The organism is Actinomadura sp. 6K520, assembly GCF_004349245.1.
Classification (GTDB): Bacteria; Actinomycetota; Actinomycetes; order Streptosporangiales; family Streptosporangiaceae; genus Spirillospora.
Genome location: NZ_SMLC01000031.1, coordinates 1 through 57,671, shown reverse-complemented (window position 1 = coordinate 57,671; position 57,671 = coordinate 1). Strand labels below are relative to the sequence as shown.

The window sequence follows — 57,671 nt, the reverse complement described above, 5'->3', positions numbered from 1 at the left end:
CCGGCACGGGCCGTTCCGCCTGCACCCGCCGGCAGACCTCCAGCCCGTCGAACCCCGGCAGCATCACGTCCAGCACGATGAGGTGCGGCTCGTACGCGCGGGCGCGGTCGACCGCCGACGGCCCGTCCCCGGCGGTCTGGACGCCGAACCCCTCCGCCGCCAGCCGGTCGGCCACGGCCCGCGCGATCGTGGGCTCGTCCTCGACCACCAGGATCCGCGTCTCGTTCTCGCTCACGGACCAGACTCTAGAAGCCCGTTTTGGAGGCAACGAGCATGAACTGTGGAGAACCCGTGAAGATCGCGACCGGGCACCCCCACCCGCATCCTCACCCCACGGGTCGTGCGGCCGGAGGTCGCTCTGCGACCGGAGGCCGCACGACCCGCCGCTCGGCGGGCCGTTTCCCGAGACGCGAAGCGGACCGGGAAACGGTCCGCCGAGCGTAACGGGGGTTCCAGGGGGTCGCCCCCCTGGGCTAACAGGGCCCGATCGGCCAGGTGTGTACCGGGTCGTTGTGGGCCATGTTGTCCACGTAGGAGCGGGTCATCATGCGCAGGGCCTCGTGCCGGGGGGTGCCGTGCTCCTCGATGGCGTCCACGGTGGCGATCTGCCAGGCGGCGCCGGTCTGGCCGGTGACGCAGCGGCGTTCGATGATGCCGAGGAGGCGGTCGCGGCGGGACGGGTCGACGCCCCAGCGCTGGAGGCCCTCGTGGGCCAGGGGGAGGAGCTTGCGGAGGATGAGTTCGGGCGCGGGGACCTCGCCGAGACCGGGCCAGTAGAGGGTGGAGTCGAGGCCGTCGCGGGCGGCGCGGTGCAGGTTCTCCTCGGCGGTGGCGAAGGACATGCGGGTCCAGACGGGGCGTTCCTCTTCGGCGAGCATGCGGACGATGCCGTAGTAGAAGGCGCCGTTGGCGACGACGTCGGCGACGGACGGCCCGGCGGGGAGGACGCGGTTCTCCACGCGGAGGTGGGGACGGCCTTTCACGACGGCGTAGATGGGGCGGTTCCAGCGGTAGATCGTCCCGTTGTGGAGGGTGAGTTCGCCCAGTTCGGGGATTCCGCCTTCGTCGAGGACGACGCGGGGATCCTCGTCCTCGCAGAGGGGGAGCAGGGCGGGGAAGTAGCGGGTGTTCTCCTCGAACAGGTCGAACACGGAGGTGATCCAGCGTTCGCCGAACCAGACGCGGGGCCGGACGCCCTGGGCCTTGAGTTCGTCCGGGCGGGTGTCGGTGGCCTGCTCGAACAGGCTGATGCGGGTCTCGTGGTAGAGGCGGTGGCCGAAGAGGAACGGGGAGTTGGCGCCCATGGCGACCTGCGGGCCGGCGATGGCCTGGGCGGCGTTCCAGTAGGCGCCGAACTGCTCGGGGCTGACCTGGAGGTGGAACTGGACGCTGGTGCACGCGGCCTCGGGGATGATCGTGTCGGCGTGCATGCGCAGGGGTTCGTGGCCGTCGATGGCGATGCGCATCTCCTCGCCGCGGGCGGCGAAGATCTGGTCGTTGAGCATCTTGTAGCGGCTGTTGGCGGAGAGGGTCTCCTCGCCGATGTCGGTGCGGCGCAGGGTGGGCAGGATGCCGATCATGGCGAGCCGGCCGCCGACCTCCTGGGCCCGCTCGTCGGCGTGCCGGAGGTGGTCGCGGACCTCGGCCTCCAGTTCACCGGTGCTCTCGCCGCCGAGTTCCCGGGGCGGAATGTTGATCTCCAGGTTGAACTGGCCGAGTTCGGTGGCCCAGGCCGGGTCGGCGATCGCCTTGAGCACGTCCGCGTTGCGCATCAGCGGATCGCCGAGCGCGTCGATCAGGTTCAGTTCGATCTCCAGGCCGATGTGGGGGTGCTCGAAGTCGAACTGGGATTCGCCCAGCATGCGGGCCAGCACGTCGAGGCACCTGCGCACCTTGTCGCGGTACCGCCGCCGGTCCTCGCCGCTTATGGTGACCGAAGCCACGTCCCTGCCCATGGTGTCCGTCCCTGTGCTCCGGAAGAACCGTCATAAAACGGGATGTCCCAGTGGGGGGAGGTGAAAACCCGGCACCGGAATTGGGGCTTCCCGCGGGATGACCGACCGGTAACGTGGGTGCTCGTCCGGAAACCGGTGACCCCCAGCCGGGAGGGGCCATGCGCCTGCGCCCACGGTCCATCCGGGCCAGGGACACGCTCGTCGCCGGCGTGATCGCCGCGATCGTCTTCGGGATCACCGCGGTGGGCGTCGATTTCGCCGTGCGCAGCGCGGTCGAGGCGGAGATCCTCCAGCAGACGCAGGTCGAGGGGCGGCGCGCCAGCGCCGCCGTGCGGGACGGCACGCTGCACGACCCGATTCCGGACGACACGAAGGGCCGTGTCCGAATCCAGGTCGTCGCACCGGGCGGCCGTGTGACGAACGCGACACCGGCCGCGCGGGGTGCGCCGCCGGTGAGCAGACTCTGGCCGTCGAGCAACCTGCGGGTGCGCGACTACACCGAGTGCCGGGGCGGCTGGCCGAACCGCGAGTGCTTCGTCATCGAGGCGATCCGCGCGACGACCGCGCCCGACTCCGTCGTCGTGTACGCGGCGTCGCCGCTGCCGGCCCCCCTGGTGAACGGGCTGCTCGAGGCGCTGCTCGCGGTGGCCGTCCTGCTCCTGGTCGGCGTGGTCGCGTGGATCACCTGGCGGGTCGTCGGCCGCACCCTCGGCCCGGTCGAGGCGATCCGCGCGCAGCTCGCCGAGATCAGCGCCACCGACCTGAGCCGCCGCGTGCCGCAGCCGGCCGGCGAGGACGAGATCGCCCAGCTCGCCCGCACCGCGAACGCGACGCTCGACCGGCTGGAGCGCGCGGTGGGCCGGCAGCGGCAGTTCGCGTCCGACGCGTCCCACGAGCTGCGCACGCCGATCGCGGGCCTGCGCGCCAACCTGGAGGACGCGTCGATGCATCCGGAGGACAACGACCTTCGGGCCGTCGTCGAGTCGGCGCTGCGCGACACCGACCGGCTGGAGTCGATCGTCACCGACCTCCTGCTGCTCGCCCGCATCGGTACCGGCGGGACCAGCGTGCAGGAGCGGCTCGACCTGTCCGCGCTGGCGGAGGCGGAGACCGGCCGGCACCCGTGCACCCGGCAGGTCACCCTGGCGCTCGAACGGGACGTGCCGGTGCGCGGCGTCCGCATGCAGCTCGTCCGGCTGCTGGGCAACCTCCTGGACAACGCCGAAGGGCACGCCGACTCGGCCGTCGCGGTCGCGGTGTCGCGGGCGGACGGCGAGGCGCTGCTCACCGTCACCGACGACGGCCCCGGCATCGCGCCGGCCGACCGCGAGCGCGTCTTCGAGCGTTTCACCCGGCTCGACACCGCCCGCAGCCGCGGCGCGGGCGGCACCGGGCTCGGCCTGGCGATCGCCCGCGAGATCGCCCACGCGCACGGCGGCACGCTGCGCATCGAGGACCACGGCCCCGGCGCCCGCTTCGCCCTGCGGCTGCCCCTCGCCGTGGACCGGCCGGACGGGGCCTGAGCCCCGGCACGCGAAAGGGCCGCCCGCGGTGTCGCGGGCGGCCCTCGGGCGAGCGGGGTCGGGAGCGGATCAGGCGCGGACCGCCTGGACCTCAAGCTGGATGTCCACCTTGTCGCTGAGCAGGGCCTTCTCGCCCTTCAGCGGGATGTTGAACTCGATGCCCCAGTCCTTGCGGTTGATCGTGGTCTCGGCGGAGAACCCGGCGCGCGTCCCGCCCCAGGGGTCCTCGCCGACGCCGTTGTACTCGACCCGGAGGCTCACCGGGCGGGTGACGTCCTTGATGGTCAGGTCGCCGTCCAGGTAGTACTCGTCACCGTCGGCGCGCACGCCCGTGGTGTTGAAGGTCATGGTGGGGTGCTTCTCGACGTCGAGGACGTCGGCCGTCCGCACGTGCGCGTCACGGTCGGGGTTGCGGGTGTCGAGCGAGGCCATCTTGATCTCCGCCGTGGCCGTCGACTCGCTCAGCTCCTCGGCGATCTGCACGGAGCCGGTGAACTCGGTGAACGTCCCCCGCACCTTGGTCATCAGGTGGCGGATGACGAAGGTGACCTCGGAGTGCCCGGGGTCGATGTTCCAGGTTCCGGCGGTCAGCTCGGGGGCGACGGCGGCGATGCTCATGGTGTCTCCTGCGCTAGATGTGCTTGAAACTTCAACGACTGGTCGAAGAGTAGTTGAGGGTTCAAACACTTGTCAATCCGCGAATGTTCCCCGCCGCCCGGCGGGGCGGGTCAGGCGGCGGCCCGGGACCTCAGGGGGTGGGCGCTGCCCGCGAGGAGGACGCCGGCGACCTGCGGCGGGTCGTCCGCCATGGGGACGTGGCCGCAGCCCTCCAGCCAGACGAAGCGGGCGTCGGGGAGGCGGCGCTGGGCGCGGATCGCCTGGCTGCGCAGGAGCAGGCGGTCCTTGGTGCCCCAGGCGATCGTGACGGGAACGTCGGCGCAGGAGCCGAGGAAGCGGGTGGAGCGCCCGGCGCGGAGGGTGGCGTCGAAGCCGCGGGCCTCGCGCATCGCGCGGGCGTCGCCCGCGAGGGTCTCCATGTCGATGAGGTCGGGGCGGCCGTAGACCATGCCGAACATCGCGTTGCGGCGGCGCGGGGAGCTCGCCAGGCGGGTGAGGAACGTCTCCGGGACGCGGGCGCCGAGCCGGGACGCGCGCAGCACCGCCGCCGCGTAGCGGAGTTCGAGGGCGTTGAAGAAGCCGGCGGGGGACAGGGCCGTGGCGGAGCTGACCAGGCCGCGGTCCGCGGCTTCGAGGGCGAACAGGCCGCCCAGGGAGTTGCCCGCGATGTGCGGTCTTTCCACGCCGAGGTCGCTGAGCGTCCCGATCAGGACGTCCAGGACGGCGTCGACGGTGTACGGGGTGCCGTGCGGGAGCGGCGGGGAGTCGCCGAAGCCGGGCAGGTCGACCGCGATGACGTCGCGTTCGGCGGCGAGGAGGTCCAGCACCGGGGACCAGCCCTGGCGGCGGTGGCCGATGCCGTGCAGGAGGACGAGGGGCGGCCCGTCGCCACGGCGCTCGAAGACGATGTCCACGGGCCGAGGCTAACCGGATGTTACTCGCCGGTCACTAGTGACGCTGATCACGCCGCCGCCGTCCGGCGCCGGGGGTCAGCTCCGCGTCACCTCGGCGGGACGGCGGTGTTCCAGCGCGGCGCGGAGCTGGGCGCGGCCCCGGTGGATGCGGGAGCGCACGGTGCCGAGCTTGACGTTCAGGGTCGCGGCGATCTCCTCGTAGGACAGTTCCTCGATGTCGCACAGGACGACGGCCGCGCGGTACTCGGGGGCGAGGTCGTCCAGGGCCTGCTGGATGTCGGAGTCGAGGTGCCGGTCGTCGTAGGCCTGCTGCGGTGTCGGTTCGCGGCCCCGCAGGCGTTCGGCGGCGTCGTCGCCGAGGGCGTCGAAGCGGATGCGCTGCCTGCGCCGGGCGCGGTCGAGGAACAGGTTCGTCGTGATCCGGTGCAGCCAGCCCTCGAACGTGCCGGGGCTGTAGGAGGACAGCGAGCGGAAGACCCGGATGAAGACGTCCTGGGTCAGGTCCTCGGCATCGTGCCGGTTGCCGGTCAGGCGGTACGCCAGCCGGAACACCCTGCCCGAGTGCTCGGTGACGATCTCCTCCCACGTCGGCGGGGTCCACGCCATCGCGCCTGCGCTCACCACTACCCCCGTCTGATGCTTAATCGTTACGGCCAAGCATGCCGGTACCCAGATAAGAGCCGTGTAAGGACCGCCGGCGTGGCCGGATCGGGCGGCCGGACGGGGACGCCGGTGCGACCCGCTTCATTGGACGTCATTACAATAAACGTCCCCCGGCCCGGACCCATCCCGACGTGTGAGGACGTGCATGGTGCGAAGCTACAACCCGGCAGACCTGCTGGAGATCCTGGCCGCGGCCGGGCCGGCGCGTCCCGCGCTGGTGGCGGGCGCCGAAAGGCGTACCTACGCGCAGCTCAACGAGCGCGCGAGCAGGGTCGGGCACCATCTCGCGGCGGCGGGCGTGCGGCCGGGCGAGCACGTCGCGATCCTCGCCCACAACCGGGCCGAGTGGATCGAGGCGATGCTCGGGGCGTACAAGATCCGTGCCGTGCCGATCCCGGTCAACTTCCGGTACGTCGCCGCCGAGCTGCGGCACATCCTCGCCGACTCCGACTCGGTCGCGCTGATCGGCGAGCGTTCGCTGCTGGCGAGGGCGGCGGAGATCCGCGGCGAGCTGCCGAAGCTGCGGCACCTCGTGGTGATCGAGGACGGGGCCGTGCCGGAGGACGGGGCGGCCGGCGACATCCCGGACGCGGTCGAGTACGAGAAGGCGCTCGCCGACGCCGCCCCGGGCGACGACTTCCCGGCGCGCTCCAACGACGACCGCTACATCATGTACACCGGTGGGACGACCGGTTACCCGAAGGGCGTCGAATGGCGCTGCGAGGACATCTTCTTCGGCGCGCTCGGCGGCGGAAACGTCCTCGGCGACCCGATCGGCAGCCCCGAGGAGATCGCCGCGAACGCCGAGCAGCCGCCGATGTCCGTGCTCGACTGCGCGCCCGTCATGCACGGCGCCGGGCAATGGGTCGCGTTCATGGGTTTGTTCAGCGGCGCCAAAGTCGTCCTTTACACGGACCGCGCATTCGACGCCGACAAGGCGCTGCGGCTGCTCGCCGAAGAGCAGGCGAATGTGCTGATGCTCGTCGGTGACGTAATGGCGCGGCCGGTCGCGAAGGCACTGGCCACCGGCGAATACGACACGTCGTCGCTGTTCGCGATCGCGTCCGGTGGCGCCCCGCTGACCGAGGGCGCGAAAAAGCAGCTGCTCGACCGGCTGCCGAACGTCATGTTCCTCGACAACTACGGCGCCTCGGAGACCGGCGCGTGCGGCCCGTCCGTCGGCGGCAAGGAGGGCACGGCCCGGTTCGCGATGAAGCCGGGGATCACCGTCCTGGACGACGACCTCCGCCCCGTCGCGCCCGGCGAGATCGGCAGGCTCGCCCGCAGCGGCCACATCCCGCTCGGCTACTACAACGACCCGGAGAAGACGGCGGCGACGTTCTTCACCGGCCCGGACGGCACCCGCTGGTCGATCCCCGGCGACTTCGCGTCCCTGGAGGAGGACGGGACGATCGTGCTGCTCGGCCGCGGCTCCCTGGTGATCAACACGGGCGGGGAGAAGGTGTACCCGGAGGAGGTCGAGGTCGCCCTGAAGGACCATCCGGACGTGTACGACGCGGTCGTGGTGGGCCTGCCGGACGAGCGGTTCGGGGAGCGCGTCGCCGCCGTGATCGCGCCCCGCCCGGGTGCGGAGGTCACGCTGGAGGAGCTGACCGGATACTGCCGCGGCCGCCTCGCCGGATACAAGCTCCCGCGCCAGATCACGGTGGTGGCCGAGGTCCAGCGCACGGCCGTCGGCAAATCCGACTACAAATGGGCAAGGAGCGTTCTGGCCTAGTCGGGAGCCTTATACCACGCGCGCAGCCTTTTTCTCCGGCGGCCACCGGTCAAGAAATGATTGATGGCGACGGGGCGTCCCTTGAGCGCGGACCGGCGAGTAACTTATCCATGAGAGGAGATCGGCTGATACCGCTCGCGCGCCGGTATCGCCTGCTCTCCGTGGTCGGCAGGGGCGGCATGGGCACCGTCTGGCGGGCGTACGACGAAATGCTCGACCGGGACGTCGCCGTCAAGGAGGTGCGCCTGCCCGCGCGCATCACCCGGGGCGAGCGCCGGGTGATGTGCCGCCGCCTGCTCGCGGAGGCACGCGCCACCGCCGCGCTGCGGCACCCCGGGGTGGTCGCCGTACACGACTTCATCATCGAGGACGGCCGCCCCTGGATCGTCATGGAGTTCGTCGAGGCGTGCTCGCTCAACCGGCTCGTCGCCGAGGACGGCCCGCTCGGCGTGCGCCGGACGGCGGAGATCGGCGCGGCGGTCCTGTCGGTGCTCCGCGCGTCGCACGCCGCGGGGATCCTGCACCGCGACGTCAAGCCGAGCAACGTCCTGGTCTGCGACGACGGGCGGATCCTGCTCACCGACTTCGGCCTGGCCGTGCACATGGCCGGCGGCCGCCAGTCCGCGGACACGATGCCCGCCGGGATCGAGGGCTCCCCCGCCTACCTTTCGCCGGAACGCGTGAACGGCATGCCGGGAGGGGAGGCGTCCGACCTGTGGTCGCTCGGCGCGACGCTCTACATGGCCGTCGAGGGGTTCGCGCCGTTCCTGCGCTGCCACGCGCTGGCGTCGATGATGGCGGTCGTGCTGGGCGACTACGCGCCGCCGGAGCGGGCGGGGCCGCTGACCCCCCTCATCGAGGGGCTCCTGCGCCAGCGTCCCGAGGAGCGCCTGACGGCCGGTGCCACGGCGGAACTGCTGGGGGACGTGCTCGGGACCGTCCCGGAACCGGGCGCGACGGTGGCGAAGCCGGCCACCGCCCCCCACCGGCCACGCGGCATATCGGCGCGGCTTCCGCTGTCCCGCCCCGGTACGCCGGGGGTGCGGGACGGCCCGCGGTCACGTGTCCTCCGGGGTCCGCGCGTCCCGTGGGCGCTGCGCGGCGGGAGGCCGCCCGGCGACGTCCACGCCAAACCGCCGTGCGGTTCGCGGCGGTTCCGCGGCCGGTGGCGCAGTCGCGACGCGTGGGGTCCCCGGCACCCGGCACTCCGTCACCCGGAGGCGGCGGCGCGCGTCCCGGCGGGACGGCGGGTGCGGCCGGGTGCGGTCGCGGGCGTGGCCGCGCTGGCGGTCCTCGCGGCGGTCACCGGCACCTGGACGGCGCGCTGGACGTCGGTCGGCAAGAGCGACTCGGTCGCGCTGCGCCCGGCGGCGGGCGTGACCGTCAAGATGGCGAGGTACCGGGAGGCGGGCGCCTACTCGGTGCGCGTGCCGGTGGGCTGGCACGCCGAGCGGAGCGGCGCCGTCATGCAGTGGAAGGACGTCGAGGCCGGCCACGGGCTGCGGATCGCCCCGGCGCCGGGGGACCCCCTCGCCGGCCTCCGCGCCGCGGAGCGCGCGGCCGTGGCGGAGCACCGCTATCCCGGGTACCACCGGCTGCGGCTCGAATCCGTGCCCGAGGTCATCGCCGGCGCCGCGGAATGGGAGTTCACCTGGAAGGGAGAGCCCGGCCAGGCGTTCGCGGACGGCGTCAGGCACGTGCTGTGCAGCCGGGCCGCGGGATACGAGTTCTGCTTCTACGCCCCCGACCGGCGGTGGACACCGGGCCAGCGCCTCTACGGCCGGGTCCTGGAGTCGTTCCGCCCGGAGAGCGGCTGAGCGTCAGGTCGTCTGCTGGAGCCGCAGGAGGAACTCGGCGTTGGACGAGGTGCCCTTCATCTTCTCCAGGAGCTGCTCGACGGCCTGCTGCCTGTCCAGCCCCTGGAGGGCGCGGCGCAGGCGCCAGGAGAGCGCGAGCTCCTCGGGCGACATGAGCAGCTCGTCGCGGCGGGTGCCGGACGCCTCGATGTCCACGGCGGGGAAGACGCGGCGGTCGGCGAGGCTGCGGTCGAGCTTCAGCTCCATGTTGCCGGTGCCCTTGTACTCCTCGAAGAACACGTCGTCCATGCGGGAGCCGGTCTCCACCAGCGCGGTGGCGAGGATCGTCAGCGAACCGCCGTTCTCGATGTTGCGGGCGGCGCCGAAGAACTTCTTCGGCGGGTAGATCGCGGTCGTCGCGACGCCGCCCGCCAGGATGCGGCTGCTGGACGGGGCCGCCAGGTTGTAGGCGCGGCCGAGCCGGGTGATCGAGTCCAGCAGCATGACCACGTCGTGGCCCTGCTCGACGAGGCGCTTGGCACGCTCGACGGCCAGCTCGGCGAGGGCGGTGTGCTCCTGCGCCGGGCGGTCGAACGTCGAGTGGATGACCTCGCCGTGGATCGACCGCTCCATGTCGGTGACCTCTTCGGGGCGCTCGTCGACGAGCACGACCATGAGGTGCACCTCGGGGTTGTTCTGCGCGATGGCGTTGGCGAGGGCCTGCATGACCATCGTCTTGCCGACCTTGGGCGGCGACACGATGAGCCCGCGCTGGCCCTTGCCGATCGGCGCGACCAGGTCGATGACGCGGGTGGCTAGCGGGCCGGTGTCGAGGCGCAGCCGCTCGTCGGGGAACAGGGGGGTCAGCTTGCCGAACTCGGGGCGGTGCGCCGCCTCGGCGGGCGGCACCCCGTTCACGGTCTCGACGTGGGCGAGGGAGGAGAACTTGTCGCGGCTGGTCTTCGGCGGCCGCGCGGTTCCGGCGACGGCGTCGCCGGGACGCAGGTTGTTGGCCTTGACCTGCGTGAGCGAGACGTGCACGTCGTCCGGGCCGGTGTGGTAGCCGGAGGTGCGGACGAACGCGTGCTTGTCCTGGACGGCGAGGATGCCGTGGAAGGGAACGGCGGGCGCGTCGTCGGCGGGGCGCCGTCCCTGGCGCCCGCCTTTGCGGGCGCCCTGCGCGGTGACGCCGTGCGCCTGCGGCTTGCGTTCACCGCGGCGCTCGGCGGCGGGCCGCTCGGTGGTGAGGGTGGAAGTGGACATGCGGGTCCCTTCTCAGGCCGGTGCGGAACGCTCCGCGCGGCCCGGGGTCGAATTCCGCGTACGGCGGCGGAATCCGCGTCGTGTACGCGAGTGAGATGTGAGAAATGCAGCTCCGTTCACCGGGCTGACGTCGACTCCCTCGTGCGGCGGTTCAGGACGCCGTTCCGTGCGCACCGAACCGGGAGATCACCGGGCGCTCAGATGACCCGGGCGGGGAAGAAACGCCGTCTCCGCAAAGCGCGGCAACTCGAAGGCGCTGCCTCGACAGTACAGCACTCCGGGGCGGTTTCGCATTCCCGGAGGTCAGTGGAAAGTTCATGCGGCGGTCTCCCCGTGGCGGGCGGGCGCGCCTCCCCCGGCGCGGCCCGCCCTCGGTGATCATGGTCGGCTCGTGGACGTCACCCGGTGTGACTCCCCGTCCGGCCGCCGGGTTCGGGGCGCCGGGTCCCGATCGCGTGCCGGCACCCCGCGACCCGTCCGGCGGGCGCGGCTCCGTACGATGAGCCGCGTCGAAGCATAGGGGGGACGATGGTCGCCGGGCTGCACGCCGAGGTCGCCGACGGTGTCGGCACGGTCACGATCGACCGGCCGGCCAAGCGCAACGCCATGTCGGCGGACATGTGGCGGTCGCTGCCCGGCCTCCTGGACGATCTCGCCGCGAACCGGGCCGTGCGGGTCGTGGTGCTGACGGGCGCGGGCGGGAACTTCTGCGCGGGCGCCGACATCTCCGAGCTGGCCGACATCCACCGCGACGACGACTCGCACCTGTCGACGGTCGCCGAGCGGGCACTCGCCGCGTTCCCGAAGCCGACCCTCGCGGCGATCGAGGGGTACTGCGTCGGCGGCGGCTGCCAGCTCGCGGCGGCCTGCGACCTGCGGTTCGCGGCGGAGGACGCCCGGTTCGGCATCACCCCGGCGAAGCTCGGCCTGGTCTACCCGGCCGGGGCGACGACCCGCCTCGTCCGCCTGGTCGGCCCGTCCGCCGCGAAGTACCTGCTGTACTCGGCCGACCTCGTCGGCGCCGGGCACGCGCTGCGCATCGGGCTGCTGGACGAGGTCGTCCCGGGGGACGGCCTGCGCGAGCGGGTCGCCGAGTTCACCGGGACGCTCGCGTCCCGGTCGCTGCTCACCCAGCAGGCGACCAAGGGCGTCGTGGACACCATCACCGCCGGCGGTCCGGTCGAGGAGGAGACCCTGCGGTGGCTGAACGAGATGTCGGCCTGCGGTGAGCACGCGGAGGGCATCGCCGCGTTCCTCGAACGCCGCGCCCCCCAGTTCCCCTGGACCGGCACCCCCCGCCCCTGAGGGGCGCTCACCCGGGCGGGGTCCGGCCGGCGAGGGCGGTCAGGTCGCAGAAGCGGCCCTCGGGGAGTTGCCGCAGGCGGCGTGCCCCGCTCTCCGGGTCGTCGAGGAGGCGGGCGCTCTCGGGGCGGAGCAGGTCGGCCAGCGGCAGCACCCCGCACACCAGCGACTCCGGCGTCCGGACGATCACGAGCGGCCCGAGCCGGGCCCCGCCGCGGCCGGTGTCGCGGAGGGCGGCCAGCAGCGGCCGGGCCTTCTCGACCGAGACGGCGCAGTCCGTTCGCAGCCCCCGCACCAGTTCGAGGAAGTCGTGTTCGAGGGCGCGCGGGCTGCGGCCCGACAGGTAGTAGCGGTCCCCGTCGGTCAGCTCCACGCGCAGCCCGTGCCGCTCGGCGAACCGCTCGTAGGGGCCGGTCAGGCCGTGCCGCCCGGCCGGCGGCCGGACGGTGAGGGAGCCGGCGACGACGTCGGCGGGAGCGGCGCCGAGGGACGCGGCGACGGCCTGGTCGAGCCGCCCCACCAGGTGCGCGCGGATCCCGGCGACCTCGGCGGCCAGCCGCTCCACGGCGGTGCGCTGCAGGTCGGCGGCCTCCCGCTGGCGGTTCAGCCGGTCGTTGACGTCCGGCACCATCCGGTCGTTGATCTGCGAGATCAGCGACCGGATCCGGGCGTCGGCCTCGCCCAGCGCCGCGCGGTCGCGGTCCTGGTCACGGGCGAGCTCGTCCAGCCGTTCCCGCTGGGACGCGCGGAAGCCCTCCAGTTCGTCCCGCGTGCCCTTCAGCGCGCGGAGCTGGGTGCGGATGTCGGCGATCTCGGGCGCGCCCGGCGAGCGCCTGCGCTCGAACGCCAGATACAGCTCCCGCCCGGCGATCGCCAAGCAGAGCAGGACCAGAACCACCGTCATCGTGCCCTCCCGGCGCCATCGCCGAGCAAACATAATCCACCCGGCGCGTACCGGATAGACCGATATGTCGGGATGGCAGGTGTTCCGGGGCGGGGTCAGCGGTTGAGGTAGGCGAGAACGGCCAGCACGCGGCGGTTGTCGTCCCCGGTGACCGGCAGGTCGAGCTTGGCGAAGATGTTCGCGGTGTGCTTGGTCACCGCCCGTTCGGTGACGACGAGCCGTTCCGCGATCGCGGCGTTGGAGCGGCCCTGCGCCATCAGCTCCAGCACCTCCGTCTCGCGCGGGGTGAGGCGGCTCAGCGGGGTGCCGCGGGTGCCGCTGGCGACCAGCCGGGAGATCACCTCGGGGTCCATCGCGGTACCGCCCGCCGCCACCCGGCGGACCGCGTCCACGAACTGCGCCGCGTCGAACACCCGGTCCTTCAGCAGGTAGCCGATGGCGCCGCTGCCGTCGGCGAGCAGCTCCCGCGCGTAGAGCTGCTCGACGTACTGCGACAGCACCAGGACCGGCAGGCCCGGGACCTGCCGGCGCGCCTCCAGCGCGGCCTGCAGCCCCTCGTCGGTGAAGGACGGCGGCAGGCGCACGTCGACCACCGCCACGTCCGGGCGGTGGTCGAGCAGTGCCTTCAGGAGCGAGGGGCCGTTGTCGACGGCGGCCGCGATCTCGAAGTCGTGCGACTCCAGGAGGCTGACCAGGCCCTCCCTCAGGAGGGCGAGGTCTTCGGCGAGGACAACGCGCACGGCAGCTCCATGGTCACGATCGTCGGGCCGCCCGGCGGCGAACTCACGGCGAGCACTCCGTCGAATGTACCGATCCGGCGCTCGATTCCGCGCAGGCCCGTGCCGCCCTCCAGTGTCGCGCCGCCGCGGCCGTCGTCGGTGACGGAGATCCGCAGCGTGCCGTGCTCGTACCGCATGTCGATCCAGACGCGGGACGCGCCGGAGTGCTTGGCGGCGTTGGTGAGGATCTCCGAGACCGCGAAGTAGGCGGCGGACTCGACCGGCGCGTCCGGCCGCGCGGGCAGGTCGGCGGCCACCTCGACGCGCAGCGGGTGGTCGAGCGCCAGGGCCTTGACGGCGTCGCCGATGCCGCGGTCGGCGAGGACCGGCGGGTGGATGCCGCGGACGAGGTCGCGCAGCTCGTGCAGTGCCTTCGCCGACGACGCGCGGGTCTCGGCCAGCAGGATCCGGGCCTTCTCGGGGTCCTTGTCCAGCAGGTGCTCGATCGCGCCGAGGCTCATGCCCATCGCGACGAGCCGGGCCTGCGCGCCGTCGTGCAGGTCGCGCTCGATGCGGCGCAGCTCGGCGGCGGACGCGTCCACGGCCTCCGACCTGGTCTCGGTGAGGTGCCGGACGCGCAGCGCCAGCTCCGACTTCTCGGTCGGGCCGAGCAGCAGCCTGCCCCAGCGGCCGTAGACGTCCATCATCTTCGGCGCGATGGCGAACCCGGCGGCGGTGAAGGCGGTCGCGAGGACGACCGTGGACGTCAGCAGGCCGCCGTCGCTCTCGTAGCCGGGCTGGACGTGGATCCACCCGTACCACTCCGCGCCGCCGTAGCCGGTGATCACCCCGCCGGCGAACGCCGCGAGGAGCACCCCCCACACCCCGTAGACGATGAGCAGGGCGGGCAGCGCGGCCGTGAACAGCACGACGATCGGGTCGGCGAGCATCCACAGGTAGTCCCGCCAGGTGGCGGGGTCGGTGAACCGCGTGACGAACCGCTTGAGCACACCCTGGGCGCCGGGCTCGTACTCGGGTTCGGGCAGGTAGGGGCGCGTGATCCGGACGCCGGTCCAGCGGCCGATCAGGTCGCGGTACACGTCGGCCTGGTTGCGCAGCAGCGTCACCGCGGACGGGAAGAGCAGCACCCCGATCAGGCTTGTGATCATGGAGATGACCGTGATGAACCACAGGCCGACGAACATCGCCGGGACACCGAGCAGCCCCAGCTTGGCGCCGCGCCACGGCGACCTGAGGTGCTGTTGCAGCCGGGTCTCTTTAAGAAGTTCAGCGTCCACCGGGTCCTCCGCGGGTCTCTTGCCGTCTGGAGTCCCAGTCTTCTGGCGAGAACCCACGAGCACAGTGTGCCCCCAACCCGGAGCGGGGGTGTAGTTAGGTGCACCCGGGCCCGCCGTGACGCGGCTCGCCCGTCCGCGGCCGCGAGGCCGGGACGGGCGAGGCCGGTGGGCCCGCGGGCGGGGTCACCGCGCCGCCGGCTCCGTTTCGCGGCCGCGGGTGCGGAAGGCCGTGACCAGGGCCGCGGTGCCCGCGACGACGGCCACGGCGGCGCCGCCCGTCCGGACCGCGGCCCCGGCGATCTCGCCGAACGTGTCGGCGTCGAGCGCGCCGCCCACGGCGCCGGGCATCTCGGCCAGCCCGCCGAGGACGGCGAGCACGAGCACCCAGCGCCACCGCGTCACGACGATCAGGGCGGCCACCACCAGCAGGATGACCAGGCCGGGCGGCACGGGCGGCATGTCCACCCCGGCGACCTTCTGGACCAGCAGGCCGACGGCCCCGGTGACCAGCCCGGTGACCGTGATCAGTGTGGCCGTGTTGAGGGGGTTCCTGCGCATGACTGCACTCCTTGCTCCGGAGATCGACCGATACCGGGATCGTCCGGTGCGGGTGCGGCCCCCGTCGTCGTCCGCCGGAGGGCTTCGCCGCTACGCCGCCGGGAGTAGCGGGCTCAGAGCGCCACGAAGGTCAGGCCGCGCTTCTTCAGCTTCGGGATGACGTCCTCCAGCGCCTTCAGCGTCTGGGCGCGGTCGCCGCCGCCGTCGTGGCACAGGAGTATCTCGCCGTCCTTGCCCTTGAGCAGCGCCTTGCGGATGCGCCGGACGCCCGGCCGCGCCCAGTCGCGCGGGTCGACGGCCCAGTCGATCGGCAGCATGCCGTGCTCGGCGGTGACCTCCAGGACGGTCTTGGACCAGGCGCCGCCCGGCGACCGGAAGAACTGCGGGACGACGCCGGTGGCGTCGGCGATCCGGTCGTGCGCGTCGCCGATCTCCGTGCGCACCCGCTTCCGGGACAGGCCCGCGATCGACATCGGATGCGTCTCGGTGTGGTTGCAGATCTGGTGCCCGGCGTCGGCGATGCGGCGGGTGAGCCTCGGATGCTCCTTCACCTGCTCGCCGATGATGAAGAACGTCGCGTGGACCTGCTGCTCGGCCAGCAGGTCGAGGATCCGCGGCGTCCACTTCGGGTGCGGCCCGTCGTCGAGGGTCAGCGCGATCGACTTCGGCGGCGGCGGCGGGGACAGCTGCGACAGCTCCTGGACGGGCGTCTTCAGCGCGGTCAGCTTCCCCGGCGTCCACGCGGCGGGACGGGGGGTCGGTTTCGGCGTCGGGGTCGGCGTGACGGCCGGCCGTGCGCGGGCGGTGGTCTGTGCCGCGGCCGCCGTCCCGGATCCGGCTCGCGGGCGGGCGGCGTCCGCCCCGAGGGCGGTGAGGCCGGCGCACGCGCCGAGCAGCCAGAGAGCTTTGCGGCGGGATGTCCCACCTGCCACATCAACCTCCACATCGCCCACGCTATCGGGGTTTTGAGTGGGTAGGAGGTTGCTATGGGATCTCGATCCGGTGGACCTTTGCGGGAGGTCGTAAGTGGGGATTGACGGCACGGCGGTGGACGCGCTCGGCGAAGAACGGCTCGACTGGCGGTTCAAGGCGATCCCGGTGTGGGCGCACGGCATGACGGTCGCCGAGGCCCGCCGGGCGCGGCTGCCCCTGGACGACTTCGGGACGCCGCTGCTCACCCTGGACGCGGGCGCCCTCGACCACAACGTCCGGACCATGGCGGAGTGGGCGGCGGCGGCCGGGCTCGACCTCGCCCCGCACGGCAAGACCACGATGGCCCCGGCGCTGTGGCGGACGCAGCTGGACGCCGGCGCCTGGGGCATCACGCTCGCGAACCTGCCGCAGCTCCGCGTCGCCCGCGCGTTCGGCGTCCGCCGCGTCGTGCTCGCCAACACCCTCCTCGACCCGGCCGGGCTCGCCTGGCTGGCGGCCGAGCTGGAGCTGAACCCCGGGTTCGAGTTCCTGTGCTGGGTCGACTCCGTGCGCGCGGTCGAGCTGATGGACGAGGCGCTGCGCCTGGCCCGCGGGCAGCGCCCGGTCGACGTGTGCGTCGAACTCGGCGGCCCCAACGGGCGCACGGGCGTCCGCGACGACGGCGACGCGCGCGAGGTCGCCGCCGCCGTCCGCGGCGCCCGCACCCTCCGGCTCGCCGGGATCGCCGGATACGAGGGCGCCCTCGCGCGGGACGCGTCCGAGGAGGGGCGCGGCACCGTGGACGCCTACCTGCGCAGGCTCGCGAACCTGCACGGCGGGCTGGACTACGAGGTGGGCGAGCCGGTCGTGTCGGCGGGCGGCAGCTCGTTCTTCGACCAGGTCGCGGAGGTCCTCGGCGGGCTCGCGGGCCGGGTCGTGCTGCGGTCGGGCGCGTACATCGTCCACGACGACGGCTTCTACCGGGGCATCTCGCCGTTCGCGCGGGGCACGGGCGGCGCCGGGTCGCGGCTGCGCTCGGCCATGCACGGGTGGGCGCGCGTCGTGTCCCGCCCGGAGCCGGCCCTCGCGATCCTGGACGCGGGCCGCCGCGACCTGCCCTTCGACGCGGGCCTGCCCGGGCCGCAGTTCGTGCGGGGGAGGGGCGCCGGGCCCGTGGAAGGCGCCCGGATCACCGCGCTCAACGACCAGCACGCCTACCTGGTGGACGGCTCCGCCGAGGTCGGCGACGTGGTGCGGCTCGGGCTGTCGCACCCGTGCACGGCCCTCGACAAGTGGACGCTGATCCCCGTCGTGGACGACGCCGCCGCCGAAAGCCCCGCCGTCGTGGACTACGTCCGGACGTGGTTCTGACCGAGCAGCGACCTGACGTGCGCGAGGACCGGGGCGCTGAGCTTGGGGTCGCAGAGGTGTTACGGTTTCCAGTGCGAAATCGAGGGCCGGACGTCCCATGCCGGAACTAGGCGGGACGCCCGTGCGACCACGGCCCGGCGCAGCCGGCGCTTGGTGACCGATCCGTCCAGGCAGTGCGCCACGGGGGCCGATCTGTGCTGGACATCACCGAACGCCAGGCTGACCCCGTCGCCGGCCAGGGTCACCACCAGAAAGGTCCGCGCGGCCCCGCGGTGCCTTAAGGCCCTCCCTGTTCTCAAGGCAGGAGGCCCGCTCGGCGGGCGGTGGTGACCGCCTCCAGGCGGGTGTGGCTGTCGAGCTTGCGCATCGCCGAGCGCAGGTAGCTCTTCACCGTCTCCGGGAGCAGGCCGAGGCGCCCGGCGGCCTCCGCGTTGGTGCAGCCGACCGCGACGTACGACAGGACGTCCAGCTCGCGGGGCGACAGCGCGGGGCGCGGGGAGGCGTCCGGCTCGTCCAGCCCCGCGGCGGCCAGCCGCAGCGACGCCTCGCGCAGCCGGTCGCGCGTCGGCGGGTCCGCGACCTCCTCCGCCAGCGCCCGCAGTTCCGCGTGGACGGCCCTGACCTCCTCCCACCGGGCCGTGGACGTGCCCGGCCGGGCGCGGGCCAGCGCCTCGTCCGCCCTGTCCCGGACGGCGAGGTCCTGTTCGAGGTCGCGGGCGGCGTCGACGGCGGCGCCCACGACGCGGTCGGCGAGCGACAGGGGTTCGCGCAGCGCCCCGTAGAGCACGCCGCGGACCCGCCGCCGCACGACGACCGGCACCGCGACGATCGACAGCAGCCCCTCCCGGCCGACGGGCTTGTCGTAGTCGTGGCTGATCGACGCCGAGCACGGGTAGTTGCTCACCCAGAGGGGGCGCCCCATCGCCATCGCCTTGCCGCCGAGGCCGCTGCCGCTGTGCACGACCAGGCCGTTCAGCGAGTCGGTGGTGTTGCCGACCAGCTCGGTGATGCGCAGGCGGTCCGGCCCGCCGCCGGACACCGCGCCCCCGCGCACGGCGCCGCCGAACACCATGGGAAGGCCGGTCGCGCGCTGGAGCGCCAGTACCGCCGACCGGACGGAACCCGCGTCGTCGCGCGACATGCTGGGGGGACGGCCCCTCGGTGTAGGCGCACCCATGACCCGAGGATGCCTCGCCCGGGACCCGTCTCGAAAGGGTCCTGGGCCCTAGAACCCGGCCCTTGTCAGCGGCGGCCGGTCTCGGGCCGGTCGGGCAGTCCGAGGATGGCGGCGGCCTCGTCGCGCATCTGCACCTTGCGGACCTTGCCGGTGACCGTCATGGGGAACTCGTCCACCACGTGCACGTAGCGGGGGATCTTGAAGTGGGCGAGCCTGCCCTCGCAGAACGCGCGCAGCTCCCCGGCGGTGAGGCCCGGCGCGCCCTCGCGCAGCCGCACCCACGCCATGAGCTCCTCGCCGTACTTCTCGTCGGGGACGCCGATGACCTGCGCGTCCACGATGTCGGGGTGGGTGTAGAGGAACTCCTCGATCTCGCGCGGATAGATGTTCTCGCCGCCCCGGATGACCATGTCCTTGATGCGGCCGGTGATGGTGACGTAGCCGTCGTCGTCCATCACCGCGAGGTCGCCGGTGTGCATCCAGCGGGCCGCGTCGATGGCCTCCGCCGTCCGGTCCGGCTCCTCCCAGTAGCCGAGCATCACCGAGTAGCCGCGGGTGCAGAACTCGCCCGGCGCGCCGCGCGGGACCGTGACCCCGGTCGCCGGGTCGACGATCTTGATCTCCAGATGCGGATGGACGGTCCCGACCGTCGACACGCGGCGGTCGAGGGAGTCGCCCGCGCGGGTCTGCGTCGACACCGGCGACGTCTCCGTCATGCCGTAGCAGATCCCGACCTCGGCCATCCCGAGCCGCTCGATGACCTGCTTCATCACCTCGACCGGGCACGGCGACCCGGCCATGATGCCGGTGCGCAGGGCGGACAGGTCCAGGTCGGCCAGCGACGGCTCGGCCAGGACGGCGATGAACATCGTCGGCACCCCGTACAGCGACGTGCACCGTTCGGCCGCCACCGCCTCCAGCGTCGCCTTCGGGTGGAACGCCGGCGCGGGGATCACGACGCAGGCGCCGTGGCTGGTGGCCGCCAGGTTCCCCATGACCATGCCGAAGCAGTGGTAGAAGGGCACCGGGACGCACACGCGGTCCTCTTCGTCGTAGCCGCAGAGCTCACCGACGAAGTAGCCGTTGTTGAGGATGTTGTGGTGCGACAGCGTCGCGCCCTTGGGAAAGCCCGTCGTCCCGGACGTGTACTGGATGTTGATCGGGTCGTCGGGGCTGAGCGTCAGGCCGATCCCGTTGAGGGCGGACGGGTCGCCCGCCCGGCCCGACTCCACGAGCGCGTCCCACTCCGGGCCGCCGATCAGCACGACGTCCTGGAGCGCGGGGCATTTCGGCCCGACCTCCTCGATCATCGCCGCGTAGTCCGACGTCTTGAACGACTTCGCCGCCACCAGCGTCCGGATGCCCGCCTGGTTGAGGACGAACTCCAGCTCGTGGACGCGGTACGCGGGGTTGATGTTGACGAGGATCGCGCCGAGCTTGGCGGTGGCGTACTGCACGAGCATCCACTCGGCGCAGTTCGGCGCCCAGATCCCGACGCGGTCTCCCTTGGCGATGCCGAGGCCGCGCAGGCCGAGCGCGACGGCCGCCACGTCGTCGGAGAACCGCTCGTAGGTCCAGCGGCGGCCGGTGGCCATCTCGACGAGCGCGTCGCGTTCGGGGAACGCGGCGACCGTCTTGTCGAGGTTCGCGCCGATCGTGTCGCCGAGCAGCGGGGCGGCCGAGACGCCGGACGCGTAGGACGGCGTCATCGCAGGTCCTCCTCTCGGAACTCGTTGTCGGGACGGTCACCGATGTCGTTCCGGGGGGTGTGGGGGGTCGTCCCCCCACCGGGAATCGAACCGGGGTCCTTGGCGAACTCGCCGGCCCGCAGCTCCACGCGGCGGATCTTGCCGGAGATCGTCTTCGGCAGCTCGCCGAACTCCAGCCGCCGGATCCGCTTGTACGGCGACAGCTGCGCCCGGCTGTGCTCGAAGATCGCCTTCGCGGTCGCGGCGTCCGGCTCCCAGCCGTTCGCGAGCGTCACGTACGCCTTCGGCACGGCCGCCCTGACCGGGTCGGGCGACGGCACCACCGCGGCCTCCGCCACCGCCTCGTGCTCGATCAGCACGCTCTCCAGCTCGAACGGCGAGATCTTGTAGTCGGACGCCTTGAACACGTCGTCGGCCCGCCCGACATAGGTGATGTACCCATCTTCGTCGCGGGAACCGATGTCGCCCGTGTGGTAGTAGCCGCCCGCCATGGCCTCCTCGGTGCGCGCCTCGTCGCCGTGGTAGCCGACCATCAGCCCGAGCGGGCGGTCCTCCAGCTCAAGGCAGATCTCGCCCTCGTCCCCCGGCAGCCCGGTCAGCGGGTCGATCAGCACCACCCGGTAGCCGGGCGCGGCGCGTCCCATCGAGCCCGGCTTGACGGGCTGGCCGGGCGTGTTGGCGATCTGCACGGTCGTCTCGGTCTGCCCGAACCCGTCCCGGATCGTCCGGCCCCACGCGTCCCGGACCCGCTCGATCACCTCAGGGTTGAGCGGCTCGCCGGCCGCCACGACCTCCCGGGGCGGGGTGGCGAGCCGCCCCAGGTCGGCCTGGATCAGCATCCGCCACACCGTCGGCGGCGCGCAGAAGCTCGTGACGCCGCAGCGTTCGAGGGTGTCGAGCAGCCGGTCCGCGTCGAACCGGGTGTAGTTGAAGATGAACACGCACGCCTCGGCGTTCCACGGCGCGAAGATGTTGCTCCACGCGTGCTTGGCCCACCCCGGCGACGAGATGTTCAGGTGGACGTCCCCGGGCCGCAGCCCGAGCCAGTACATCGTGGACAGGTGCCCCGCCGGGTAGGTCGCGTGCGTGTGCTCGACGAGCTTCGGCTTCGCCGTCGTCCCGGACGTGAAGTACAGCAGCAGCGTGTCCCGCGACATGGTGAGGCCGTAGGGCGTGAACGACTCCGCCTCCTCGTACGCGCCGGCGTAGTCCACCCACCCGTCCACCGGGCCGCCCACGGCGATCTTCGTGTACTCGCCCTGGACGCCGTCGAACTTGCCGGTGTCGGCGGACGAGACGACCACGTGCCGGGCGTCGCCGCGCGTCAGCCGGTCCTGGAGGTCCGCGGTGCCGAGCAGCGGCGTGCACGGGATCAGGATCGCGCCGATCTTCATCGCGGCCAGCACGGTCTCCCACAGCTCGACCTGGTTGCCGAGCATCAGGATGATCCGGTCGCCGCGCCGCACCCCGGCCCGCCGCAGCAGGTTCGCCGCCTGGTTCGACCGCCGCGACAGGTCCGAGAAGGAGTACCTGGCCTCCGAGCCGTCCTCCTCGACGATCCACAGCGCGGGCGAGTCGTTGCTGTCGGCGACCTTGTCGAACCAGTCCAGCGCCCAGTTGAAGCCGGTCAGCACCGGCCAGCGGAACTTCTCGTACGCGGTCGCGTAGTCATCACGATGCGCGAGCAGGAAGTCGCGCGCCGCACGGAACTCGACTGCGGGCATGGTCTCTCCTCGAAGCCGCACGGACACCCGGTACGAGGATCGTCGCCATACCGCGTGACGTACGCCACCCCCGAACGGGGGTATCGGCGCGTTTCTTTAAGGTCGGCCGAAGCTTCGTTTGGCGACGCGAGGTGAACGGCGGCTACGGGGCGGGGACCTCGATGTCCGGGAGGTCGGCCGGTTCGGGTTCGCGCCAGGCGCCCGACAGCAGGACGCTCAGCGAGAGCAGGTGCCAGCTCTGGCCGGGGCGGCGCGGCGGCACCTCGGCCAGCCGCCGCTCCACGGCGCCGCGGTCGAGGATGGAGAACAGCTCGGGCGGCCCGTCCAGGATGTGCTCGCGGAACACGTCCGCGAGCTCCGGACCGTACGACTTGCGCCAGTTGAACCCGCCGGCCGGCGTGCTCGGCGGGGTGGCGCGGCGCCGCCAGCCCGGCCACTCGCGAAGCGAGCGGGGCCGCCGCTGCTCGAACCGCCACCGCTTGCCGTCGAACGGGATGTCGCGCAGTTGCGGCGCGAGCATGTGCATGACCAGCGCGAGCGGCTCCTCGCTCAGCCGCCACTCCACGGGCAGCGCCAGCGCGGCCCGCGCCACGCGGTTGTCGAGGAAGGGGTGGTAGTAGGCCCAGTTCATCAGCGTCGCCGTGTGGGAGCCCGCGAGCCAGCGGCCGGTCTTGTAGAACATGTGCAGCTTGTCGAGGATGTCGACGCCGTCGCGCTCGTAGCGGTCGGCCCACCGGTCGTAGTAGCGCTGGGCGTAGGCGTTGGCGTCCGCGGTGAGGAACTCGCGCTGGGCCAGGAAGACGGTCCTGAGGCGGCGGTGGACGCCGTCGCGGGTCAGGTCGGGCTGGTCGGACAGGAAACCGCCCCGCAGCCGCTCCCCGCCGGAGCCCGAACTGCGCGGCTCGGGGTCGAAGGGCGCCCACCGGTTGACGCCCTCGTAGGCCGAGTTCATGCCCTCGCACATGCGGACCAGGGCGTGGGCGCGACGCAGCGGGTGCCGGACGACGACCGCACCGGACCGCTGCTTGTCGATCGTCACCTCGCACTCCACCCCCAGGACCTCGGCGACCCGCTGCGCCAGCAGCACGTCGGGGCTGTCGGCCAGGCCGTGGGTCGCCCCGAAGAACGGCACCCCGGCGGCGTGGCAGGCGGCGGCGATCAGCCGGCTGTCGCGGCCCCCGGACAGCGCCAGCCGCATCGGCCGGTCGTGCCACTTGAACGGCTCCACGGCCGCCAGCAGCGCCTCGGCCAGCGGCTCCACCCGTTCCCGGGCCTCCCCGCGGCCGCGCGGCGCCCGTCCCTGCTCGGGCAGCGGGCGCTGGACGACGCCGACCGCGCGGCCGCGCCGCGCGACGAGCGTGGCGGCGTTCGGCACCGCCCGCACGCCTTCGAACGGCGTCTCGTCGGAGACGAAGAACCCGTGCCGGACCATCGACTGCAGTGCCATCACGTCGTAGGCGGGCGCCGGGCGGCTCAGCCCGGTCGCCGCGGCGCGCGCCGCCAGGTGCGCCAGCAGGGCGCGGGACGCGGCGAACCGCAGACCGCCCGCCTCGGCGTGGTAGACGGGGCAGGCGCGGGTGACGGACGTGGCGGCCTCGAAGCCGTCCGGCCCGGCGCGGAACACCGAGAAGCAGCCGCCGATGTCGTCGAGGTCGTCCCCGAGGGCCGCGGCGTCCAGCAGCAGGTCGGCGTCGCCCTTGCCGCCCAGGTAGCCGCAGTAGCTCAGGACGCGGTCACCGGAGGTGAGGAGCGGGTCCGGGAACGGGTCCTCGGGAGGCTCGTTCGACCAGGCGAGCAGTGCGGTACCGCCATCGGGGGAGATCCACTCGGCGGTCCGCCAGCGGTCGGCGGGCGCGGGCACCGCCTCGGCGATGGCCCACCGGGCCGCCTCCAGCACCTCGTGCGGGATCGGCTCATCGGGTTCCCGTGCGGAGACGGCCAGGCAAGCGCGCATACGCGGCACCCAACCACCACCGGGCGAACGGACCATGAACGCAGGCCGAAGCGCTCGCCATGAAAGGTCTCCCTCACCGAGGCGAGTACATCAACGTGCCGCCCTCCCGGTGCGGGAGGACGGCACGTCTCGCGTGGAGCTCGGTCAGGGGCTGGTGGGGATGTAGGGCGGGGCGACGCCCCAGTCCCAGTGGGGCATCGGAGCTTCAAGGGGCGGCTCGGCGTCCGGCTGGGAGTTGGTGAGGGCGATGCGGGTCCCCCACTCGATGTAGGACGTGAACGCGGCGCGGAACTCCGGGTCGGCGGGGAGGCCGGTCTCGTCCGCGGCGTCCATCAGCAGGGAGACCCAGCGGCGCCGCTGCGGTTCGGTGATGGCCCTGCCGAGGTGCTGCCGGACCATGTGGTGGTATCCGCCGCGCTCGCGGCCGTACCGCTCGGGGCCGCGGAACACCTCGCCCAGCCAGATCGCGACCCACTTCGGGTGGCCGGGTGCCATGTGCTCGAACAGGGGCCTGAGCAGGTCGTCCTTGAGGACGTTCGTGTAGAAGACCTCGGTGAGGCGTTCGAGTGCCTCGCCGCCGCCCGCCCACTCGTACATCGTCGGGACGGACGAGCCTGTGCCGCGCACGGACGTCCGCTCGTAGTGCCGCATCTCCTCGATGGCCTGGACGTACGGCTTGATCTCGGCGAAGAACGCGGGGAAGTGCTCGCCGCCCCGGAAGCCCTTCATGTGGTCGTCGGCGGACGTCCAGCCGATGCGCAGGACGTAGCCGCCGGGCTCCTCGACGCACCGGGACAGTTCGTAGTCCACGCACTGTGGTGCGGCGGCGAGCGCGGCGGACGCCCGCGCGTAGGCGGCCTCGAACTCCTCGGCCGCCCGCGGGTCGATGCGGTAGCGGATGTACTCGACGATCATTCGGCCCCCAAGGGTGCAACCGGTCGGGTAATCACCGTAATCATGTAATCACCCGACCGGTAGCCGAATCGATCAGTTCTCGGACGCCGTGGAGCGGCGGAGCCAGGCGATCGCGCCGGCCGCCGCGCCGATGACGAGGGCGATCAGGCCGATCCACAGCCAGCCCGACGAGCCGCCCGAATCCTCCGAGGACGCGGCGTTGGTCGCGGTCGGTGCCGGGGCCGGGGGCTCGGCCGCGGCACTGGACGGGGCGCTGGACGGGGCGGCGGACCCGGCGGGCGCGCCCTCCACGGTGAACTTGTAGGTGCCCTGGATCGGGTGGCCGTCCGACGACACGACGCGCCACGCGACCGTGTACTCGCCGTTGGGCATGGTCCCGTTGAGCGCCACCGTGACCTTGTTGTCGACCGCCTCAGGAGCTCCCGTCAAGAACCGCTTCTCGGCCGTGTCCGTGACGACCACGCGCGGTAGCCGCACCGGGGCCGAGAAGGTCAGTTCGATCTCCGGCGGCGCCTCGACGGTCGCGTCCTTCTTCGGGCTCGAACCGGTCAGGGTGTCGTGCGCCGATGCCGGGGCCGCGAACAGCGCCGACAGCGCGACGGTCAGCGTCATCGCCGCGGCCAGCCTCGCCATGCGGATCATGCCTTGCTCCTCGCTCGTGCCATGCCGGCTCCGCCGACTCCGATGCCGACCACTCCGACGGCGATGCCGACGCCGCCGAGCAGGCGGGCCGTCCCGTCGTCGGCGGACGCCGCCGCGGGCTCGGCGGGCTTCTGCTGTGCGGTCAGCCCGGCGGTCTCCGTGCCACCCTCGGGAAGCAGCCTAAGAACCGGGGCGGGGTGCTCGGGCTCCTCCGCGCCCTCCGCCGGCGGCTCCTCCGCCCACTTGACGACCTCGCCGTTCGAGTACGTCTGGTCCGCCTTGAAGACCATCCGGTCGGTGTCGGTGGGCAGCCGGCCCATGGAGACGTCGAACTCCTCGAACTCGCCGGGCTCGATCTCACCGCCCGACCAGGTGATCTTGCTGACGGCCTCGGTCAGCTTGCCGCCGTGCGCCTCGATCGGCTCGGCCAGCTTGGACTTCTCCACCTGCACCTTCCAGCCGGGCACGGGACGGACCGACACCGACGACAGCGGGTGCTCGGCCGGGAGGTGCACCACGACCTTCGTGGTGGACGCGTTGTCCCGCTCGTTCGGCACCCGGAACGCGACCTTGGCGTACGAGCCCTGCTCGGCGCTCTTCGGGTTGGCGGTGACGTGCGCGGACGCGGCCGTGGCCAGGCCCGTGACCGAGATCGCGGCGAGGGACGCGACCGCGCCCGCCCGGCGGGCATGCGGAATGAAGGACATGACGGAACTCCGTTCGAGTCGTACGGGAAGACGCGGGAGCGCCGTGGTCCGGCGTCCCGGTGACGTACGGCGCTCGGCTCAGGCGAGCGCCCTCGAACGCGGCGGGGGACCCCGCCGGACGACCTGGTGCCGCAGGACCCGGCCGGTGGCCGGGCCGGCGACGGCCGCCGGTGTCACGGGAATACGCCGCGGCGGCGCCGCGGGTTCAACGGTGAGGAGGGCGAGCAGCAGCCGGATCGGGCGGTCCGCCGCGGCGGCGAGGCGCCGGGCCAGCGTCCACGCGGCCCGCTCACCGCGCCGCAGCCACCACGCCGCGACGAGCGCGGCCAGGGTGTGCGCGAGCGTCATCGCGGGGCCGTCCGTGCCGTGCGCGACCGGGACCAGGACGTCCGGGCCGTGCGCCATCGCGCCGTGCGCAGCCGGATGGTGGACCGGCCCGGCGGTGGCCGTGAACAGGGTGTGCAGCGCGAACTGCCCGCCGAGGAGCCCGCCCAGGATCGTCGCCAGCGAGCGCTCGTGGCCCGCCAGCAGCAGCGTCACGCCGAGGACGAGGACGAACCCCACCGCCGCCGACCAGGCCGGGACCGTCCCCGCGGCCAGCACGTGCCCGGCGATGGCAAGGGTGACGCACACGGTGGCGAACACCACCGCGCGAGCGGTCCGGAACACCGGGTTCGGGGCATGCGGGGACATGGCGCGCACCATCCTCCCACCCGGGTCGCCGCGCGCGCAGCCGACCCCGCCAAGGCTTTCAGACACGCCCAACATCTTGGGGTTGCGCAAAGATCGTCAACTAGATGTAGGGTTCAATCCCGTGCTGGTTCGCCCCCGCCGTCCGCGGCGGGGGCGACGTGAGAGGGAACCCGGTGCGAATCCGGGACTGCCCCGCAGCGGTGAGCGGGAACGACCGCCGTCATCGAGCACTGGGCCACCCGGCCCGGGAAGCGACGGCCAGTAGGACGCCTCGGAACGAGGCGGCGCCCGCGAGTCCGAAGACCTGCCCGCACGAGGACGTCGGGTGACCGCAGTGGAGCTCCAGCGGAGCGAGGATCGCCTGACGGACTTCTGAAGTCTGGGGTTCATCCCCCAGACCGACATGTCCTTGCCTCGCGGGTGGGCCGGGACGGAGCGCGGCGCGCCCCGGCGGGGCCGCTCGCGTCCCGTTCGCATGCCTCCGCGAGGCGGCCTGCGAGGGGAGAGAGCACGTGACACAGGATCTGGCCGCGCCACCGGCGCCGCCCACGCCGTTCGCGGAGATCGCCGCCGAGGTCGAGGCCGCCTGCGCCGCGATACCCGGCGTCGACGCGGGCCGGGTGCTGGCCGCCGTCCGGGCCGGGGACGGGGCGGACGCGGCGGCGCTGCGGGACCTCGCGATCGGCGAGGCGGGCGCCCTGGTCCCCGCCGAACCCGGATACTCCCGGGTCGCCGCGCGGCTCCTCGGCACCCGCATCCGGGAGGAGGCGGCCGCCGCGGGCGTCCGGACGTTCGCCGAGTCGGTCGCCGCCGCGCACCGCGCGGGTCTGCTGGCGGACGCGCCCGCCGCGTTCGTCGCGGCCGACGCGCCCGCGCTCGACGCGCTCGTCGACGAGTCGGCCGACGACCGCTTCGAGTACTTCGGGCTGCGCACCCTCTACGACCGGTACCTGCTGAGGCATCCGCGGACGCGCCTCGTCCTGGAACGCCCGCAGCACTTCCTGCTGCGTGTCGCGTGCGGCCTCGCGGACACCGTGGACGACGCGGCCGAACTGTACGGGCTGCTCAGCACGCTGTCGTACCTGCCCAGCTCACCGACGCTGTTCAACTCCGCGGCGCGCCGTCCCCAGCTGTCGTCCTGCTTCCTGCTCGACTCGCCGTGCGACGAGCTGGAGTCGATCTACGAGCGGTACGCGCAGGTGGCGCGGCTCAGCAAGTACGCGGGCGGCATCGGGATCTCGTGGACGAAGGTGCGGTCGCGGGGCTCGCTGATCCGCGGCACCAACGGGCACTCCAACGGCATCGTCCCGTGGCTGCGCACGCTCGACGCGTCCGTGGCCGCCGTCAACCAGGGCGGGCGCCGCAAGGGGGCCGCGTGCGTCTACCTGGAGCCGTGGCACGCCGACGTCGAGGAGTTCCTCGAACTGCGCGACAACACCGGCGAGGACGCGCGCCGCACCCACAACCTCAACCTGGCGAACTGGATCCCGGACGAGTTCATGCGCCGCGTCGAGCAGGACGCGACCTGGTCGCTGTTCGACCCGAAGGAGGTCCCCGAGCTGGCGGACCTGTGGGGCGACGCGTTCGACCGGGCGTACCGCGACGCCGAGAAGGAAGGCCGGTACGTCCGGCAGCTTCCGGCGCGCAAGCTGTACGGGCGGATGATGCGGACCCTGGCCGAGACGGGCAACGGGTGGATGACGTTCAAGGACGCCGCCAACCGCGCCTGCAACCAGACCGCCGAACCCGGTCAGACGGTTCATCTGTCGAACCTCTGTACGGAGATCCTGGAGGTGACCGGTGACGGAGAGGCGGCCGTCTGCAACCTCGGGTCGGTGAACCTCGCCGCGCATGTCACGCCGTCCGGCGTGGACTGGGACCGGCTCCGCGCCACCGTCCGTACCGCCGTCCGGTTCCTGGACCGCACCATCGACCGCGGCTTCTACCCGACGCCCGAGGCGGAGACGGCGAACCACAGGTGGCGGCCCGTCGGCCTCGGCGTGATGGGTCTCGCGGACGTCTTCTTCACGCTCCGCCTCCCCTTCGACTCGCCGGAGGCCCGCGACCTGTCCACACGCATCTCGGAGGAGATCGCGCTGGCGGCCTACGGCGCGTCCGCCGACCTGGCCGCCGCCCACGGTCCGCTCCCGGCGTACGACCTGACCCGCACGGCCCGCGGGGTCCTGCATCCGGACCACTTCCCGGACGCGTCCCCCACCCGGCCCGAGGAATGGGAAAGGCTCCGCGAGCGCGTCGCCGAGGTCGGCCTGCGCAACTCGCTCCTCATCGCCATCGCGCCGACCGCCACGATCGCGTCCATCGCGGGCTGCTACGAGTGCATCGAGCCGCAGGTGTCCAACCTGTTCAAGCGCGAGACGCTCTCCGGCGAGTTCCTGCAGATCAACAACTACCTGGTGCACGATCTGAAGTCGCTCGGCCTGTGGACGCCGGCCGTCCGCGAGGCGATCAAGAAGGCGAACGGGTCCGTCCAGGGCCTCGTGGACCTCCCGGACGAGATGCGGACCCTCTACCGGACCGCCTGGGAACTGCCGCAGAAGGCACTGATCGACCTCGCCGCCGCCCGCACCCCGTACATCGACCAGTCGCACTCGCTGAACCTGTTCATGGAGACGCCGACCATCGGGAAGCTCTCCTCGATGTACGCCTACGCCTGGCGGCGCGGTCTCAAGACGACCTACTACCTGCGCTCCCGCCCGGCCACCCGCATCGCGCAGACGACGGTCGCCGCCCAGTCGGCCACCGCCCAGTCGGCCGCGGCCGCCTGCTCCCTGGAGAACCCCGAGACCTGCGAGGCCTGCCAATGATGCTGCTCGATCCCGGTATGGACCTGACGCTGCGGCCCATGCGCTACCCCGACTTCTACGAGCGGTACCGCGCCGCGATCCGCAACACGTGGACCGTGGAGGAGGTGGACCTGGCGTCCGACCTCGTCGACCTGGCCCGCCTCACACCCGCCGAGGTGCACCTCGTCAACCGGCTGGTCGCGTTCTTCGCGACCGGCGACTCGATCGTGGCGAACAACCTGGTGCTCAACCTCTACAAGCACGTGAACGCCCCGGAGGCCCGGCTCTACCTGTCGCGGCAGCTGTTCGAGGAGGCCGTCCACGTGCAGTTCTACCTGACGCTCCTGGACACCTACCTGCCCGACCAGGACGAGCGCGCGAAGGCGTTCGCGGCGATCGAGCACATCCCGTCCATCCGCGCGAAGGCGGCGTTCTGCTTCCGCTGGATCGACTCGCTCGGCGCCCTGGACGAGCTCCGCACCGCCGCCGACCGCCGCGCCTTCCTGCTGAACCTCATCTGCTTCGCCGCGTGCATCGAGGGCCTGTTCTTCTACGGCGCCTTCGCCTACGTCTACTGGCTGCGGTCGCGCGGCCTCCTGAACGGCCTCGCGTCCGGAACGAACTGGGTCTTCCGCGACGAGTCCATGCACATGGAGTTCGCGTTCTCCGTGGTGGACACCGTCCGGGCCGAGGAGCCCGGCCTGTTCGACCCGGAGCTGACCGGCCAGGTCACCCGCATGATGGAGGAGGCCGTCGAGGCGGAGCTCGGCTTCGCCCGCGACCTGTGCGGCGCCGGCCTGCCCGGCATGAGCGCCGACGACATGCGCACCTACCTCGAATACGTGGCCGACCAGCGCCTGGTCCGGCTCGGCCTCCCGCCCCGCTACGGCGCGCAGAACCCGTTCTCGTTCATGGAGCTGCAGGACGTCCAGGAGCTGTCCAACTTCTTCGAACGCCGCGTCTCGGCCTACCAGAGGGGGGTGGAGGGCAAGGTCGCCCTCGACGAGGCGTTCTGACACCGGCGGCCGCCCGGGTGTGCCCGCGGGAATAAAGCTCAACGTTGATCTACTTGACGTTAGAGCTCATGGCGGCGATTATCTTAGTACTAAGATAATCAACACGAAGGTAACAAGATGTCGGGCACCCCCGGGACGGTCGCGTTCACCGCCCTCACCCCAGTCGTCTGGGGATCGACCTATGCCGTGACCACCGAGTTCCTCCCGCCCGACCGCCCGCTCCTGGCCGCGCTGCTGCGCGCGCTGCCGGCGGGGCTGGCGCTGCTGCTCATCAGCCGCGTCCTGCCCCGCGGCGTGTGGGTCTGGCGGGCCGCGGTGCTCGGCGCGCTGAACATCGGCGTGTTCTTCCCGCTGCTGTTCCTGGCCGCCTACCGGCTGCCCGGCGGCGTCGCCGCCATCCTCGGCGCGGTCGGCCCGCTGTTCACGCTCGCCCTCGCCGCGCTCCTGCTGTCCGAGCGGCCCACGGGCCACAAGATCCTGGCGGGCTTCATCGGCGTGTTCGGGGTGAGCCTCGTGGTGCTGCGCTCCGACGCGGTCCTCGACACCGCCGGGATCGTCGCCGGGCTCGCCGGGGCCGCGTCCATGGCCGCCGGGACCGTCCTCACCAAGCGCTGGGGCCACCCGGACGGGGTGGGGGCGCTGCCGTTCACCGGCTGGCAGCTCACCGCCGGCGGCCTGCTGCTCGTGCCCGTGGCGCTGCTGGTGGAGGGCGCGCCGCCCGCGCTCGACGGCGCCGCGATCTCCGGCTACCTCTACCTCGCCGTCATCGGCACCGCCATCGCGTACTGGATCTGGTTCCGCGGCATCTCCCGCCTGCCCGCCGGCTCGGTCGCGTTCCTCGTCCTGCTGAGCCCGCTCTCCGCGGCCGTCATCGGCTGGGCGGCCCTCGGCCAGGCGCTCAGCCCGGTCCAGCTGCTGGGCATGGTCATCGCCTTCGCCGGGATGCTCCTCGGCCAGATCCCGCCCAAGGCGCCGACGCCGCCGACTCCCGTCCCGCGGGTTCCGCGGCCCTCAGCCGACCTGGCCGCCTGACGTCACGGAGCCCTGCACCATGACCCACATCGACGCCCCCGCGACCGCCGGGCCCGTCCCCGAGCACGTCTCCCTCAAGCGCTGGCTGGCCGTGGTGGCGGTCGCGGTCGGGACCTTCCTCGTCGTGACGGCCGAGCAGCTCCCCGTCGGCCTGCTCACCTCCGTCGGCGGCGACTTCGGGATCTCCAAGGGCACCGCGGGCCTGATGGTCACGGTCCCCGGTCTCGTCGCCGCCGTGAGCGCGCTGCTGGTCCCGGTGGCGATCGGGCGCCTGGACCGCCGCGCCGTCCTGATCGGCCTGATCACGCTGATGGTGGTGGCCAACGCGCTGTCGTTCCTGGCCCCGGACTTCCCGACACTGCTGGCCGCGCGGTTCCTGATCGGCATCAGCATCGGCGGGTTCTGGGCGCTCGCCGCCGGGATCGCCGTCCGGCTCGTCCCGGAGGGGCACGTCGGCCGCGCCACCTCGATCGCCTTCGGCGGCGCCACCGCGGCCAACGTCCTCGGCATCCCGGCCGGCACGCTGATCGGCGGGCTCACCGACTGGCGCATCGCGTTCCTCACCTTCGCCGGGCTCGGCCTCGTGTCGCTCTCCGCGCTGTTCGCGCTGCTGCCGCGGATCCCCGCCGGCGACTCCATCGGGCTCGGCGGCATGTTCGGGCTGTTCCGGCTCCCCGCCGTCCGCGCGCCCATCATCACCACCTTCCTGCTGATCACCGGGCACATGGCGGCGTACACCTTCGTCAGCCCCGTCCTCCAGGACATCTCCGGCATCGACGAGAAGCTCATCGGGCCGCTGTTGCTCGTGTTCGGCGCGGCCGGCATCGTCGGCACCTTCGCCGGCGGCAGCGCGGCCGGACGCGACGTCCGCGCCACCCTCGTCGCCGTCGCCGTGCTGCTCACCCTCGTCCTGGCCCTGTTCCCGCTCGTCGGCGGCACCGCGGGAACCGGCATCGCGCTCCTGGTCCTGTGGGGCCTCGCGTTCGGCGCCTATCCCGTCGGCGTCCAGATGTGGATCTTCAAGGCGGCGCCCGGCCACGCCGAGGCCGTCACGGCCCTGAACACCGTCATGTTCAACCTCGCCATCGCCCTCGGTGCCCTGTTCGGCGGCCTCATCGTGGACGGCGCGTCCACCACCGCCGCCCTGTGGTTCGGCGCGGTCCTCACCGTCCTCACCCTGCTGACCGTCCGAACCGCCCGGAAGGCGTGATCCGCGACGGGGCGACGACGGAAGCGGCCCCTCCCCGAAAGGTTCCGAACTCTTTTGATTGGGCAGACGTTGAACAGTCAACCCAGGCTGAGGAGCGGAACATGCCCGTCGTCAACCGGATCAAGAGATACCTCCAGAGCCCGCAGGGCCAGCGAACGAAGGCGAAGGCGCAGCGGATGGCCAGGGACCCGCGCACCCAGGCCAAGGCCCGCCGCCTCCTGGCCAGGTTCCGCGGCGGCCGCGGCGGCCGCCGCTACTGACGACCGACCGGTACCGCGCCCGTCCGCGCCTATCGCCGGCGTTGCGCCAGGTGCAGGATGAGGGCGCCGCCGAGGTAGACCAGCAGTGCCGGTGCCGGGAGGCCGGCCGGGGCGTGGAAGTCCTGGCCGGCCAGGGTGACGCCGATGAGCCCGCTCAGCGCGCCCCCCAGGCCGGCGACGGTCAGCGCGGTGGACGTCCTGCCACGCGCGCCATCGCGAGAGAACGCCTTCGTGCGGGCGGGGCGGAACCGCCCGCGCCATTCGACCCAGCCGAACAGCGCCATCAGGACGGCGAGGACGGCGGCAAGGAAGGCCAGCCAGGGAAGCCGCAGCAGGACCCACTCGGCGGTCGTGATCGGCGGCTGAGGGAACACGCCCGTCGGGTAGAGGACGGCGGCGGCGACCACCACCGCCGTCATGTGCCACAGGAACGCGGTGAGGATCACCGCGTTGACCCCGACCACGGTCATCCAGACGCGGGTTCGCCGCAGCCACCGGTCGGCCCGGTCGCGCAGCAGCAGCACGACCCCGGTCTGGGCGATCGCCAGGGACAGCAGGGCCACGGTGGGCGGGGAGGTGTTCTGCACCTCGGCGCCGGGGACGGCGACCATGCTGATCGGGTAGGGCCCGAGCAGGGTGAGCAGGATCAGGCCGCACAGGCCGCCCGCGAGCAGCGGCGCGGCGGTCGTCCACCGCGCCGGCAGCCGGCCGTCCTGCCAGGCGAACCCGAGCTGATGGACCGCCAGCCACACCAGGACGAAGTTGGCCGAGCCGCCGTGGGGCAGGTCGAAGCCGAGCCGGGCGACGTCGCCGGCTCCCGCCAGGACGGCCAGGACGAGGGGGACCGCGAGCCCCCATCTCCGGTGCAGGGCGTACATCACGGGGGCGAGGACCACGACGCCGACGTAGACGGCGAGGAACCACAGCGGGATGCGTGCGAGCCAGAGCCCCAGTCCGATCAGCTCGGGGTCGGCGCCGAGGGCGTGGGCGGCCATCGCCGTCGCCGCCATCACGACGAGGAACACCGTGGTGGGACGCAGCAGCCGGTCGGTCCGGCTCAGCAGCCAGTCCCGCCGGCCCGCACCGCGTTCGCGGGCCGACCTCAGCGACGCGGCGTTCGCGAACCCCCCGACGAGGAAGAACACCGGCATGACCTGGAAGATCCACGACAGCCAACGCGCCCAGGGCAGGACCTCCAGGACGTGGACGCCGTGCAGGCCCCCGCGGTCATAGGTCACCACCGCGGCCAGCCAGTGACCGGTGATCACCAGGAGGATCGCGACCGCGCGGAGCAGGTCGGCCCAGCGCTCCCGGTACGGAGGTGTGTTCTCGGCCAGGCCGCGCAATCCGCGGGCGGGTGTCCGGGCGGCACCTCCGGCGGCCTCGGTCATCGTGCTGGGGTCACCCCCTCACGTACAAGCATTGCCACTGGGCAGGCCCTCAACCCCGCCGTACTGCGTTCTGGACGCAACTGCCATTCATTTGCGATAGTGGCGCCATGGGGCTGCGCGCCCGCAGAACCGCACTACGGCAACACCGCGCTGGAGTCCGTCGGCACGGGCGCCGGCCGAGGCTCAGCGCCGTCGACGCCCATGACCCACGGCGTCCGCCAGGCCGGGATCGTGCTCAGAACCCTTTCCTCGCGGCCTGGCGGGCGCCGTGCCGCGCGTTACCGCCGGCGCCGCCGGTACCGCCGCGCACACCGCAGGTCGCCCGTCGGATGACGGATTCGGCGTTCCTCCACCGCGCCTAGCGTCGCACCCGGAGGACTACGCCGAAGGAGATGCCCATGGCCGACAGGCCCGTTCCGCGGCCGCCGGACACCCCCAAGGTCTCGGCCCTGCGCCGGTCGCTGGCCGCGCTGCCGGGCGCCGTGGTCGCCTACTCGGGCGGTGTGGACAGCTCGCTGCTGGCCTATCTGGCCCACCGGGAACTCGGGGACCGGGCCCTCGCGGTCACGGCCGACTCGCCGTCGCTGGCCCGGTCGGAGCTGGCCGACGCCCGCGCCCAGGCCGCGCGGCTCGGGATGCGGCACCGCGTGGTGCGGACCGGTGAGCTGGACGACGCGCGGTACGCGGCCAACGGCGCCGACCGGTGCCGGTTCTGCAAGGAGGCCCTCGTCTCGGTGCTGGCCGCGGTCGCGGCGGAGGCGGGGGACTGGCCGGTCCTGCTCGGCGTGAACACCGACGACCTCGGGGACCACCGTCCCGGGCAGAGCGCCGCCCGCCGGATGGGGGCCCGGTTCCCGATGGTGGACGCGGGGCTCAGCAAGGCGGACGTGCGCGACGCCGCCCGCGGGCTGGGGCTGCCCACGTCCGACAAGCCCGCCTCGGCGTGCCTGTCGTCGCGCCTCGCGTACGGGGTGCCGGTCACCCGGGAGGCGCTGCGGCGGGTCGAGGACGCCGAGGACGCGCTGCGCCGCGCCGGGTTCGGCGGGCGGTTCCGCGTCCGCGACCAGGGCGGTGACCTGGCGCGCATCGAGGTGGAGGCGTCCGACATCGGGCGTGTCGCCGGGCGGGCGCCGGAGATAGCCGCGCTGCTCAAGGACGCCGGTTTCCGCTACGTGACCCTGGATCTGGAGCCGTACCGGCAGGGCAGCCACAACGCCGTGCTCGGCCTGCCCCGCCTGCGGGCGGCCGCCTCGTGACCACCCCCGATGCCGTCGCCGAGCTGGGCTTCGCCCGCGTCGACCTCGGCCGGAGCCGGCGCCGCGGCCACCCGGAGGCGGTGTTCTGCGAGGGCAAGACGACGGTGGAGGTCGTCGCCATCGCGGAAAGCCTGACCGGAGCCGGAGCCACCAACGTCCTCGCGACCCGCGCCTGCGGGGAGACCCTCCGCGCGCTGCGCGCGGCGTTCCCCGACGCCGTGGTCAACGAGCGGGCGCGGCTGGCCGTGCTGGCGCCGGTCGCGCGGCGGGGCGCCGGGCGGGTCGAGATCGTGTGCGGCCGGCCCGCCGACGAGCCCGCCGCCGAGGAGGCGGCACTGGTCGCCGAGGCGATGGGCAGCCGCGTCGTGCGCCGGTACGACGCGCCCGTGCACGACCCCGCCGCGCTGCCCGGCTGGCTCCGCGAGCAGGACGGCCCCGCGGTGTTCGTCGTCGCGGACGGGACCGGCGGCGCGCTGCCGACGCTGGTGTCCGGGCTGGTGGACCGGATGGTCATCGCCCTGCCGACCTCCGCGGGCGGGCACCTGCCCGGGAAGGCCGCGCTGCTGTCGGCGCTGAACGCGTGCTCGCCGGGCGTCGTCGTGGTCAACATCGACAACGGGTACGGCGCCGGATACTCGGCGCACCTCATCAACACGCACCTCATCGACACGCGCTGCATCGACACGCGCGTCACCGACACAGATCTCATCGACGAGCGGGGGGACGTGTGAGCCGTCCGATCGCGGCCGCCGACGCCGGAGACCTCGACCTGGACCGGGTGCGCGAGTGCGTCAAGGACCTGCTCGCCCGCGACGCGGAGGCGGCCTTCCTCCGGCGCGCCTCCCGGCGGCAGTACGAGGCGGCCCGCGAGGCGGCGCCCGACGCCGTCCACCACCCGCGGTCCGGGCTCGTGGTGCTGACCCGCCCGCGTCCCCGGCCCTGCTCGTGGGTGCCGCGGCCGGTCGCGGTCGTCTCGGCGGGGACGGCCGACCTGCCGGTGGCGGAAGAGGCACGGGCGGCGGCGTCCGCGCTGGGCCTGCCCGCCACGCTGACCGCCGACGTCGGCGTCGCCGGGCTGCACCGGCTCCTCGCCGTCCGGGAGGAACTCGACCGGGCGCGGCTCCTCATCGTCGTGGCGGGCATGGACGGCGCGCTGCCGTCGGCCGTGGCCAGGCTGTCGTCCCGCCCCGTGGTGGCCGTGCCGACGAGCGTCGGCTACGGCAGCTCGGACGGCGGGCTCGCGGCGCTGGCGGCGCTGCTCACCTCCGGTGCGCCGGGCCTCGCCGCCACCGGAATCGACGACGGCCTCGGGGCCGCGGTACTCGCCTGGAGGCTGCTCGCGTGAGGAACATCGCCTACGTCAACTGCTTCGCCGGGGTCGCCGGCGACATGGCCCTCGGTGCCCTGCTGGACGCGGGCGCCGACCTCGGCGAGGTCCGCGCCATGCTCAAGGGCCTCGGCGTCCCCGGCTGGTCCCTGGACACCGAGCGGGTGTCGCGGCGCGGCATCGCGGCGACCCGGGCCGTCGTCGGCGTCGAGGACGACGCCGTGTCCCGGACCCACGCCGTCATCGAAGATCTCGTCGGCTCCGCCCCCCTCCCCGGCCGCGTGCGGGACCGTGCCCTCGCCGTGTTCCGGACCCTCGCCGAAGCCGAAGGGGCCGTGCACGGGACGCCCCCGGAGGACGTCCACTTCCACGAGGTCGGCGGGCACGACGCGATCGTCGACATCGTCGGGTCGTGCGCCGCGCTGGAGACCCTCGGCGTGGACGAGGTCCGGGCCGCGCCCATCCCGGTCGGGCGGGGCTTCATCCGGTGCCGGCACGGCCTGATCCCCAACCCGGGCCCGGCGGTCGTGGAGCTGCTGGCCCGCGCCCGTGCACCCATGCAGGGTCACGACATCGACGCCGAGATGGCCACCCCGACGGGCACCGCGCTGCTGGTGACCCTCGCGGACGCGTTCGGCCCGATGCCCGCGATGACCGTCACCGGCAACGGGTTCGGCGCCGGGACGAAGGTCTTCGGCGACTTCCCCAACGTGACCCAGGTCGTGCTGGGCGAGGTGCCCTGACCCAGCCACCTGACCCGAAGACGGCGAAACGGGAACGGGCGCCGCCGGACTCCGTCGGCCGGCGGCGCCCTCCCGGGTTCGGCGTCCCCTCAGCGGCGGCGCCAGATGCGGTGGTGGCGCGCCGACGGCGGACTCGGCCGCGTCGACTCCCACTTGCGGCGCCACTCCGCCGCCTCCGGCCCGCGCGGGGCGCGGCGGCGGTCCGGGGAGTGCAGCGACGCCCACCAGCCCTCGTCGTGCTCCACCCACAGGCGGCCGACCTCGTCCTCCAGCCGCCCGTTGAACGAGCCCGTCGACTCGTCCGGTTCGCAGACGAGCGGGCGGCCGTAGCGCACGGACACGACGGGACGGCCGGGCTTCGGCCAGAACCCGCCGCGCGGCATCGCCTGGTACGTGCCGCGCAGCACCAGCGGGACGGCCGGGATGCCGTGCTCGCGGCACAGCAGCGCGGCGCCCATCCGGAACCGGCGGGCCCAGCCGTCCGGCGAGCGGGTCCCCTCCGGGTAGAGGAGCAGGCTCCACCCGTCCTCGACGAGCTCCGACGCGAGGTCCAGGGAGCGTTCGACGCCGCGCCGCTCGATCGGGAACGCGTTGAAGGTGAGCGCGGTCGCGACCGCGCGCCAGCGGGCGTCGAAGAAGTAGTCCGCCGCCGCGGCGACCGCGACCCGCCGGCGCACCCGGGCCGGCATCGAACCGAGGATCAGCGGCGTGTCGAGGTGGCTGGCGTGGTTGGCGACGAACACGACCGGGCCCCGCACGCCTTCGAGGAGGTCGAGGCCGTGGACCTCGGGTCTCGTCTGGCTCCAGGTGACCGTCCGCAGCACGCCGTCGAACGCGACCGTCCGGGCCGCCGCGGCGAGGGGCGTCCGCGCCCACTCGGTGGGGAACGACCGCGTGCGCGGCCCCTCGGTCCACGGCTGCGCCGACCGGGGCGCGGGTGCCCGCCCGCGCCAGTCGCGGCCGCGCCGCAGCAGCCGGATCTCCTGCGCCAGCTTCATCCGCCCCCCGCTCAACGGACGTCCGCCAGAGTCATCGGCGGGGTGTGCAGGTAGGCGAGGCTGGGGCTGCGGCCGACCGTCTCCCCCGCCATCTCCAGGGCGTCGGCGAGGGTGCTCGCCGCGCGGAACCCGAGCCGGGACGCGACCTTGCGGTCGGCGCCCACGCAGATGACGTCCCCCAGATGGGACAGCGCGTGCGCACCCCAGTACCACATGTAGAACGGGTGGACGCCGTGGTAGGCGTACGAGTTCCGGTACAGGTGGACGTACCAGGGGTCGGTGGCGTACTGCTCCTCGTACTTCGTCTCGATGGTCGCCGGGTCCGTCGTCTGCGTCAGCACCTCCTCGTAGAAGTCGATGTACGAGGGATGGTGCAGCGGATGGAACTCCGACTTCATCGGGTGGTACATGATCAGGGCGCCGCCCTCGCGGACGAGCGGCTTGCCCCGGTACATGTTGAAGTAGTAGCCGAGCCCCAGGCTGTACACGAGGATCGGGTTCATCACCGAGTTGACGTTGTAGGGGCACAGGTACGGCAGGCCCAGCATCAGCACGTCCGACTGGCCGTGCACCTCGGTGAGCTGCTGCCGGTGCACGGCGGCGAGCGTCCGCTCGTGGACCTGGTCGGTGGCGCCCGCGTGCACGCCGGTCACCCCGTATGGCGCCCGCATCCCCTGCCACACCCGGTGCCGCGCCCCGGCGGGCGCGAGGTCGTTGGCGCGCTTGGCGGCCAGGAACTTCGCCTGGTCCTTCAGCGTCCACTCCCACTCGCGCTTGTTCAGGAACTCGAACGGCGACGGGAACTGGTCGTTGTTGAGGGTGCACTCGATGTGGAAGACCCGCACCGACTCCGTCAGCAGGCTGTGCATCCGGTCGTAGGAGTGGTGCATCGCCGAGTTCGGCGGGTCGTTGAACGAGCGGGAGTGCCGCAGCGTGTGGACGTTGTGGTGGTGCCGCAGGCTCTTGTACGACGCCAGCCCCACCGCGACGGACTTGGCGCCGCCGTTCATCGCCACCAGGTTGATGTTCACGTAGACGATGAGGTCGCTCTCGGCGGCCCGCCGGTTGATCTCGACGTCCTCGCCGTGCCGGGTCTGCCCGAGGGACTTCAGGTCGTCGCGGTCCTCGGCGTCGTGGTTGCGGAGCCGGTCCGGCCAGAACGAGTTGAACACGCGCTCGCCGACGATGTGCTTGATCTCCGCGGGCGTCATCCGGCGGTGCAGCGCGTTCCCGGCGATCAGCTCGACGTCGTCCACGCCGGCGGCGGCGGCCATCTCCAGGACCTGCTCGATCACCCGCTGCCGGACGTCGGGGGCCCGCATCGGCGGCAGCGGCAGCGACAGGTCGTCGAACACGATCGTCAGCCGCATCCCGGAGCGCAGCAGCTCCGGCAGCGGCTCGCTGCCGAGCGGGTTCAGCAGCGCGTCGCGGATCCGCCCGGTCAGGTCGCGCAGGCCCGGCAGCGAGTCCGGCGGGTAGATCACGCGGGTGCCGAGCGGGAAACGTTCCAGGCGGAACCCCTCTCCCTCGTGCACCAGGATCGGTGGCGTCCGCTCGTCCACCTCCAGCACGAGTCCCGGTCTGCTCATCGAAGGGCTCCTTCGCGATCGAGATGGTCGGTGCCGCCGGCGGCCGAGGACGCCTCGCCGGGCGGCGCGGGGGGCCCGCCGTTCTGCGGGGCGAACGCGATCTTGACGCTGCCCGAGCGGCCGGCGGACAGCGCGTGCGACAGCGCGTCCCGCCAGCGGGTGAGGGGGTACACGCTGTCGACGAAGCCGTCGAGCGCGTCGTGCGCGGCCAGGTCGATCGCGGCCTGGAAGTCGTCCGCGCCGCGGCTGGCGTAGGACCCGACGACGTTCAGCTCCCGGTACCAGGCGGGCGTCAGGTCGGTCGGCTTGGACGGCATGCCCGACAGCAGCACCGTCCCGCCCGCCCGGACGATGCGCAGCGCGGTGTCGAGGCCCTCCCCGCCGGTGCAGTCGATGACGATGTCGGCGCCGCCGAGCAGGTAGCCGGGGCCGAGCTCGGGACGCACGAGCGAGCCGCCGGTGATGCGCCGCAGCCCGCGCAGCGCCGCCGAGGGATCGATGGTCTCGGTCGCGCCGAGCGCGCGGGCGCGCCGCCGCTGCCCGGCGTGCCGCGCGATGACGATGATCGGCCCGGCGGCGGTCAGCTCGCGCAGCGCGAGGACGGTCAGCAGCCCGACCGTCCCGGCGCCGACCACGACGATCGACGTGCCGCGCGGGACGTCGATGCGGCGCACCGACCGCACCGCGCACGCGAGCGGCTCGGCCAGCACGGCCCGCTCGGACGGCAGCGACTCCGGCACCCGGTGGAGCTGGCTGCGGTGCGCGACCAGCCGCTCCGCCCAGCCGCCGCCCGTGTCGGCGCAGAACCCGGTCTGCAGTCCCGAGGAGATCCGCCCCGCGTTCACGTGGTCGCACCTGTTCTCGTGGCCGCCCGCGCAGGACGGGCACGGGCCGGTGCCGCGGGCCCGGCACGGCAGCACCGGGTCGATGACGACCCGGGTGCCCGCGGGCATGCCGTCGACGTCGTCCATCAGCTCGGCGAGCACCTCGTGGCCCGGCACGAACGGCATCGACGTGAGCGGCCCCAGGTACGGGGACACCTTCCCGGCCGCCATCGCCAGGTCGGACCCGCAGATGCCCGACAGGACGGTCCGCAGCCGCACCCAGCCGGGCCCCGGGGGGCCGGGCGGCTGGCGGTGCGACAGCCGCAGCGGCGCCAGCGAGGGGACCGCCGCCGGGCGGAGCCGGCCGGGCAGCCGCGCCGCGGCGAGGTAGCGGGCGGGTGAGCGGTGGTACTCGAGCGCCAGGATCATCGGGCCTCCTCTAGAGCGGTATCGAGGAGGGTGGACACGGCGCCGGTGTCGCCGTCCCAGTCCGCGATGGTCCAGCGCTCCCGTTTGGCGTGCCGGTACAGGCGCGGGTCGGGGTTGACGGCGACCGGGTTGCCGACCTGCTCCAGCACGGGACGGTCCGAGTAGTGGTCCCCGTACGCCCAGCTCCCGGCCAGGTCGACGCCCTCGTCGCGGGCCCAGGAGCGCAGCCACGCGGCGCGGGCCTCCCCGATCAGCGGGGGATGCTCGAAATGCCCGGTGAAGTGCCCGTCGACGACGCGGAGCCGCGCCGCCAGCACGTCGTCGAACAGGGTGCGGAGCGGCTCCACGAAGACGTCCACGGTCCCGGTGAGCAGCACGGTGCGGTGCCCGGCCGCGCGGTGGCTCCGGATCCGGCGGATCGCCTGCGGCCACGCCCGCCGCAGCAGCACGTCCGCGAGCCGTTCCCGGGCCAGCGCGCGCAGCCGCGCCTCGTTCGCGCCCTCGTACCGGCGGACGAACTCGCGCAGGAACTCGCCGCGGTCGCGCTGCTCCATGCGCAGGTAGCGGGGCGCGGACCGCAGGACGGGCAGCAGCGTCCCCGGCCAGGACCGGACGGGGACGTCCAGCAGCCGTGCCCACAGGTGCGCCTCCACGACGTCGGACGCGACGATCGTGCCGTCGAGGTCGAACACGGCCGCGACGTCGCGGCGCTCCGCGAACCGCACCGCGGGCGGGGCCGGGCGGCCCGACGTCAGCGCCGGGCGCGGCTGCGGGTGGTGCGGCGGCGCGAGGCGGAAGGCGCCCGTCACGGCGGGGCAGTGCACCTCGCGGAGGTAGTGGTCCCAGTCGATGACCGCCGAGTCGCAGCCCGCGCCGTCCGGCAGCGACCGGTCGAGCGCGAGGGTGGTGGCGTCGGCGTAGACGACCTCGGCGGCGCCGTAGGCCCCGTACAGGTCCCGGAAGCGGCGCAGCGCCCGCACCTCGCGGCCCTGCTTGTGCAGGGTGCGCTGCCAGCCGCGGGTGCGCTCCCCGCTGGGCATGATCAGCAGGGCGCGTTCGGCGAGGTCCATCGCGCGTTCGGCCGTGCCGAGCATCTTCTCGGCGCGGCCGTCGCTGAGCAGCGTCACGTCGCGGGGGCGGATCGCCCCGCGCCCGTCCGTGCCGGGCAGCGGGTGCTCGGCGAAGTAGCCCTGGACGAGTTCGACGAGCCGCTGCAGCGTCAGCGGGTTCCGGGCGCCCGACCCGACGTGGTAGTAGGCGGGGGCGCCGGGCTCCGGTGCCCTGGCGGCGGCGCCGAGCAGCGCGTTCACCACCAGGTCGACGGGGATGATGTCGACGATGCCGTCCGGGATGCCGGCGAGGGCGCGCAGCATCCCCTGCCCGTAGGCGAGGATCAGCGGGTCGGCCATCTTGAACCCGTCGATCCAGCCGGGGTACGGGTGCCGCAGGGCGCTCTCCACGATCGCCGGGCGCACGATCGACAGCGGCAGGTCGCGGGCGGTCTCCTCGGCGGCGCGTTCCCCGAGCGCCTTGGTGAGGGTGTACACGTCCGGCCAGCCGAGGCTGCGGGCCCGTTCGCGCCCGTAGTCGGTCAGGCGTTTGGCGACTTCTTGGCGGCGGCGGCGCTCGGTGTCGGCGGCCACGGTGGTGGGTCCGGCCTTGCCCTGCTCGCCGAGCGCGGCGGCGCGCAGCCGGCCGAGGACCTCGGGCCGCCGGGAGTCGCGTTCCACGGTCCGGCGCGCCTCGACCGCGTAGTCCAGTTCGGTGGCCCAGTCGACCTCGTGGTCGAGGGTCGTCTCCGGGACGATGCCCTTGCGGGAACCGGCGACGTAGGCGGTGGAGACGTGCACGATGTGCGGGGTCCGCCCGGACCGCTCCCCGGCGCGGCGGACCGCCTCGTACAGGTCGATGGTGCCGACGACGTTGGTCGCGAACGCCTCGTCGATCGGCGGGTCGAACGACACGATGGACGCGCCGTGGATCGCCACGTCGACGTCGTCCGGCAGCTCGGGGACGGATTCGGTGATGTCGGCCGGGACGACGCGGACCCGGTCCCGGACGATCGCGCGGGCCGCGTCCTCGCCGGTCCGCTCCCGCCACGGCGCGAACACCGGCTTGCCGATCACCTCGTCGAGCCGCTGCTCCGCGGTGACGCCGGGCTGCTCCCGCAGCAGCGTCACCACGCGGGTCCCGGGATGCCCGGACAGCAGCCGCTCCAGCAGCGCCTGCCCGATGAAGCCGGTGACGCCGGTCAGCAGGACGGTGCGCCCGGCGAGCGCGTCGCTCTCGCTCATGAGGCCCACCCCTCGGGGACGCCGGAAGTTGGGACGCCGGAAACGCGCGCACGGCGGTGGAAATCGAAGTCCTGCGTCATGCCAGGGACGCTAGGCACGGAAGGGAAGCAGCGAATCCGTCATGTGACGGGGCTCTTCCTCCCCCCGCCGCACCCCCATGTGGAGGGGGATCTCCGCGACCAGGGCGAACCCGCCGTTCCCGTCCGTCCCGGCGGACAGCCGGCCGCCCAGGGCGCGGGTCCGCGCGGTCAGGTTCGACAGGCCCTTGCCGGTCCCGGGGGCGGAGCCCGTGTACACCGGGGGGATCACGCCGTCGTTGCGCACCGTGAGGCGCACGATCCCGTCGCGGGAGGTGACCGTGATGGCGCAGTGCTCCGGGTGCGCGTGCCGCAGGACGTTGGTGACGGATTCGCGCAGCACGGCCGCCAGCACACCGTCCACCGGGGAGGACGGGGGCAGGTCGGCGGGGTCCGGTAGGGCGAGGCGGACCTCGGCGCCCGCGGCGGCCAGCGCGGCGCGTGCCGAGACCGCCTCGTCCCGCAGTGACAGCGCGCTGTCCTCCTCGGCGACGGCGCTGGCCTCCGCCCGCGACCGCCGGGCCAGCGCGGCCAGCTCGTCCAGCTCGGCCGCCGCGCGGGCCGGATCGGCGGTGACCAGCCGCCGCGCCAGCTCCGCCTTCACGGTGATCGTCGACAGGCCCAGGCCGAGCAGGTCGTGGACGTCGCGGGAGATGCGCAGCCGCTCGTGCAGCGCCGCCATCCGCGCCAGCCGCTCGCGGGCGACGTCGACCTCGCGGGCCAGCTGCGGCAGCCGGTACAGCGCGAACACGACCACGCCGATCTGCACCGAGATCGCGACGGTGTAGAGGTAGAACAGCGTGCCGTAGGAGGCCCACAGCGCGGGCACGCACCACACGGCGATGGTCAGCGAGAACAGGACCCACGCCCGGCGGCCCCGCGAGACCAGCAGCACCGAGCCGGTGGCCAGGCACGCCGTCGTCGCCCATTCCGGGCCGAGCAGCGCGTACGGCACGAATACCAGCAGGACCTGGGCGGAGAGCGTCCACGCCCCGAACCTGGGCCGCGTCCCGCGCAGCACGGTCGAGGAGTGCCGGAGCTGCAGCGCCGCGATGGCGACCGCCACCACGGCCGCCGCGCCGGTCGCCCGCCAGGACCCGTCCGTTCCCGTGTGGACGTAGATGACCTGCTGCCAGCCGAAACCGACGGTGAGGAACACGAGGATCGTCCAGGCCAGCCGCGACTGCGTGACGCGTCCGGGCCGGTGCCGCCTGGGGGAGGGGCCCTGCAGGGCCCCGACGATCGACCGGACGTCGGTCGCGGCGCGCCGCGCGGTGCGGGCCACCTCGTCCAGGTCGGCGCGGGCCGCGGCGGCGTCGGCCGGCGGCCGGTCGCGGGCGCGCCGGCTCACCGCCTCGATCCGGGTGAGCGCCGCGCCCAGCACCGCGCGCAGGCTGCCGGACGCCTCCAGCCGCTCCCGCGCCGCCGCGGCCGCCGCGAACCGCTCCCGGGTGGCGTGCAGTTCCCGGACGAACCCCGACAGCCGCGTCAGCGCGTACATCGACAGCCCGACCGTGATCGTCGCCATCACGCAGAAGGACACGTCCTGCGCGGACCAGCCCTGGTAGTAGCGCAGCAGGCCCTCGGCGGCGGCGACGAGCCCCACCATGAACCACGACAGCGGCGGACGCAGCAGGAGCAGCATCGCGCCGGCGAGGAACCCGCCGACGACCGGGTACCAGTGGGTGCCGAACACCGCCAGCGGCAGCAGGGCCAGCGCCGTCTGCACGGTGAGGTGGGTCGCGATGACCCAGCGGCGGGGGCGCTGCGAGCGCGGGCCGTACAGCACGAGGAGCCATTGCACGCCGAAGATGCCGGTGATGACGATGGTGGCGGACAGCAGCATGTGGGACGGGCCGGTCTCGGCCTGCTTCACCAGCCTGGTCTGCAGCATCAGCACGAGGTACAGGCCGGTGATCACCCGGGCGAACAGCGGTGTCCGGCAGCTGCGGCCGACCTGCACCTCGCCGACCGCGCGCACCGCCGGTTCCGCCGGCCGCCGAGCGGATCCGTCCGATCGCGCCACGTCCACGGGCCCCCCAACGCCGTCCCATCGGATGATGAAACGGCGGAGGCACCCGATCAAGGGAAATATCGGGCCGAACACTTATGTGGCGGAGGCGCCAGGGGCCGTCACGCGGGACGTTCGGCGCCCGCCCCGATGCCCGGCTCGGCGGCCGGGACGTACCGGTGCAGCTCGGCGCGCGAGGCGACGCCGAGCTTCGGGAACGCCTTGTAGAGGTGGTAGGCGACCGTGCGGTGGCTCAGCCGCAGCCGCGCCGCGATCTGCCGGTTGGTCGCGCCGGTCATCGCCAGCCGCACCACCTGCATCTCCTGCGCGGTCAGCCGCCCCGGCGGGTCGCAGGGCCGCACCCCCTGGCCGGCCGCGCGCAACTCGCCGCGGGCCCGCTCCGCCCACGGCACCGCGCCCAGCCGCTCGAACGTCTCCAGCGCGGCGCCGAGCCGCGACCTGGCCCGCGCGCGGCGCCGCGACCGGCGCAGCCACTCGCCGTACAGCAGTTCCGTGCGCGCCCGCTCGAACGGCCGCCCGCCGCCCCGGTGGGCCGCGAGCGCGAGCGTGAACAGCCGGTCCGCCTCGGCGTCGTCGGCGGTGAGCAGCGCCCGGCAGCGGGCGGCGACCCCGTCCGCCCACGGCTGCCCGGCCGCGCGGGTGTACGCCGCCAGCCGCGCCATCGGCGCGGCGGCCGCGTCGGGACGGCCCGCCGCGACGGCGGCCTCCACGGTGTCGGCGAGCGCGAGCACCGCGGGCGGAGCGTGCCCGGCCGCCTCGCCGTGCGCGTCCTGGAGGTGTTCGAGGGCGTCCTCGGGGCGGCCGAGGCCGAGGGCGAGCAGGCCGAGCGCGGCACCGGCCCGCCCGTCGGCGGCCAGCGCGCGGCAGCGGACCTCGTCGCCCTCCATCGCCGCCTGCCGCGCCTGGATCGCGCGCAGCGCCGCGGCCTGCCTGCGCTGCCCGGTCTCCGCGGCGATCCGCAGCGCCTCGCGGACCAGCTCGCGGGCGTCGTCGTGCGCGCCGTGCAACAGCCGCGACCACGCCTGGACGGCGAGGCCGCGCGGCAGCGGGGCGAGCAGCCCGCCGTCGCGGCAGTGCGCGACGAGCTGCGCGGACAGCTCGGCGGCGGCCGCGTCGTCGCCGCCCAGCAGCGCGCTCTCGGCGGCGAGCAGCCGCAGCCGCTCGTCCCGCGCGCCGTCCGGGCAGCCGGCCAGCACCCGCCGCGCGGACGTGAGGTCATCGCCGAGCAGCGCCGACAGCGCCCGCACCAGGACCGACCCGCCGGGGTGCGCTGCGACGGCCCGTGCCGCCGTCTCCGCATCACCGCACGACCACGCGTGGAACGCGGCCTCCTCCAGCATCCGCGCACGGACTTCCGGGTCGTCGCAGCTCGCGGCCCGCTCCAAGAGCAGCCGCCCGGCGGCCTCCGGGACGCCGTGCTCCAGTTCGAGACCCGCCCGCACCAGGTCGACCCGGGCCCGCGTGTCCGGTGCGCAGGTCGCCCGTGCCGCCTCGTCGGCCAGTGCCCGGGCCCGGTCGGGGCGCCCCCCGGACAGCTCGGCCTCGGCCGCCGCCGCCAGCCGCCGGGCGCGCACCTCCGGGTCCCCGGCGAGCCGGGCGGCGCGCTCGTAGGCGAAGGCCGCGACGGACGGGCCCACGCGCCGGCCCGCGAGGTCGCCCGCCGCCGCCTCCAGCTCCGCGGCGACCGCCTCGTCCGTCCCGAGGGCGGCGGCGGACAGGTGGCGGACCCGCGGGCCCGCGTCCCCGGTCCGCGCGTGCGCCGCGGCGAGCGCGCGGTGCACGGCGATCCGCCGGGTGACCGGGACGCCCTGGTAGGCGGCGGCGCGGGCCAGCGGATGCCGGAAGCCGATCGAGGTGCGGGTGACGGTGACCAGCCCCGCGTCCTCGGCCGGTTCCAGCGCGCCGAACGGCACGCCGAGGCTCTCGGCCGCCCGGACCGCCACGCCCGGTTCGCCGGTGTCGTCGGCGGCCACGACGGCGAGCAGCGTCCGCGCCGGTTCCGGCAGGCCGCGGACGGCCCGCTCGAACTCCGCCGGGACGCGGGCGAGGAGGCCCGACTCGGCCGCGGCGAACGCGATGAGCGCGAGGGGGTTGCCGCGTGCCTGCTCGACCGCGCGGTCGCGCCGCGCGGCGGGCGTGTCCGGTGCGCGCTCGGCCAGCAGGAGCCGCGCGTCCGCGGCGGCGAGACCGGTGAGGCGGAGCTCGGGGAGGCCCGTCCGGGGCCAGGCGGCGTCGTCGCGCGCCGCGAACAGGAACACGATGCCGCGGGCGGCGGCCCGGCGGGCGGCGAACAGCAGCGCGTCCGCCGACTCCCGGTCGAGCCACTGCGCGTCGTCGACCAGGACGAGCACCGGCGCCCGTCCCTCCGGACCGGAGAGCAGCGTGAGCAGCGCCAGCCCGACCAGGAGCCTGTCCTCGGGGCGCGGGCGGGTGAGCCCGAGCGCGGCCTGCAGCGCCGCGGCCTGCGGCGCCGGCAGCTCCGCGGAGAGCTCTTCGACCCGGCCGGCCTCCGCGCCGAGCAGGAGGTGCAGGGCCGCGAACGGGACCCCGGCCTCCGCCTCGATGCCGCCGCCGCGCAGCACCCGCGTCCCGGCCGCGCCCGCCGCGGCGTGGTCGAGGAGCGCGGTCTTGCCGATGCCCGCCTCCCCGCGCAGGATCAGGACGCCGCCACCGGCGCCCGCCCGCGCCCGCTCCACCAGGTGATCGATCTCGGCGACCTCGGCCGCCCGCCCGCACAGCGACTGCCCTGCCATGTCTCGGAGCGTGTCATCGGGCGTTCGCCCTGCCCAGTGCGCCCCGCACCGATCCGCATGTGAATCGCCCGGGGGTCCGGCCATGCGTTTCTCACACCCCCCGCCACACCCGTCCGGCCCGGCCACATCCGGCCGTTGCCGGGCGGTTTCGGGGCTCAGACCCAGCCGAGCTCCCGGGCGATGCGGACGGCGTCGATCCGGTTGCGGGCGTTCAGCTTGCTGATGCAGCTCGCCAGGTAGTTGCGGACGGTGCCGACCGTCAGGCTGAGCGCGAGCGCGATGTCGTCGACGTCGGCGCCCTCGGCCGCGAGCCGCAGCACCTGCGCCTCCCGCGGCGTCAGCGGGCTCTCCGGCTGGCGCAGCGCCACCAGCGCGAGCTGCGGGTCGACCACCTGCTCGCCCGCCGCGACCCGGCGGATCGCCGTGGCCAGCTCCGCGGGCGGCACGTCCTTGAGGACGAATCCGTGCGCGTGCGCGTCCAGGGCCCGCCGCAGGTCGCCGGGGCGGCCGAGCCCGGTCAGGATGAGCACCCGGCACTCCGGCAGCCGCTCGTGCAGCTCCGCCGCCGCCGTCACCCCGTCCACTCCGGGCAGGTCCACGTCGAGCACCGCCACGTCCGGGCGGTGCCGCAGCGCCTCCCGGACGATCGCGTCGCCGGTCTCGATCTCCGCGACGACCTCCAGGTCGGGCTCCAGGTCCAGGAGGCCGGTCAGCGCGCCGCGCAGGAGCGCGACGTCCTCGGCCAGCAGGATCCGGATCGCGTTCGGCGCGGTCTCCACGGGCCCCCGCCCGCCCGGGGCCTGGGGGAGGTCACCGTCCACGCCCGCCATCGCCTATCTCGCCCTCCACGATCGCCCGTCCGGGGACTTCCGCCACCGGCGGAAGACCGCCGTCTTGAACGGTCCGGTGGCGCGGCGGCCGTCCATCGGCGTACCACCACAGTAACCGCCGGACCCGCCCGCGGAGGCTGGTCACATGGCGGATTCGCGCCCGCCACAGCCTTCCTAGATTCGGCCTCGCAACCGACTCGCTGGAGGCTGCGTGATCTACGGCGTCTTCTCGCGCACGGCGGGGGCCGTGCTCCGGCTGCTGCTGCGCCCGAAGGTCGAGGGCCGGGACAACATCCCGGCGCAGGGCCCGTTCATCCTGGCGAGCAACCACCTGTCGTTCGTCGACAGCTTCGTGCTGTCGCCCGTCATCGGGCGCCGCGTCTGCTACCTGGCGAGGTCGGAGTACTTCGAGCTCCCCGGGCGCGCGGGCCGCGCGATCCGGTGGGGGCTGTTCGCGCTGGGGAACGTCCCGATCCGGCGCGGCCCCACCCGCGCCGCCGTCCGCGCGCTGGAGCAGATCGCCGCGAACCTGCACGAGGGCGGCGGGGTCGCCATCTACCCGGAGGGCAGCCGCTCCCCGGACGGCCGCATCTACCGGGGCCGGACCGGCGTCGCCTGGCTCGCCATGGCCACCGGCGCCAAGGTCGTCCCGGTCGCGCTCGGCGACACCGACCACATCATCCCGCTCGGCGGCTGGCGGCCCCGCCTCCGCGTCCGCCCGACCGTCCGCATCGGCGAGCCCATGGACTTCACCCGCTACCGCGACCTGCCCCGCGGCCGGGCCCGGCGTGTCATCACCGACGAGATCATGGACGCCATCTGCAAACTCTCCGACCGCCAGTGGGCCGGCGTCTACAACCCCCGCGCCGAGGAGGAGTGACCCTCACAGGAGGACGTGCTCGTTGAGGAAGTGCGCGAACTCGGATTCGAAGTCCTCGTAGCGGTCGCGCAGGCCGGCCCCCGGCCAGTCGGGCGGGAGGAGGGCGGGGGGCAGCAGCGGGTCGTGCACCAGGTGGCGCAGCACGGCGGCGGCGAGGGTGAAGCGTTCGGCCATCCCGGCGGCACCGGTCAGGGCCGTGGTCAGGCCGCGGGCCGTGGCCGCCCATCCGTCGAGGTCCCAGAGGGCGGCGGCGAGGGTCGCGGGATCCTCTTCGGGGCGTCCCGTGAGGAAGGTGCACTGGCGGACGACGGTGTCCGGGCGGGGGCGGGTCAGGTTGGCGGGCCGCAGCCAGGTGCCCTCGCGGAGCTCGGCGAGGCGGAGCGCGGACATGGCCCTGCGCAGCTCGGCGCGGTCGGACGCGGGACGGCGCTCGGCGGTGATGACGGCGATCTCCCAGTCGCCGTCCCACGGCACGGCCGGGGAGAGGCGGCTCTCGTCCTGGCGCGCCTGGCGTTCGAGGAGGCGCTCGGTGAGGGCGTAGGTTCCGCCGGACTGGACGAGGTCGCCCGCGGCGACCATCCGGGAGAGCGCGACGCGGACCGTCCCCTCCGCGATGCCGAACAGGTCGCCGACGCGGACCAGGATGCGCGCGGGCAGCCGGGGCGGGTGGACGCCCAGCAGCGTGCTCAGCACGACCGAACGCGCGGTGAGCGGGCGGATCTCCAGGTTGTCCATGTCTGCCGGCGAGCCTATCGGGGCCGGTGCGGGCCGGTGCGGGCCGGCGGCCGGAGATTACAGTCTTCCAGCATTCGAACGAAAAGTGTAATGTCCGGGGCATGGCGTCCTATCTGACCGAGCCGTTCGACCGGCTCCCGTTCGGCGGCGCGGACAAGGCCCGCCGGTACGCGACCGAGCGCTACCAGGGGGCCGTGGGCCGCAACTGGTACGACTGCGACCCCACGCTGCGGTTCCTCATGCGCCGGCACCTGGGGGACGGGTTCGGCTGGGCCGAGCCGAGGCTGCGGGAGATGGGCGCGCTGATGGGCGGGCCGGTCGCCGAGCGGGCCGAGGAGACGGACCGCGACCCGCCCCGGCTGGACAAGTACGACCGGTGGGGCCGCGACATCAGCGAAGTCGTCATGCCGCCCTCGTTCGAGGCGGCGCGGCGCGACATCGTCGCGACGTCCTTCACCCGGCCCGGCTTCGTCGCGGAGGCCAAGCGCAACGGGGTCGATCCGGCGCCGCTGGGCGTGGCGTGGAGCTACCTGCTGGACCAGGCCGACATCGGCATGGCGTGCGCGCTCGGCACCGGCGGCGACATGGTCGTGGGCCTGACGGAGCTGTTCGCGCCCGACGACGTGAAGGCGCGGGTGCGGGAGCTGTTCGCGGCGGGGGAGATGTCCGGCGAGGCCGCGCAGCTGCTCACCGAGCGGTCCGGCGGCTCCGACCTCGGGGCGCTGGAGTCGACCGCGTCCCGGGACGGGGACGCCTGGCGGCTCAACGGGTTCAAGTGGTTCGCGTCCAACGCGAACGGCTCGGCGTTCGTGGTGCTGGCGAAGTCCGAGGGCGCCGCCGACGGGGTGCGGGGCATCGCGCCGTTCCTCGTCCTCAAGGAGCGGCGGGACGGGGCGCGCAACGGCGTCCGGATCCGGCGGCTCAAGGACAAGCTCGGCACCCGGTCGGTCGCCTCGGCGGAGATCGAGTTCACCGACGCGGAGGCGTTCCTGCTGGCGCCGTCGTCGAGCGCCGGGGAGGGCGGCGACGGCCGCGGCCTCGCGCGCATGATGGAGCTGACGAACGGCGCCCGCCTCGGCATCTCGATGATGGGCCTCGGGTGCGCGCGGCGGTCCCTGGTCGAGTCGCTGTGCTACGCGGGCGCGCGGGAGGCGTTCGGGGCCCCGCTGGCGGAGCAGCCGCTGATGCGGCGCAAGCTCGCCGAGCTGATCGTGGAGACCGAGGCCGTCCAGGCGCTCGTGTTCGACGGGTACCTCGGGCGCCCGCGGCTGCGGATCGGCGCGGCGCTGATCAAGCTGCGGGCGGCCCGGCTGGGCGTGACGGCCGCGAGCGACGCCATCGAGATCCACGGCGGGAACGGCTACATCGAGCAGTGGCCGGTCGCGCGGATCCTGCGGGACGCGCAGGTCAACCCCATCTGGGAGGGCGGCGACAACATCCTGTGCCTGGACGTCCGCCGCGCCATCGAGCGCCAGGACGCGCACGAGCCGTTCCTCGACCGGCTCACCGCGGCGGTCCGGCGGGCCCCCGCCGGGGACGACGCCACCGCCGAACTCGTCGGCGAGCGCATCGGGCACCTCCGCGAGGCCATCGCGAAGTGGCGGGGGCTCGACCGGGCCGTCGCCGAGGCGCGGCTGTACCCGCTGGCCCAGTACATGGCCGACGTGTACGCGGCGGCGCTGCTGCTGGAGCAGGCCGGGTGGGAGCGCGGCGACTCGGGCGGCGACCGCAAGGCGCTGGTCGCGCGGCTCTACGCGCGGAGCAGGCTGGCCGACAGCGGTCCGCTGCGCGGCATCGACGCCCCGGCGGAGGATCTCGAACGCTTCAAGGAGCTGGTGGACGGCGCGTTCATCGCCGGGTGATCGTCCGGGGCCGGGGCCTCCGCCGCCACGCGTCCGCGCGGAACCGTTGACCGAACGAGATTCGGGACCGTAGGTTCCTGGATGATGTCCGTTGCCGGAATCGCGCGACGATCGTGTGACGGAGGACCCCAGCAGTGACGCTGAACGTAACCGAGGCGGGCCTCGCCCTCGCCGACCCGAAGGCATACGCCGACGAACGCCGCTTCCACGAGTCGCTCGCGCTGCTGCGCCGGGAATCCCCCGTGCACTACGTGGACGCCCCCGACTACAACCCCTTCTGGGCCGTCACCAAGCACGCGGACGTCCTGGAGATCGAACGCAACCACGAGCTGTTCCTCAACGCGCCGCGGCCGCTGCTCGCGACGAAGGAACTCGACCGGCTGAACCGGGAACGGGCCGAGCAGGGCATAGCGCTGCGCACGCTCATCCACATGGACGACCCCGACCACCGCGTCATCCGGGCGATCGGCGCCGACTGGTTCCGGCCGCGCGCCATGCGGGCGATGGAGCCGCGCGTCAAGGAACTGGCGAAGCGGTACGTCGACCGGATGGTCGACCTCGGCGGCGAATGCGACTTCGCGCGGGAGGTCGCCGTCCACTTCCCGCTCTACGTGATCCTCTCGCTGCTCGGCCTGCCCGAGAGCGACTTCGACCGGATGCTGAAGCTCACCCAGGAACTGTTCGGCGGAGACGACGAGGAGTTCCAGCGCGGCGCGTCCGACGAGGAGAAGATCCAGGTCCTCCTCGACTTCTTCGCCTACTTCCAGGAGCTGACGGAGGCGCGCCGCAAGAACCCGACGGACGACCTCGCGTCCGCCATCGCGAACGCACGCATCGACGGCGAGCCGCTGAACGACTTCGACACCGCCTCCTACTACGTGATCGTCGCGACCGCGGGGCACGACACGACCAGCGCGACGATCTCCGGCGGCCTGCACGCCCTCATGGAGAACCCGGACCAGCTCGACCGGCTCCGCGAGAAGCCCGAGCTGATGCCGTTCGCCGTGGACGAGATGATCCGCTGGGTCACGCCCGTCAAGGAGTTCATGCGGACCGCCACCCGGGACTACGAGCTCCGCGGCACCACGATCCGCGAGGGGGAGTCGGTGCTGCTGTCGTACCCGTCCGCCAACCGCGACGAGGACGTGTTCGACGACCCGTTCCGCTTCGACGTGGGGCGCGACCCCAACAAGCACCTGGCGTTCGGGTTCGGCGTCCACTACTGCCTGGGCGCGGCGCTCGCCCGGATCGAGGTCCGCGCGTTCTTCGAGGAGCTGCTGCCGCGGCTCGGCTCGATCGAGGCGGCCGGGACGCCGCAGAGCACCGCCACCACGTTCGTCGGCGGTCTCAAGCGCCTGCCGATCCGCTACTCCCTGGATTGAGGAACCTAGGTGCAGATCACTGCCGCGGTGCTGCGCGCCGCAGACGGGCCCTACACGATCGAGTCGCTCGACCTCGCCGACCCCGGGCCCGGGGAGGTCCTGGTGCGCGTCGCCGGGGCCGGGATGTGCCACACCGACCTGCTCGGGCGGGTGCCGGGCGACCTGGTCGCCAAGCCGGTCGTCCTCGGCCACGAGGGGTCCGGCGTGGTCGAGGCGGTCGGCCCCGGCGTCACCGGCCTCACCGAGGGCGACCACGTGGTCATGTCGTTCGACTCGTGCGGGGCGTGCGGCAACTGCCGCGCCGGGGTGCCCGGCGCCTGCCCGCAGATGATGGCGCTCAACATGCTCGCCGTGCCGCTGGACGGGACGCCGCGCGCGACGACCGGCGACGGGGAGGCCGTGCACACCCGCTGGTTCGGGCAGTCGTCGTTCGCGAGCCACGCGCTCGGGACCGTGCACAACGTCGTCCCCGTGGGCCGGGACGTCCCGCTCGAACAGCTCGGGCCGCTCGGCTGCGGCATCCAGACCGGCGCGGCGTCCGTGCTGATCTCCCTCGGCGTGCGCGCCGGCGACGGCATCGCGGTCTTCGGCACGGGCGCGGTCGGCCTGGCGGCCGTGATGGCCGCCCGCGTCGCCGGTGCCACGACGATCGTCGCCGTGGACCTGCACGAGTCGCGGCTCGACCTCGCCCGCGAGCTCGGCGCCACCCACGTGCTGAACGGCGCCGACGAGGACATCGCCGGGCAGATCCGGGCGATCTCCGGCGGCGAGGGCGTCCAGTACTCGTTCGACACCACCGCGGTCCCCGAGGTCGTCTCCACGGCCGTCGCCTCGCTGCGCACCACCGGCGTCTGCGGCCTCGTCGGCGTCGGCGCGGCCGAGTACACGCTGGACGCGAACCTCCTGCTCATGGGCCGGACGGTCAAGGGCATCATCGAGGGCGACGCCGTCCCGCAGACCTTCATCCCGAAGATGATCGAGCTGTGGCGGCAGGGCCGGTTCCCGTTCGACCGGCTCATCACCTCCTACCCGCTCGACCAGATCGACCAGGCGGAGGCGGACGCGCAGTCCGGCAAGGTCGTGAAGCCGGTGCTGATCCCCTAGACGACGCGGTGGAGGAGGCCGTCGCCGCGCATGAGGCGACGGCAGTTCTCCGCCGCGACCGCGAAGTACCGGTGCCACGTCTCGCCGGTCAGCCACGCGACGTGCGGCAGCACGACGACGTTGTCCAGGGCGAGCAGCGGGTTGCCCGCGGCCACGGGCTCCTCCTCGAAGACGTCCAGCCCGGCGCCGCCCAGGTGCCCCGACGTCAGCGCCTCCACCAGGGCCGCCTCGTCGACGACCGCGCCACGCGCCGTGTTCACCACGATCGCGCCCTCCGGCAGCATCGCGAGGCGCTCCGCGTCCAGCAGGTGCCGGGTCTCCTCGGTCAGCGGGACGTGCACCGACACGATGTCGCTCTCCCGCAGCAGCTCGTCCAGCCCCCGCCAGGCGGGGTCGGCCCGCGGAGTCCGGGACGTGTACCGGACGGTCGCGCCGACCGCCTCCAGCATTCCCCGCAGCAGGCCCGCGATCTGGCCGCCGCCGAGGAGCCCGACCGTCCGTCCCGCCAGCTCACCGCCCACGAGCGCGCGGTCGGCGGGCCAGCCCCGGCCCGCCCGCGTCCGCGCGTCGAACGTGACGACCCGCCGCAGCGCCGCCAGCATCAGCAGCAGGGTCGTCTCCGCCACGGCCTGCGCGTTCTGGCCGGGCATGTTCGCCACCGCGATCCCCCGCTCCTCGGCGGCCGCCAGATCGATCGTGTTCACGCCCGTGCCGAGCTTCTGCACGAGCCGCAGCTTCGGCGCCCGGTCCATGTCCTCGGCCGTGAGCGGACGCAGCACGTGCCAGAGGACCTCGGTGTCCGGCAGCAGCTTCGCGAACCGCTCGTCGTCCTGCTCCGAGCAGCTCACGATGTCCAGGCCGGGCTCGGCGTGGTCCATGTCGTAGTGCAGCAGTACCCGCATGCCGCCCCCTTCCGTTCCCTGGATTATCGTGCCGGTCATGAGCCGGTGGCCGGAACTCCCGATCGTGCAGGCGCCGATGGCGGGCGGCCCCTCCACCCCCGAACTGGCCGCCGCCGTGTCGGACGCGGGCGGCCTCGGCTTCCTCGCGGCCGGCTACAAGACCCCCGAAGCCATGCGGGCCGACATCACCGCCACGCGACGGCTCACCTCCCGCCCGTTCGGGATGAACGTCTTCATGCCGTCCCTGGACGACCCCGACCCGTCCGCCGTCGCCGCCTACCGCGACCGCCTCGCCCCCGAGGCCGCACGCCTCGGCGTGGAACCGGGCATCCCCTCCGCCCGCGACGACGCCTACGACGCCAAGATCGCCGACCTCCTGGCCGACCCGCCGCCGTTCGTCGGCTTCACGTTCGGCTGCCCTGCCCCGGACGTCATCCACGCATTCCAGGACCGCGGCACCACGGTCATCGTCACCGTGACCACCACCGCCGAGGCCCGCCAGGCGTCCGCCGCCGACGCCCTCTGCCTCCAGGGCTCCGAGGCCGGCGGCCACCGCGGCTCGTTCACGAACACGTCCGACGACCCGGTGCCGCTGCGCACGCTGCTCCGCGACGTCAGTGCCGTCACGCGCCAACCCCTCATCGCCGCAGGCGGCCTCGCCACCGCATCCCACGTGGCCGAGGTCCTGACCCTCGGCGCGACCGCCGCACAGATCGGGACGGGGTTCCTCCGCTGCCCGGAGAGCGGCGCGAACCCCGTCCACAAGGCGGCCCTGGCCGACCCCCGCTTCACCTCAACGGCCCTGACCCGCGCGTTCAGCGGCCGCCCGGCCCGCGGCCTGGTCAACCGCTTCCTGACCGAACACTCCCGCCACGCCCCCGCCGCC

The 57,671-nt window shown here is 73.6% G+C and carries 47 protein-coding genes, 1 pseudogene and 1 riboswitch (1 of these 49 running past the window's edge); of the genes and pseudogenes, 19 read left to right on the top strand and 29 right to left on the bottom strand.

All coding sequences use genetic code 11. The annotated features are described in order from the left end of the window. Positions 1 to 235, bottom strand: the start of a protein-coding gene (locus tag E1289_RS11315) for a response regulator transcription factor (RefSeq protein ID WP_243712753.1). Its footprint begins 455 nt before the window's first position; the window shows 235 of its 690 coding nt (coding positions 1–235); its start codon is at positions 233 to 235; its stop codon lies off the left edge, out of view. A gap of 238 nt (positions 236 to 473) precedes the next feature. Next, entirely contained in the window at positions 474 to 1,955 is a 1,482-nt protein-coding gene (locus E1289_RS11310; protein ID WP_131978656.1) for a glutamate--cysteine ligase, read from the bottom strand. 158 nt (positions 1,956 to 2,113) lie between these two features. Between E1289_RS11310 and E1289_RS11305 the strand changes: the two genes are divergently transcribed. Further along, complete coding sequence (locus E1289_RS11305) at positions 2,114 to 3,478, top strand: ATP-binding protein (RefSeq protein WP_131978653.1); 1,365 nt, start codon at positions 2,114 to 2,116, stop codon at positions 3,476 to 3,478. A gap of 69 nt (positions 3,479 to 3,547) precedes the next feature. Here E1289_RS11305 and E1289_RS11300 read toward each other — a convergent pair whose 3' ends face one another. The 3 genes from E1289_RS11300 to sigE all read right to left on the bottom strand — a co-directional run bounded on the left by E1289_RS11300 (position 3,548) and on the right by sigE (position 5,616). After that, positions 3,548 to 4,096 carry a YceI family protein gene (locus E1289_RS11300; RefSeq protein ID WP_131978650.1) on the bottom strand — a complete coding sequence of 183 codons (549 nt, stop codon included), beginning with the start codon at positions 4,094 to 4,096 and terminating at the stop codon, positions 3,548 to 3,550. A gap of 110 nt (positions 4,097 to 4,206) precedes the next feature. Beyond that, a complete protein-coding gene (locus E1289_RS11295) occupies positions 4,207 to 5,010 on the bottom strand; it encodes an alpha/beta fold hydrolase (protein ID WP_131978648.1) in 804 nt (267 codons plus the stop codon). A gap of 75 nt (positions 5,011 to 5,085) precedes the next feature. After that, positions 5,086 to 5,616 carry an RNA polymerase sigma factor SigE gene (gene sigE, locus E1289_RS11290; protein ID WP_131978681.1) on the bottom strand — a complete coding sequence of 177 codons (531 nt, stop codon included), beginning with the start codon at positions 5,614 to 5,616 and terminating at the stop codon, positions 5,086 to 5,088. 202 nt (positions 5,617 to 5,818) lie between these two features. Between sigE and E1289_RS11285 the strand changes: the two genes are divergently transcribed. Continuing rightward, positions 5,819 to 7,411, top strand: coding sequence for an acyl-CoA synthetase (locus tag E1289_RS11285; RefSeq protein ID WP_131978645.1), 1,593 nt, complete (start codon positions 5,819 to 5,821; stop codon positions 7,409 to 7,411). A gap of 110 nt (positions 7,412 to 7,521) precedes the next feature. Beyond that, positions 7,522 to 9,228 carry a serine/threonine-protein kinase gene (locus E1289_RS11280; RefSeq protein WP_165970435.1) on the top strand — a complete coding sequence of 569 codons (1,707 nt, stop codon included), beginning with the start codon at positions 7,522 to 7,524 and terminating at the stop codon, positions 9,226 to 9,228. Between the two features lie 3 nt (positions 9,229 to 9,231). On the opposite strand, the pseudogene rho reads toward E1289_RS11280, so the two are convergent. Next, positions 9,232 to 10,329, bottom strand: a pseudogene (gene rho, locus E1289_RS11275) (transcription termination factor Rho); the annotation flags it as partial. 669 nt (positions 10,330 to 10,998) lie between these two features. On the opposite strand from rho, the gene E1289_RS11270 reads away from it, so the two are divergent. Then, on the top strand, positions 10,999 to 11,775 hold the full coding sequence (locus E1289_RS11270; protein ID WP_131978636.1) for an enoyl-CoA hydratase/isomerase family protein: 777 nt from the start codon (positions 10,999 to 11,001) through the stop codon (positions 11,773 to 11,775). A 7-nt stretch (positions 11,776 to 11,782) separates the two neighbouring features. Here E1289_RS11270 and E1289_RS11265 read toward each other — a convergent pair whose 3' ends face one another. The 5 genes from E1289_RS11265 to E1289_RS11245 form a co-directional block, all read right to left on the bottom strand. Next, positions 11,783 to 12,676, bottom strand: a complete 894-nt coding sequence (locus E1289_RS11265) for a hypothetical protein (RefSeq protein WP_131978633.1) — start codon at positions 12,674 to 12,676, stop codon at positions 11,783 to 11,785. Positions 12,677 to 12,771: 95 nt separating this feature from the next. Further along, a complete protein-coding gene (locus E1289_RS11260; protein ID WP_131978630.1) occupies positions 12,772 to 13,416 on the bottom strand; it encodes a response regulator transcription factor in 645 nt (214 codons plus the stop codon). After that, positions 13,380 to 14,693: a sensor histidine kinase gene (locus E1289_RS11255; RefSeq protein ID WP_243712752.1), complete on the bottom strand. Its 1,314-nt coding sequence runs from the start codon at positions 14,691 to 14,693 to the stop codon at positions 13,380 to 13,382. Before E1289_RS11255 ends, E1289_RS11260 begins: the two co-directional genes overlap by 37 nt. Before the next feature lie 183 nt (positions 14,694 to 14,876). Further along, complete coding sequence (locus E1289_RS38145) at positions 14,877 to 15,251, bottom strand: hypothetical protein (protein ID WP_165970434.1); 375 nt, start codon at positions 15,249 to 15,251, stop codon at positions 14,877 to 14,879. Between the two features lie 113 nt (positions 15,252 to 15,364). Beyond that, positions 15,365 to 16,183, bottom strand: coding sequence for a polysaccharide deacetylase family protein (locus tag E1289_RS11245; RefSeq protein ID WP_243712751.1), 819 nt, complete (start codon positions 16,181 to 16,183; stop codon positions 15,365 to 15,367). Between the two features lie 94 nt (positions 16,184 to 16,277). On the opposite strand from E1289_RS11245, the gene E1289_RS11240 reads away from it, so the two are divergent. Next, positions 16,278 to 17,534 (top strand): amino acid deaminase, encoded by a 1,257-nt coding sequence (locus tag E1289_RS11240; RefSeq protein ID WP_243712750.1) that lies wholly within the window; start codon positions 16,278 to 16,280, stop codon positions 17,532 to 17,534. A 295-nt stretch (positions 17,535 to 17,829) separates the two neighbouring features. Here E1289_RS11240 and E1289_RS11235 read toward each other — a convergent pair whose 3' ends face one another. The 8 genes from E1289_RS11235 to E1289_RS11200 all read right to left on the bottom strand — a co-directional run bounded on the left by E1289_RS11235 (position 17,830) and on the right by E1289_RS11200 (position 27,055). Continuing rightward, on the bottom strand, positions 17,830 to 18,675 hold the full coding sequence (locus tag E1289_RS11235; RefSeq protein ID WP_131978624.1) for a helix-turn-helix transcriptional regulator: 846 nt from the start codon (positions 18,673 to 18,675) through the stop codon (positions 17,830 to 17,832). A 101-nt stretch (positions 18,676 to 18,776) separates the two neighbouring features. Next, positions 18,777 to 20,420 (bottom strand): AMP-binding protein, encoded by a 1,644-nt coding sequence (locus E1289_RS11230; protein ID WP_131978621.1) that lies wholly within the window; start codon positions 20,418 to 20,420, stop codon positions 18,777 to 18,779. Then, positions 20,417 to 22,144, bottom strand: coding sequence for an AMP-binding protein (locus E1289_RS11225; RefSeq protein WP_131978618.1), 1,728 nt, complete (start codon positions 22,142 to 22,144; stop codon positions 20,417 to 20,419). The genes E1289_RS11230 and E1289_RS11225 overlap by 4 nt, the downstream gene beginning before the upstream one ends. A gap of 142 nt (positions 22,145 to 22,286) precedes the next feature. Next, a complete protein-coding gene (locus tag E1289_RS11220; RefSeq protein WP_131978615.1) occupies positions 22,287 to 24,098 on the bottom strand; it encodes an asparagine synthase-related protein in 1,812 nt (603 codons plus the stop codon). A gap of 144 nt (positions 24,099 to 24,242) precedes the next feature. Then, a complete protein-coding gene (locus tag E1289_RS11215) occupies positions 24,243 to 25,013 on the bottom strand; it encodes an antibiotic biosynthesis monooxygenase (protein WP_131978612.1) in 771 nt (256 codons plus the stop codon). A 72-nt stretch (positions 25,014 to 25,085) separates the two neighbouring features. Beyond that, positions 25,086 to 25,655, bottom strand: coding sequence for a copper resistance CopC family protein (locus E1289_RS11210; RefSeq protein WP_243712749.1), 570 nt, complete (start codon positions 25,653 to 25,655; stop codon positions 25,086 to 25,088). After that, complete coding sequence (locus E1289_RS11205) at positions 25,652 to 26,362, bottom strand: YcnI family protein (RefSeq protein ID WP_131978609.1); 711 nt, start codon at positions 26,360 to 26,362, stop codon at positions 25,652 to 25,654. The genes E1289_RS11210 and E1289_RS11205 overlap by 4 nt, the downstream gene beginning before the upstream one ends. Positions 26,363 to 26,440: 78 nt before the next feature. Further along, positions 26,441 to 27,055: an MFS transporter gene (locus E1289_RS11200; RefSeq protein ID WP_131978606.1), complete on the bottom strand. Its 615-nt coding sequence runs from the start codon at positions 27,053 to 27,055 to the stop codon at positions 26,441 to 26,443. A 108-nt stretch (positions 27,056 to 27,163) separates the two neighbouring features. Continuing rightward, positions 27,164 to 27,382: riboswitch (cobalamin riboswitch) on the top strand. A 185-nt stretch (positions 27,383 to 27,567) separates the two neighbouring features. Here E1289_RS11200 and E1289_RS11195 point away from each other — a divergent pair. The 5 genes from E1289_RS11195 (at position 27,568) to E1289_RS38140 (ending at position 33,377) form a co-directional block, all read left to right on the top strand. After that, on the top strand, positions 27,568 to 29,880 hold the full coding sequence (locus tag E1289_RS11195; RefSeq protein WP_131978603.1) for a ribonucleoside-diphosphate reductase subunit alpha: 2,313 nt from the start codon (positions 27,568 to 27,570) through the stop codon (positions 29,878 to 29,880). Continuing rightward, a complete protein-coding gene (locus E1289_RS11190; protein WP_243712748.1) occupies positions 29,877 to 30,875 on the top strand; it encodes a ribonucleotide-diphosphate reductase subunit beta in 999 nt (332 codons plus the stop codon). The genes E1289_RS11195 and E1289_RS11190 overlap by 4 nt, the downstream gene beginning before the upstream one ends. Before the next feature lie 117 nt (positions 30,876 to 30,992). After that, positions 30,993 to 31,907 carry an EamA family transporter gene (locus tag E1289_RS11185; RefSeq protein ID WP_131978600.1) on the top strand — a complete coding sequence of 305 codons (915 nt, stop codon included), beginning with the start codon at positions 30,993 to 30,995 and terminating at the stop codon, positions 31,905 to 31,907. 19 nt (positions 31,908 to 31,926) lie between these two features. Further along, positions 31,927 to 33,117, top strand: a complete 1,191-nt coding sequence (locus E1289_RS11180; RefSeq protein ID WP_131978597.1) for an MFS transporter — start codon at positions 31,927 to 31,929, stop codon at positions 33,115 to 33,117. A gap of 101 nt (positions 33,118 to 33,218) precedes the next feature. Continuing rightward, positions 33,219 to 33,377 carry a hypothetical protein gene (locus E1289_RS38140; protein ID WP_165970432.1) on the top strand — a complete coding sequence of 53 codons (159 nt, stop codon included), beginning with the start codon at positions 33,219 to 33,221 and terminating at the stop codon, positions 33,375 to 33,377. A gap of 29 nt (positions 33,378 to 33,406) precedes the next feature. Here E1289_RS38140 and E1289_RS11175 read toward each other — a convergent pair whose 3' ends face one another. Continuing rightward, entirely contained in the window at positions 33,407 to 34,768 is a 1,362-nt protein-coding gene (locus tag E1289_RS11175) for an acyltransferase (RefSeq protein ID WP_131978594.1), read from the bottom strand. Positions 34,769 to 35,166: 398 nt separating this feature from the next. On the opposite strand from E1289_RS11175, the gene larE reads away from it, so the two are divergent. From larE to E1289_RS11155, 4 genes are read left to right on the top strand one after another with little or no spacing between them, the layout of a single operon-like run. Then, complete coding sequence (gene larE / locus E1289_RS11170; protein WP_207928908.1) at positions 35,167 to 36,024, top strand: ATP-dependent sacrificial sulfur transferase LarE; 858 nt, start codon at positions 35,167 to 35,169, stop codon at positions 36,022 to 36,024. After that, complete coding sequence (locus E1289_RS11165; protein WP_131978588.1) at positions 36,021 to 36,755, top strand: AIR carboxylase family protein; 735 nt, start codon at positions 36,021 to 36,023, stop codon at positions 36,753 to 36,755. The genes larE and E1289_RS11165 overlap by 4 nt, the downstream gene beginning before the upstream one ends. Further along, positions 36,752 to 37,369, top strand: coding sequence for a nickel pincer cofactor biosynthesis protein LarB (larB, locus tag E1289_RS11160; RefSeq protein ID WP_132049156.1), 618 nt, complete (start codon positions 36,752 to 36,754; stop codon positions 37,367 to 37,369). Before E1289_RS11165 ends, larB begins: the two co-directional genes overlap by 4 nt. Continuing rightward, a complete protein-coding gene (locus E1289_RS11155) occupies positions 37,366 to 38,094 on the top strand; it encodes a LarC family nickel insertion protein (RefSeq protein WP_131978585.1) in 729 nt (242 codons plus the stop codon). The genes larB and E1289_RS11155 overlap by 4 nt, the downstream gene beginning before the upstream one ends. Before the next feature lie 89 nt (positions 38,095 to 38,183). On the opposite strand, the gene E1289_RS11150 is transcribed toward E1289_RS11155, so the two are convergent. The 7 genes from E1289_RS11150 to E1289_RS11120 all read right to left on the bottom strand — a co-directional run bounded on the left by E1289_RS11150 (position 38,184) and on the right by E1289_RS11120 (position 49,920). Next, positions 38,184 to 39,092 carry a lysophospholipid acyltransferase family protein gene (locus E1289_RS11150; protein ID WP_131978582.1) on the bottom strand — a complete coding sequence of 303 codons (909 nt, stop codon included), beginning with the start codon at positions 39,090 to 39,092 and terminating at the stop codon, positions 38,184 to 38,186. Between the two features lie 11 nt (positions 39,093 to 39,103). Then, positions 39,104 to 40,681 carry a lactate racemase domain-containing protein gene (locus E1289_RS11145; protein ID WP_207928907.1) on the bottom strand — a complete coding sequence of 526 codons (1,578 nt, stop codon included), beginning with the start codon at positions 40,679 to 40,681 and terminating at the stop codon, positions 39,104 to 39,106. Continuing rightward, entirely contained in the window at positions 40,678 to 41,934 is a 1,257-nt protein-coding gene (locus E1289_RS11140; RefSeq protein WP_131978579.1) for a zinc-binding dehydrogenase, read from the bottom strand. Before E1289_RS11140 ends, E1289_RS11145 begins: the two co-directional genes overlap by 4 nt. Continuing rightward, the gene (locus E1289_RS11135) at positions 41,931 to 44,228 is read right to left on the bottom strand and encodes an HAD-IB family hydrolase (RefSeq protein ID WP_131978576.1); all 2,298 of its coding nucleotides are present in this window, start codon (positions 44,226 to 44,228) and stop codon (positions 41,931 to 41,933) included. Before E1289_RS11135 ends, E1289_RS11140 begins: the two co-directional genes overlap by 4 nt. Positions 44,229 to 44,318: 90 nt before the next feature. After that, a complete protein-coding gene (locus E1289_RS11130) occupies positions 44,319 to 46,286 on the bottom strand; it encodes a histidine kinase (RefSeq protein ID WP_131978573.1) in 1,968 nt (655 codons plus the stop codon). Positions 46,287 to 46,438: 152 nt separating this feature from the next. After that, positions 46,439 to 49,090: a LuxR family transcriptional regulator gene (locus E1289_RS11125; protein WP_131978570.1), complete on the bottom strand. Its 2,652-nt coding sequence runs from the start codon at positions 49,088 to 49,090 to the stop codon at positions 46,439 to 46,441. A 155-nt stretch (positions 49,091 to 49,245) separates the two neighbouring features. Continuing rightward, positions 49,246 to 49,920, bottom strand: coding sequence for a response regulator transcription factor (locus tag E1289_RS11120; protein WP_131978567.1), 675 nt, complete (start codon positions 49,918 to 49,920; stop codon positions 49,246 to 49,248). A gap of 211 nt (positions 49,921 to 50,131) precedes the next feature. Here E1289_RS11120 and E1289_RS11115 point away from each other — a divergent pair, with 211 nt between their 5' ends. Continuing rightward, entirely contained in the window at positions 50,132 to 50,800 is a 669-nt protein-coding gene (locus tag E1289_RS11115) for a lysophospholipid acyltransferase family protein (RefSeq protein WP_131978564.1), read from the top strand. A gap of 3 nt (positions 50,801 to 50,803) precedes the next feature. Here E1289_RS11115 and E1289_RS11110 read toward each other — a convergent pair whose 3' ends face one another. After that, entirely contained in the window at positions 50,804 to 51,535 is a 732-nt protein-coding gene (locus E1289_RS11110) for a PaaX family transcriptional regulator C-terminal domain-containing protein (RefSeq protein ID WP_131978561.1), read from the bottom strand. Between the two features lie 101 nt (positions 51,536 to 51,636). On the opposite strand from E1289_RS11110, the gene E1289_RS11105 reads away from it, so the two are divergent. From E1289_RS11105 to E1289_RS11095, 3 genes are all read left to right on the top strand, one after another. Next, entirely contained in the window at positions 51,637 to 53,397 is a 1,761-nt protein-coding gene (locus tag E1289_RS11105) for an acyl-CoA dehydrogenase family protein (protein ID WP_131978558.1), read from the top strand. Positions 53,398 to 53,531: 134 nt separating this feature from the next. Next, on the top strand, positions 53,532 to 54,779 hold the full coding sequence (locus E1289_RS11100; RefSeq protein WP_131978555.1) for a cytochrome P450: 1,248 nt from the start codon (positions 53,532 to 53,534) through the stop codon (positions 54,777 to 54,779). A 9-nt stretch (positions 54,780 to 54,788) separates the two neighbouring features. Continuing rightward, positions 54,789 to 55,883: an NAD(P)-dependent alcohol dehydrogenase gene (locus E1289_RS11095; RefSeq protein ID WP_131978552.1), complete on the top strand. Its 1,095-nt coding sequence runs from the start codon at positions 54,789 to 54,791 to the stop codon at positions 55,881 to 55,883. Here E1289_RS11095 and E1289_RS11090 read toward each other — a convergent pair. Then, a complete protein-coding gene (locus E1289_RS11090; RefSeq protein WP_131978549.1) occupies positions 55,880 to 56,785 on the bottom strand; it encodes a 2-hydroxyacid dehydrogenase in 906 nt (301 codons plus the stop codon). The two genes, E1289_RS11095 and E1289_RS11090, sit on opposite strands and share 4 nt — an antisense overlap. Positions 56,786 to 56,822: 37 nt before the next feature. On the opposite strand from E1289_RS11090, the gene E1289_RS11085 reads away from it, so the two are divergent. Further along, the coding region (locus E1289_RS11085; RefSeq protein ID WP_131978546.1) for a nitronate monooxygenase at positions 56,823 to 57,671 on the top strand (849 nt) is incomplete at its 3' end.

Coding starts and splice junctions, on each gene's coding strand:
- E1289_RS38140 (WP_165970432.1), top strand. CDS start 33,219: ATGCCCGTCGTCAACCGGATCAAGAGATACCTCCAGAGCCCGCAGGGC.
- E1289_RS11110 (WP_131978561.1), bottom strand. CDS start 51,535: ATGGACAACCTGGAGATCCGCCCGCTCACCGCGCGTTCGGTCGTGCTG.
- E1289_RS11135 (WP_131978576.1), bottom strand. CDS start 44,228: ATGAGCGAGAGCGACGCGCTCGCCGGGCGCACCGTCCTGCTGACCGGC.
- E1289_RS11105 (WP_131978558.1), top strand. CDS start 51,637: ATGGCGTCCTATCTGACCGAGCCGTTCGACCGGCTCCCGTTCGGCGGC.
- E1289_RS11125 (WP_131978570.1), bottom strand. CDS start 49,090: ATGGCAGGGCAGTCGCTGTGCGGGCGGGCGGCCGAGGTCGCCGAGATC.
- E1289_RS11310 (WP_131978656.1), bottom strand. CDS start 1,955: ATGGGCAGGGACGTGGCTTCGGTCACCATAAGCGGCGAGGACCGGCGG.
- E1289_RS11180 (WP_131978597.1), top strand. CDS start 31,927: ATGACCCACATCGACGCCCCCGCGACCGCCGGGCCCGTCCCCGAGCAC.
- E1289_RS11220 (WP_131978615.1), bottom strand. CDS start 24,098: ATGCGCGCTTGCCTGGCCGTCTCCGCACGGGAACCCGATGAGCCGATC.
- E1289_RS11200 (WP_131978606.1), bottom strand. CDS start 27,055: ATGTCCCCGCATGCCCCGAACCCGGTGTTCCGGACCGCTCGCGCGGTG.
- E1289_RS11150 (WP_131978582.1), bottom strand. CDS start 39,092: ATGAAGCTGGCGCAGGAGATCCGGCTGCTGCGGCGCGGCCGCGACTGG.
- E1289_RS11285 (WP_131978645.1), top strand. CDS start 5,819: ATGGTGCGAAGCTACAACCCGGCAGACCTGCTGGAGATCCTGGCCGCG.
- E1289_RS11190 (WP_243712748.1), top strand. CDS start 29,877: ATGATGCTGCTCGATCCCGGTATGGACCTGACGCTGCGGCCCATGCGC.
- sigE (WP_131978681.1), bottom strand. CDS start 5,616: ATGGCGTGGACCCCGCCGACGTGGGAGGAGATCGTCACCGAGCACTCG.
- larE (WP_207928908.1), top strand. CDS start 35,167: ATGGCCGACAGGCCCGTTCCGCGGCCGCCGGACACCCCCAAGGTCTCG.
- E1289_RS11300 (WP_131978650.1), bottom strand. CDS start 4,096: ATGAGCATCGCCGCCGTCGCCCCCGAGCTGACCGCCGGAACCTGGAAC.
- E1289_RS11270 (WP_131978636.1), top strand. CDS start 10,999: ATGGTCGCCGGGCTGCACGCCGAGGTCGCCGACGGTGTCGGCACGGTC.
- E1289_RS11230 (WP_131978621.1), bottom strand. CDS start 20,420: ATGACGCCGTCCTACGCGTCCGGCGTCTCGGCCGCCCCGCTGCTCGGC.
- E1289_RS11280 (WP_165970435.1), top strand. CDS start 7,522: ATGAGAGGAGATCGGCTGATACCGCTCGCGCGCCGGTATCGCCTGCTC.
- E1289_RS11145 (WP_207928907.1), bottom strand. CDS start 40,681: ATGAGCAGACCGGGACTCGTGCTGGAGGTGGACGAGCGGACGCCACCG.
- E1289_RS11140 (WP_131978579.1), bottom strand. CDS start 41,934: ATGATCCTGGCGCTCGAGTACCACCGCTCACCCGCCCGCTACCTCGCC.
- E1289_RS11175 (WP_131978594.1), bottom strand. CDS start 34,768: ATGACCGAGGCCGCCGGAGGTGCCGCCCGGACACCCGCCCGCGGATTG.
- E1289_RS11210 (WP_243712749.1), bottom strand. CDS start 25,655: ATGATCCGCATGGCGAGGCTGGCCGCGGCGATGACGCTGACCGTCGCG.
- E1289_RS11265 (WP_131978633.1), bottom strand. CDS start 12,676: ATGACGGTGGTTCTGGTCCTGCTCTGCTTGGCGATCGCCGGGCGGGAG.
- E1289_RS11305 (WP_131978653.1), top strand. CDS start 2,114: ATGCGCCTGCGCCCACGGTCCATCCGGGCCAGGGACACGCTCGTCGCC.
- E1289_RS11090 (WP_131978549.1), bottom strand. CDS start 56,785: ATGCGGGTACTGCTGCACTACGACATGGACCACGCCGAGCCCGGCCTG.
- E1289_RS11215 (WP_131978612.1), bottom strand. CDS start 25,013: ATGATCGTCGAGTACATCCGCTACCGCATCGACCCGCGGGCGGCCGAG.
- E1289_RS11235 (WP_131978624.1), bottom strand. CDS start 18,675: ATGTCGCGCGACGACGCGGGTTCCGTCCGGTCGGCGGTACTGGCGCTC.
- E1289_RS11120 (WP_131978567.1), bottom strand. CDS start 49,920: ATGGCGGGCGTGGACGGTGACCTCCCCCAGGCCCCGGGCGGGCGGGGG.
- E1289_RS38145 (WP_165970434.1), bottom strand. CDS start 15,251: ATGCGCAGGAACCCCCTCAACACGGCCACACTGATCACGGTCACCGGG.
- E1289_RS11225 (WP_131978618.1), bottom strand. CDS start 22,144: ATGCCCGCAGTCGAGTTCCGTGCGGCGCGCGACTTCCTGCTCGCGCAT.
- E1289_RS11205 (WP_131978609.1), bottom strand. CDS start 26,362: ATGTCCTTCATTCCGCATGCCCGCCGGGCGGGCGCGGTCGCGTCCCTC.
- E1289_RS11185 (WP_131978600.1), top strand. CDS start 30,993: ATGTCGGGCACCCCCGGGACGGTCGCGTTCACCGCCCTCACCCCAGTC.